The sequence below is a fragment of the Cyclobacterium sp. genome (assembly GCF_014762705.1).
Taxonomy (GTDB): Bacteria; Bacteroidota; Bacteroidia; order Cytophagales; family Cyclobacteriaceae; genus Cyclobacterium.
Window position 1 is genome coordinate 1 of record NZ_JABURL010000061.1, and the last position, 45610, is coordinate 45610.

35 protein-coding genes are annotated in these 45610 nt (G+C 40.3%); 20 read left to right on the forward strand and 15 right to left on the reverse strand.

Going from position 1 to position 45610, the window contains the following annotated elements:
- Positions 1-653 precede the first annotated feature (653 nt).
- From HUJ21_RS11585 to HUJ21_RS11595, 3 genes are all read right to left on the reverse strand, one after another.
- Entirely contained in the window at positions 654-2747 is a 2094-nt protein-coding gene (locus tag HUJ21_RS11585) for a hypothetical protein (RefSeq protein ID WP_291369919.1), read from the reverse strand.
- Positions 2748-2887: 140 nt separating this feature from the next.
- Complete coding sequence (locus HUJ21_RS11590; protein WP_291369921.1) at positions 2888-3691, reverse strand: metallophosphoesterase; 804 nt, start codon at positions 3689-3691, stop codon at positions 2888-2890.
- A gap of 588 nt (positions 3692-4279) precedes the next feature.
- On the reverse strand, positions 4280-4444 hold the full coding sequence (locus HUJ21_RS11595) for a hypothetical protein (RefSeq protein ID WP_291369923.1): 165 nt from the start codon (positions 4442-4444) through the stop codon (positions 4280-4282).
- Between the two features lie 230 nt (positions 4445-4674).
- On the opposite strand from HUJ21_RS11595, the gene HUJ21_RS11600 reads away from it, so the two are divergent.
- The 11 genes from HUJ21_RS11600 (at position 4675) to HUJ21_RS11650 (ending at position 21206) form a co-directional block, all read left to right on the forward strand.
- Positions 4675-7581: a hypothetical protein gene (locus HUJ21_RS11600; RefSeq protein ID WP_291369925.1), complete on the forward strand. Its 2907-nt coding sequence runs from the start codon at positions 4675-4677 to the stop codon at positions 7579-7581.
- Between the two features lie 399 nt (positions 7582-7980).
- Positions 7981-8142: a helix-turn-helix transcriptional regulator gene (locus tag HUJ21_RS11605; protein WP_291369986.1), complete on the forward strand. Its 162-nt coding sequence runs from the start codon at positions 7981-7983 to the stop codon at positions 8140-8142.
- A gap of 30 nt (positions 8143-8172) precedes the next feature.
- Entirely contained in the window at positions 8173-9183 is a 1011-nt protein-coding gene (locus HUJ21_RS11610; RefSeq protein ID WP_291369927.1) for a hypothetical protein, read from the forward strand.
- On the forward strand, positions 9183-13142 hold the full coding sequence (locus tag HUJ21_RS11615) for an Eco57I restriction-modification methylase domain-containing protein (RefSeq protein WP_291369929.1): 3960 nt from the start codon (positions 9183-9185) through the stop codon (positions 13140-13142). Before HUJ21_RS11610 ends, HUJ21_RS11615 begins: the two co-directional genes overlap by 1 nt.
- A 791-nt stretch (positions 13143-13933) precedes the next feature.
- Complete coding sequence (locus tag HUJ21_RS11620; RefSeq protein ID WP_291369931.1) at positions 13934-14521, forward strand: hypothetical protein; 588 nt, start codon at positions 13934-13936, stop codon at positions 14519-14521.
- A gap of 14 nt (positions 14522-14535) precedes the next feature.
- On the forward strand, positions 14536-15330 hold the full coding sequence (locus HUJ21_RS11625) for a TlpA disulfide reductase family protein (RefSeq protein ID WP_291369933.1): 795 nt from the start codon (positions 14536-14538) through the stop codon (positions 15328-15330).
- A gap of 223 nt (positions 15331-15553) precedes the next feature.
- Complete coding sequence (locus HUJ21_RS11630; protein ID WP_291369935.1) at positions 15554-16225, forward strand: cupin domain-containing protein; 672 nt, start codon at positions 15554-15556, stop codon at positions 16223-16225.
- Positions 16226-16875: 650 nt separating this feature from the next.
- Complete coding sequence (locus HUJ21_RS11635; protein ID WP_291369937.1) at positions 16876-17313, forward strand: hypothetical protein; 438 nt, start codon at positions 16876-16878, stop codon at positions 17311-17313.
- A gap of 1056 nt (positions 17314-18369) precedes the next feature.
- Positions 18370-19314, forward strand: coding sequence for a bile acid:sodium symporter family protein (locus HUJ21_RS11640; protein ID WP_291369939.1), 945 nt, complete (start codon positions 18370-18372; stop codon positions 19312-19314).
- 149 nt (positions 19315-19463) lie between these two features.
- A complete protein-coding gene (locus HUJ21_RS11645) occupies positions 19464-19883 on the forward strand; it encodes a cyclase family protein (protein WP_291369941.1) in 420 nt (139 codons plus the stop codon).
- 315 nt (positions 19884-20198) lie between these two features.
- Positions 20199-21206, forward strand: coding sequence for an NADP-dependent oxidoreductase (locus HUJ21_RS11650; RefSeq protein WP_366483688.1), 1008 nt, complete (start codon positions 20199-20201; stop codon positions 21204-21206).
- A 51-nt stretch (positions 21207-21257) separates the two neighbouring features.
- Here the strand turns inward: HUJ21_RS11650 and HUJ21_RS11655 are convergent, their stop codons facing one another.
- Positions 21258-21557 (reverse strand): hypothetical protein, encoded by a 300-nt coding sequence (locus HUJ21_RS11655; RefSeq protein ID WP_291369945.1) that lies wholly within the window; start codon positions 21555-21557, stop codon positions 21258-21260.
- A gap of 1010 nt (positions 21558-22567) precedes the next feature.
- Between HUJ21_RS11655 and HUJ21_RS11660 the strand changes: the two genes are divergently transcribed.
- From HUJ21_RS11660 to HUJ21_RS11685, 6 genes are all read left to right on the forward strand, one after another.
- Positions 22568-22882 carry a hypothetical protein gene (locus HUJ21_RS11660; RefSeq protein WP_291369947.1) on the forward strand — a complete coding sequence of 105 codons (315 nt, stop codon included), beginning with the start codon at positions 22568-22570 and terminating at the stop codon, positions 22880-22882.
- 74 nt (positions 22883-22956) lie between these two features.
- Entirely contained in the window at positions 22957-24045 is a 1089-nt protein-coding gene (locus tag HUJ21_RS11665) for a hypothetical protein (protein ID WP_291369949.1), read from the forward strand.
- Positions 24038-25369, forward strand: coding sequence for a YcaO-like family protein (locus tag HUJ21_RS11670; protein ID WP_291369951.1), 1332 nt, complete (start codon positions 24038-24040; stop codon positions 25367-25369). The genes HUJ21_RS11665 and HUJ21_RS11670 overlap by 8 nt, the downstream gene beginning before the upstream one ends.
- A 33-nt stretch (positions 25370-25402) precedes the next feature.
- On the forward strand, positions 25403-26209 hold the full coding sequence (locus HUJ21_RS11675; RefSeq protein WP_291369953.1) for a SagB family peptide dehydrogenase: 807 nt from the start codon (positions 25403-25405) through the stop codon (positions 26207-26209).
- Positions 26184-28424: a hypothetical protein gene (locus HUJ21_RS11680; protein WP_291369955.1), complete on the forward strand. Its 2241-nt coding sequence runs from the start codon at positions 26184-26186 to the stop codon at positions 28422-28424. Before HUJ21_RS11675 ends, HUJ21_RS11680 begins: the two co-directional genes overlap by 26 nt.
- A gap of 2 nt (positions 28425-28426) precedes the next feature.
- Positions 28427-28912, forward strand: a complete 486-nt coding sequence (locus HUJ21_RS11685; RefSeq protein WP_291369957.1) for a papain-like cysteine protease family protein — start codon at positions 28427-28429, stop codon at positions 28910-28912.
- A gap of 380 nt (positions 28913-29292) precedes the next feature.
- On the opposite strand, the gene HUJ21_RS11690 is transcribed toward HUJ21_RS11685, so the two are convergent.
- The 7 genes from HUJ21_RS11690 to pxpA form a co-directional block, all read right to left on the reverse strand.
- Positions 29293-30696, reverse strand: coding sequence for an aldehyde dehydrogenase family protein (locus tag HUJ21_RS11690; RefSeq protein ID WP_291369960.1), 1404 nt, complete (start codon positions 30694-30696; stop codon positions 29293-29295).
- Positions 30693-32333: an acetolactate synthase large subunit gene (locus HUJ21_RS11695; RefSeq protein ID WP_291369962.1), complete on the reverse strand. Its 1641-nt coding sequence runs from the start codon at positions 32331-32333 to the stop codon at positions 30693-30695. Before HUJ21_RS11695 ends, HUJ21_RS11690 begins: the two co-directional genes overlap by 4 nt.
- A gap of 842 nt (positions 32334-33175) precedes the next feature.
- Positions 33176-35662, reverse strand: a complete 2487-nt coding sequence (locus HUJ21_RS11700; protein ID WP_291369964.1) for a zinc-dependent metalloprotease — start codon at positions 35660-35662, stop codon at positions 33176-33178.
- A gap of 288 nt (positions 35663-35950) precedes the next feature.
- On the reverse strand, positions 35951-37117 hold the full coding sequence (locus tag HUJ21_RS11705) for an FAD-dependent oxidoreductase (protein WP_291369966.1): 1167 nt from the start codon (positions 37115-37117) through the stop codon (positions 35951-35953).
- Between the two features lie 314 nt (positions 37118-37431).
- On the reverse strand, positions 37432-38286 hold the full coding sequence (locus HUJ21_RS11710) for a biotin-dependent carboxyltransferase family protein (protein WP_291369968.1): 855 nt from the start codon (positions 38284-38286) through the stop codon (positions 37432-37434).
- Positions 38279-38995 (reverse strand): carboxyltransferase domain-containing protein, encoded by a 717-nt coding sequence (locus HUJ21_RS11715; protein ID WP_291369970.1) that lies wholly within the window; start codon positions 38993-38995, stop codon positions 38279-38281. The genes HUJ21_RS11710 and HUJ21_RS11715 overlap by 8 nt, the downstream gene beginning before the upstream one ends.
- Complete coding sequence (gene pxpA / locus HUJ21_RS11720) at positions 38992-39729, reverse strand: 5-oxoprolinase subunit PxpA (RefSeq protein WP_291369972.1); 738 nt, start codon at positions 39727-39729, stop codon at positions 38992-38994. The genes HUJ21_RS11715 and pxpA overlap by 4 nt, the downstream gene beginning before the upstream one ends.
- 262 nt (positions 39730-39991) lie before the next feature.
- Between pxpA and HUJ21_RS11725 the strand changes: the two genes are divergently transcribed.
- Positions 39992-40552 (forward strand): DUF4136 domain-containing protein, encoded by a 561-nt coding sequence (locus HUJ21_RS11725; protein ID WP_291369974.1) that lies wholly within the window; start codon positions 39992-39994, stop codon positions 40550-40552.
- Positions 40553-40562: 10 nt separating this feature from the next.
- Here HUJ21_RS11725 and HUJ21_RS11730 read toward each other — a convergent pair whose 3' ends face one another.
- Together HUJ21_RS11730 and HUJ21_RS11735 are read right to left on the reverse strand one after the other, a co-directional pair.
- Entirely contained in the window at positions 40563-41201 is a 639-nt protein-coding gene (locus tag HUJ21_RS11730; RefSeq protein ID WP_291369977.1) for a Maf family nucleotide pyrophosphatase, read from the reverse strand.
- Positions 41161-42651: an acetyl-CoA carboxylase biotin carboxylase subunit gene (locus HUJ21_RS11735; RefSeq protein ID WP_291369979.1), complete on the reverse strand. Its 1491-nt coding sequence runs from the start codon at positions 42649-42651 to the stop codon at positions 41161-41163. Before HUJ21_RS11735 ends, HUJ21_RS11730 begins: the two co-directional genes overlap by 41 nt.
- A 165-nt stretch (positions 42652-42816) precedes the next feature.
- Between HUJ21_RS11735 and HUJ21_RS11740 the strand changes: the two genes are divergently transcribed.
- Positions 42817-44067: an aminotransferase class I/II-fold pyridoxal phosphate-dependent enzyme gene (locus HUJ21_RS11740; RefSeq protein ID WP_166149266.1), complete on the forward strand. Its 1251-nt coding sequence runs from the start codon at positions 42817-42819 to the stop codon at positions 44065-44067.
- Between the two features lie 96 nt (positions 44068-44163).
- On the forward strand, positions 44164-44337 hold the full coding sequence (locus tag HUJ21_RS11745) for a histone H1 (protein WP_187357737.1): 174 nt from the start codon (positions 44164-44166) through the stop codon (positions 44335-44337).
- Between the two features lie 48 nt (positions 44338-44385).
- Here the strand turns inward: HUJ21_RS11745 and dapA are convergent, their stop codons facing one another.
- On the reverse strand, positions 44386-45279 hold the full coding sequence (dapA, locus tag HUJ21_RS11750) for a 4-hydroxy-tetrahydrodipicolinate synthase (RefSeq protein ID WP_291369982.1): 894 nt from the start codon (positions 45277-45279) through the stop codon (positions 44386-44388).
- A gap of 4 nt (positions 45280-45283) precedes the next feature.
- Positions 45284-45610 (reverse strand): hypothetical protein (locus HUJ21_RS11755; protein WP_291369984.1); only part of this gene is annotated, 327 nt, incomplete at its 5' end.

The window sequence follows — 45610 nt, forward strand, 5'->3', positions numbered from 1 at the left end:
TTTTTATTGTACTTTTTGCTTGATCAAAAAGTACCAAAAAATCAAGACAAAAAAATCCTTCCTCCCTCATACCTCCCGCACCCCCGGTTTTTTGTCGGGCCTGCGCTCTTTGCGTAATTAAATGTCAATTTTCTTTTTTATTAAGGTCTACGTTTTCATTCACTTCATAAGTAGACCTAACATTATAAAAAGGCAGAAATCAGGAGGGCGATTTTTTTACATACATTGATTTACAGGTTTTTAATCAAAAACGAAACCGTTAATTCCTCGTATCCGAAATCCCTCCGCCGCGGCGGAGGGACACAGGGGGATTTTCTTTCGAAAACATTCATTTCATATGAGCTTTGAAAAGCTTGTAATTCAATTGTGAGATCCCTTAGTCATTTTGTCAAGGGGGGTGTGCGATTTTGAATTGTAACTGATCCTAATGACATGACCCGGTCCATCGGTTTATCATTTGGGTATCGCACACGGGCAAAGGATCGCAGACAAAATCCCCCTTTAAAAAGGGGGACAAAGGGCGATTTTTTTCTGCATGGTATTAAATAACAATGCCTTTTAAGTTGGTATTCCCATTGAAATCTTCTATTGACCTAACTCAGAAAAGGCAAGTATACGGAACAAAACTGCAGCAGAATTTCACATTACCAGCTTTACCGGGCAATGTATTTGCCTTCCCTGAAGGCAGCCACTATCCTTCTGTCGGCTGTTCGGCAGGTATTCGGATAATCCTGAAAATACAGGCAGTCCGGAACCCCATCCCTGAAGGAAATTTTAACGGAATATTGTTGCCTGCCAAACAGCCCTTCAAACTGGTAGCTGGCAGACATGTTACTGGGTCGGTTTTGGGAATCCCTGGCCGTGACGCTGACACCCGCGACACTGTTGCGGATAAACTTGTTCATGGCCCAGCTTTTTGAGTTTTCAAAGATCAGGTCTTCGATCAGGATCTTGAAGTTTTGGGGCAGGTTATAGTCCACTTCATTGCCCGCCACCTCGCCGGTTATTGTTAAAGCGGCCTGGTTATTGGCAAAACGGATCAGGTTTTCCTCAAATCTCTTCATGGCCTTATTGCCACAGCCATTTAACCTGACGAGTTCTGCCAGATCTGCTTTCATGGATAGTGCATCTCCTACCATACTTGTCATGGCCTGTATGCCATCCCCACTGGCCATCTGAGTCAGCATTTTGCCCAGATGCTTGAAGGTATCCCTGTCCAAAATGCTTTGTACCAGAGAATAGGCCTGGTATACATTGGGATCGGCATACAAACCCGTAGGTACTTTCACCCAATCTACACAATAGCGACTGACTTCCACCCCAAATCCATTGGTAGTGACAGATTCTGTTTTGCACTGGTCTTCATAGATCTGTACACGGTTGTCAGGCAGGTTGGAGGAGCAGGTGCGCGCATAATGATACATGTATTCCGAAATCAATGTTCCAAAATTCATTTCGTCCCTGTTGAAGGGAATGTCTACAAAATTGCCCTTAAAAATATTCAAAAACAGGGCACTATGTTGCAAGCCATTGGTGTTGAAATCAAATCCGAGTTGTTTCAGGGCTTCAGCCTCGGCCAGTAGCCGGTCTCTTTCGGCTTGTTCCTGCTGCCGTTTGATGGCTTCTTTTCTGGCTATTTCACGGCGGATGTTCTCTTGCCGGATTTCTTCTTTCCGATCTGCCATAATCTGGTACAGACCACTTACTTGCAGGTTATCCGAGTATTGGATATGAGAAAGATAAAACGACTCCAGTTGGGTCAGGTCAGCGGCACTCTCTGCAGATTGAATCTTGCTCAACAATTCGCTTTTTTCCTTCGTGACCAAAGCCACCTTAGCCGCAATGATTTCCTGATTCGCCTTTCTTACCTGATCGGCATTGAATACCCGCTGGTACTTGTTGTTAAAGGATTCAAAAAAGGCATTCAGTTCTCTTATCTGCATGGAAGGCAATGGCTTTATATCTGCCGTTACGCAAGCATCCAGGATTTGACCTGTTTTATTTTTTATCGCCTCATCGACTTTCTTTTTGTCAGACTCATGGAGATAGGAATAATACCTGCCATTATCAGCAACAAAGGAAAGCAGGGGATTGAGTGAAGCATAAACATTATCAAGTATACTGACTTTCGCTAAGGCAAAGCCAATTTGATCATTGGCTATTTTCTGAGTATGTTGGCTGATCAGCCTTGTGAGCGAAGTGATTTCAGCAGGCATCAACAAATGGGCATACCGGGACTTCAGGGATCGATCCCAATCCACCAGGAAATCAAAGTCAGGAGATGCTTTTTCCTCTTTTAGTTTCTTTTCCAGGGCAGCAGTTTCTTTTCTGATATTTCTCAGTTCGCCTGCCTTTGCCTTGACCACTTCATAGCTGAAGTCCCGCATATTATTGGCACTGATATTTCTGTTTTTCCCCAATGCATTTTCAGCAGGGGCAGAGAATTCAAATAAGTTTCCGGGAATGGTACTGGTACAGCCGGCAAAATAACCCGCTTTGACAATGTATTCCAGATTTTTCTTCGATACCTCGGCTATGCTTTTTTTAAATACAGGTACAAAATATTTGTCCGAGTACATGTTGTAAATGATGCGCTTCATCTCTGCTGCACTGGCCTGGTTCATGTCTATTCCCGGGTAATCCAGGCTGACCTGCTCTACCCACTTCACGATTTTTTTTGGACACTGTGCGGCTAGTGGGAGGCAATTAAACGCTACAACCAAAAGTACAAGGAAGGAGGTTTTCATCAGCTATGGATTTTGACAGAGGAGCAAAAATTGAAATATAACCAACTAAAAATAAGATAGTTTTCCGGAAAGTTAAAGGGAATGATCCATTTTTTTTAATAAGCCGCATTTGAAAGCCTGCCAAATACATTTTTGGTGGTTTAATCCTCTTTTGGCAGTTCTAAAGGTACAAAATGGTGTTTGATGGTATCTGCCGAAACCTGCCAAAGCCTGAAGCCCATGGGCCTCTCGTCAAAATTCTTGCTGGTGGTTTCCCCACTTACCATTTGTATCTGCCGGTATTGGTTGACCGTCAGCTTGTGGGTATGGCCGGACAGGTAGGCCGCCACATTGTTATCCACAAACAATTCCAGCAACTGCTTCCGGGTGGTGTCCGGCAGGTTGTAGTAGTGATCGGCTTCCTCCGGATCTTCGGTATACAGGGGATAATGACCCAGTACGAAGGTAGGGTACTGTTCTTTTTTTTGTTTTTTGATGGTCTTTTTCACCCATTGGTCGTGTTTTTCCGATTCGTTTTCCACCCGTACTTTCCATAGCTGGGTGTTGGTCACGACAAAGGCATGTTTTTTATGCCTGAACCGGTAATAATCCTTTCCGATGGTTTTGCGGTAGTATTGGAGGCTGGTATCATTGGGGACATTGCCCACGTCATGGTTACCGGACACCAGGTAGGAGGGAAGGGTAAAGCCCTCCCGGATACTTTTGAAATCCGCATAGCTGCTGTCGCTGGCATCATTCACCAGGTCTCCGCAGATGACCACAAAATCAGCATCCAGCGCATTGATCTGTTTTACGGCCTGCCGGAATGTTTTCACATCATGCGCATAGCCTCCCATGCCCAGCTGCGTATCGCACATCTGTACAAAGGAGAATTCGCTTTGGGCTTTTAGCGTTAGGGAGGATAGAAGAAGGACTATTCCGGTAATGCGGTATTTTAAAATCATTTGCTATATTTTTAGGGTTAAAATAGGAATGTTTTTTCAAATCAGTTTTACATCCTTCAAATTATCTGGTTCATTTAGAACGCTGCCTTACCAAACCTTAATGCTAGTTTATAGGATGCTCCATCAAAAGATCCGGGCTGGATAGATGCCTGGCTTCTCTTTTAAACAAGTGTAAATTTACAGATTTTATACTATAGTGGCCTTTGGCAATTGAAGAGACAGAGGTCCCATCTCCCAAAACTACCTATCCTTTACTGAAATTAACTTTTTAATAAATTTCAACTGCAAATATTTGTATTTTAAACTCAAATTTCGGAAAAAATGTCAGTGCTGAATTTTTATGGAAAGGAGAGTAGTCAGTTTTTTACAAAAATTTACAATTTTTAGCTTCAAAAGCCGACTTCGGAACCGAAACTTTGAATTTTTTATATTCAAGCCTGTCAGTTTTTGGTCGAGGCTTGTCAGTTTTTAGTCCGGGCGTCCATTTATTAAGTACCCTGTTGCGGTTCGGAGCAGCCTTTAGGGGCTTTGAAAGTACCTTTATGTTAGGCGGATCCCCATCTTCCAAAGAAAATAAGCTGTAAATCCTCACCTGTAGTCAGGATTCGGACGGTAGGTGATGAATTTCTGCAATCTGGCAATCAGGCTGTACCAGCAAAATGTTGTTGTTTTACCGAAAAATAGGGTAGAAGCTGGAGTAGAAGCTTGTGCTACAGACCCAAAGTAGCGTGAAAGCGCATTTTTTCGCGTCATATCGTGGATTTATGGTACATACTGTGTCTGCCGGTGTATAATTGAAGCAAGAAGATAAAAAACTGCTTTTGCTGGTCATTAAAGAAATATTTAGTATTATTAAACCCTCAATGAAAGTGTTGACATATCAGGGATATTCCCCAGATCGCTGTTGGATAACCCTGGTTCGGTCAGGGATAAATTTGAGTTATGGCCAATAAAACAACTGCACAAATAAACAAACAATAAATATGGAGACAGCCTCAACAGAAACGCAAGATGATGTTTCATTACATGTAGAAAAAATTATTAACGAATTGAATTTGAATGATGAAATAATAAAAAGACACCGTGGAGAAGCAAGAAGTATCTGGGAAAAAACTTACACCAAATATAAAGAAGCACTTGAGAGTGAGAATTCAAGTCGAAGATGGTTTTGGGAACTTTTACAAAATGCAGTTGATACACTTGAAAATAAAGATGATAAAATTTCAATTAAGGTAAAGATTCGAAAAAAAAATTCTGAAGGAACGAATTCAAATGAAATCGAATACTTTAAAAAATTAGAATTTGAACATACTGGTGGTACTTTTAAGCCATCCAAAGATATTGATGAATTAGACGACTTTGAGAATTTTTTTAGACCTGGCTCAGGAAAACAGTTTAGCGGGACAGATAATGGAGGACGTTTTGGCACAGGTTTTTTATCAACACATTGCTTATCTCCTATTATAAAGGTTGAAGGCATTTGTGAAGATTCAACTGGTAGTAAATTTTATAGTGAAACCACACTTGATAGAAGTGAAATTCTAAAAGAAGATGAGCTGTCAATAAAATTAAACAAAATCAGAATTATAAACTCTCTTCATAATTATGAACAATCAAAATCTGATAACACTGATATTTTAAACAAACCAATTGCACGTTTCACATATTACATCCCAGATGATAATAAATATAAAAAAACGCTAAAAACAGGGCTGGAAGCTATTTTGTTTATGATACCGTATGTTTTTGCATTTAACCAAGAAATAAAAGAAATTGAAATAGATGATTGCGGATTTATAACTAAAATAATTAATAACGGATTTGAAAAATTCATAAAAAACATTAAATTATACAGTACTTCTGTAAAAATAGGAAATCATAAATCAGTTAAAAGGACAGTTGCATTAATAAAATCTGACGAAAATGATGTTCAATTAGCATGGAGGGTACATAATGTTAATAATTGTCTGCAGTTTTGTGATGAAAGAAATCGCTATTCTAAAAAATTTAAAAGTAATCTAACGACATTATTTTGTAGATATCCTTTGGTAGGAAGCGATGCATTTAATTATCCGACAATCATAAATTCAAAAAATTTTCGTCCACTTGAAAAACGTCATGGTATTAATTTAAAAGAACAGGATAAAAGTAATCAAGGACTACTTGAGATAGGAAATAAATTATTTCTATCTTTTATTTCTACAGTTTCTGCCGATGGTGAGTATATATATAATATTTTAAATACGAAATATATAAAACACAATAATCACGAGTGGATAGATTATGTGTTTTATGACAAACTGATAAATAATTTAAGAACTGACATTTTAAAAACAAAGCTTATTGATATATCATCCAACAAACAGGATAGGAAATCAATCATTGATGAAAACAGTGAAACTATTATCTACTTCCCCGAAGAAGATTTTTCTAAAACGGAAGAGCCTGATGTAATTTTTTCAAGTTTCTATAATTACACCTGTGACCTTTATAAAAATTCTATCCCAATTGAATCGGATAACAATAATTGGTTAAATATTCTTTGGGAAGATAAAAATATTTTAAAAATAGGAGTTGAAGACTTAGTAAAAAAAATTTCAAACTCAATAAATCTTTCCCAGTTTATTCAAGAGCTTATAGATATTGAAATTACAGATGAGAACATAGAAACATTAGAAGCTCAAACAATAGAATGGCTTAATAAATTTTATAACTTTTTAGTAATTGATTTCAAACAAATAAATCTATTAAATCTATCTGCTGGGAAAGAAGATTTTCCAATTATTCCATCAAGGTCTAAAAATTTTTCCTTACTTAAAAATTTGAAAAAAGACGTTGGGTTTGAAGAAAAGGAAATTGATGAAGATTTATTATTAATACATGAGGATTTCTATTATTCCAGTAATAAGAAATATAAAGATAAGCTTCTTAAAAAATCATTTACGGAATTAGAAAAATTGAAAAAAGAGGACTTTATAACAGAAGAATCAATTGCAGATGAAATAATTAAAAAGCTTGAAGAATTAATTGATATACATTCTAAATATATTAAGAAAACTGAGAATGGTAATACCCTTGAAGATAAAGAAGTAAAAGAAAAACAGAATATTGAAAGAAAATTATCTAAACTTCAAAATTGGATATCTAAACACAATTTAAAACGTAATTATTTTAAAAATTCACATAAAAAAAATATTCTTCAGACAATCATTGATGAAAAGGAGAGTGAAAATTTAACTCATCTATTAGAGCTAAATCGTACTGGAAAAGTTTCATTAGAGAGACAGAAAGAAATAGCATCAGACGATGACCTTGAAGAAAAATTAAAATATGGTAAAAAATATTTGGAAAGCATTCGTAAAAAGGAAGAGCGTGACGCAAAGAATAGAAAAATAGGTGACCATTTCGAGAAACTATTTATAAGTTTATTAGATTTTGAAATAGGCAGAAAGCATTATGAACATAAAGATGGTAAACAAGATTTTATTATTTATCCAAATACCGATAGGGAATTTTATATTGAATTGAAATCTGTTTCTGTAAATAAAAATTCCGTTTTACTAACACCTGACCAAGGTAAGAACTATGGTGAAAAAGGAGAACGATTTTTTGTTTGTATTGTTCCGTATTCTGGTGATTTTGCAGATTTTACCCAAGATGATTTCAAATCAAAAGCATCTTTTAACAATAAACTATCCAATGTTTTCAAACAAAAAACTGATTATATTTCAGAGTTTATAGCATTACAGGATAATGTAAAAGGTGTATTTCCAGATAGTTTACTTGAAGATTTTAATGAAAAAAGTTTTAAATATGAACTTCGAAAAGAAAAGTCTTGGAAAGGACTGGATTATACTATGTTTATTAATTTACTAAAGTCAAATAATTAAACAATTACTGGCCATAACACGTAATATACGTAAGCTGAGGGACGTAGCCAATTTGAGCTTTTGCACATTGACTCAAAATCACAGCGATTTGGTAGGAGAGTGTTTTGAAATCCCAGGCTCCGCATATTGCCACCGTTACCAACAAGCCCAAAAAAAGAAACAACAGCGCAAACTTGATGAGATTTTTTTTTGCCGACCCGCAAGAAAATGATAGCCTACGCACATTGCACACATTGTCAAGCGCCACAAGCCGATGCTCAGACCAATGCTTGCCAAAGAGTGTAATTTTTGCCGACGCACACAGATTCACAATTAAACTGACAGAAATTATATTGAATAACAAGAAATGGAAAAAATAAAAGTATTTTAGTAATTGAAATTTGTACGAAAATTAACCGAATAAAGGAAGTACTAGAAGAAAAGGGAATCAAACAGAAATGGTTGGCTGATAAACTTAGAAAAAATTACAATATGGTGATTGGTTATGTAAAGAACTTACAACAACCCAGATCTGAATTACTTTATAAAATTTCTAATATCCTTGAAATAGAAGTAAGGTAATTTTTAATATCAAATTAAGAAAACGATTAAGTGCAAACTGATATAGATATATTGGAAAATGAAATACTTAAGCAATATCCTGAAGTGCTTGATATACTTTTACGTGACCATACAACCCATAAAAATATCTTTTGGGCTACCGATGATTATGAGAATTTAGGCAAAGACTATCATTTTGATGCCCAAATCTTACCTGAGCTAATTACAGGTAAAAATGGTAGTATTATAATGCCGAGAGTTCAGAAAGATATTTTACTTCAACAAAGCAGGTCAAGGGACATGGCAGAAGTGTTTACACCTTCATGGATTTGCAATGCTCAAAATAATCTAATCGATAATGCTTGGTTTGGTAGAGAGAATGTTTTTAATACAGAATTAAAAAAGTCAAACGGATTTAAATGGAATATCAACAAGGATATAGTAATTTTTCCCGAGAATAAAACGTGGAGAGATTATGTAAAAGATACACGGCTTGAAATGGCTTGTGGAGAAGCACCATATATTACAAGTCGATATGATACTACAACTGGTAAATTCATTCCGGTTGAAAACCGTATTGGAATATTAGACAGAAAACTCAGAGTTATTAGTGAAAATGTTGAAAGTACTGGTGAATGGCTTAAATGGACCCAAATGGCATATAAAAATACGTATGGTTTCGAATTTCATGGCGATAGCTTATTAATAGCAAGAGAAGCAATGCTTGTTACATTTATTGATAACTATAAAGAGAAATTTGGAAAAGAACCTTTATTAAAGTCAATTCAATATATTGCCTATATTATTTCATGGAATGTTTGGCAAATGGATGGGTTAAAAGGTGTTGTTCCAAATACATGTGGGGAAATTACAATAACTGATATAGATCTTTTTGGAAATAAAAAAACTGAAAGTAGTTTTTGCAGGGGTTGCATGGATAATAATATTTTAAGACACAACGGTACTTATTGTTTAATTAAAGACTGGTCTAACAAGGATTTAACAACCGGAAAAAAAGGCCGAAAGATTAGGTTTGTTGATTTGTTAAAGAACATGAGATAATGAAATTCACATCATCGCTAAAGCTTAAATTGATTTATGTGTTTCGAATTAATGACCAGGCACACGAGGGCTGCTTAAAAGTTGGTGAAGCAACTTCTGACAATGAAAATATTTGGGGATTAGAACCAAATAGTAAGGCGTTAAACAGAGCTGCAAAAGCACGCATCGACCAATATACTCTAACAGCTGGCATTGCATATGATTTACTTTATACAGAAGTATCTGTTTATGCTGAAAAAGGAACAATTAAAGCATTTTCTGATGCTGAGGTTCACAATGTTTTATTGCGTTCAGGTATTAAAAGAAAAACTTTTGATAAAAAAAATAAAGCCAATGAATGGTTTGAAACCGACCTAGATACCGTTAAAAAGGCAATATCTGCTGTAAAAGAGGGAAAAGATTCACTACAGTCCAGGGAAATTACAATATCCCAAAATCCTATTGTTTTCAGACCGGAACAATTAGACGCCATCGAAAGAACAAAAAAGCAATTTAAAAGGAGCAGTGAAATGCTTTGGTTTGCTAAAATGCGTTTCGGAAAAACCCTATCGGCACTTCAGGTAGCAAAGGAACATTTGTTTAACAGAACACTTATTTTAACCCACCGACCTGTTGTTGATAAAGGTTGGTTTGAAGATTTCGGAAAAATATTTTACGATTTACCTGAATATACCTACGGTTCAAAAAATCAAGGAAATACTTTTGATATATTAGAAAATCTATTCAAAAAAGGGGAAACAAAATATGTCTATTTTGCTTCAATGCAAGACTTACGGGGCTCAGAACTCGTAGGCGGAAACTTTGACAAAAACGACGAGATTTTTTCAACAATTTGGGATTTCATTATTGTTGATGAAGCACACGAAGGCACTCAGACAGAGCTTGGTAAGGCTGTATTGAGAGAATTAAAAAAAACAAATACCAAAATTTTACATTTATCTGGCACACCATTTAATTTGCTCGACAATTACAAAGAAGAAGAAATATATACATGGGATTATGTGATGGAGCAAAAAGCAAAGGCTGACTGGGACAAAGTCCACTTTGGCGACCCAAACCCTTATGCATCACTTCCAAAATTAAATATCTTCACGTACGATATAGGTAAACTTGTTGTAGGTTTTATTGATGAAGAAGTAGCTTTTAATTTCCGTGAGTTTTTTAGAGTGGATAAAACTGGAGGTTTTATTCACTGCAAGGATGTGCTTTCATTTTTAAATCTTATTTGTAAGCACGATGTAGAAAGTAATTATCCTTATTCCACCAATGAATATCGTGATAATTTTCGCCATTCACTGTGGATGGTTCCTGGTGTAAAAGAAGCAAAAGCATTAAGTAGAATGCTTCAATCTCATCCTGTTTTCGGGCAATTCAAAATTGTTAATGTAGCAGGAGAAGGCGATGAAGAACAAACCAAAGAAGAGGCACTTAAAAAGGTCGAAAGTGCAATTACAGATAAACCACATGAAACTTATACTATTACACTTTCTTGCGGTAGGTTGACTACAGGGGTATCGGTAAAGGCATGGACGGCAGTTTTTATGCTTTCGGGTTCGCATAATACAGCAGCATCTTCTTATATGCAGACTATTTTCCGAGTACAAACACCAGCAACAATCAACGGAAAAGTGAAAGAGGAATGTTTTGTTTTTGATTTTGCACCCGACCGGACTTTAAAAGTGATTGCCGAAACAGCAAAAGTGTCTGCAAAGGCGGGCAAAACCTCAGGCGAAGACCGTAAATTAATGGGTGAATTCCTCAATTTTTGCCCAATAATAGCGGTGCATGGTTCGCAGATGCTCAGCTACGATGTTAACGGCATGCTCGAGCAGCTTAAAAAAGTGTATGTTGAACGTGTAGTTCGAAATGGTTTTGAAGATGGCTATTTATACAACAACGACCAACTGATGAAATTAGAGTCGGTGGAATTAGAAGAATTTGACGGACTTAAAGAGATTATTGGAAGCACCAAGGCAATGCCCAAAAGTGGCGACATTGATGTAAATAAGCAAGGATTTACTGATGAAGAATACAAACAGCTTGAAACAGCTAAGAAAAAAAAGAAAACAGAATTGAGCGAGGAAGAAAAACAATTGCTAGCTGAAAAATCAGATAAAAAGAAAAACCGTGATAGTGCCATCTCAATACTTCGTGGAATTTCTATCCGTATGCCTTTGCTTATTTATGGAGCCGATGTAATAAACGAGGAAACTGAAATTTCTATTGACAACTTTACCGAATTAGTTGACGACCAATCGTGGGAAGAGTTCATGCCCGAAGGAGTTGATAAACCAACCTTTTTGAAATTCAAAAAATATTACGAACCCGATGTTTTTCGAGCGGCAGGTAAACGAATTAGGGCGCTTGCCAGAGCCGCTGACCAACTTACGATTGAAGAACGCATAGAACGGATAACTTCAATATTTGGCACTTTCAGGAATCCCGACAAAGAAACCGTTTTGACTCCTTGGCGAGTGGTAAACATGCACTTAGGCGATTGCTTAGGAGGTTACGTGTTTTTAGATGAAAATCGGGAGAAAACCATCGATGAACCTCGTTTTGTATTGCAGGGTGAAGTAACCGAAAATGTATTTTCTTCCGATGCTAAAATATTAGAAATAAATTCAAAATCAGGTCTTTATCCGCTTTATGTTACTTACAGTATTTTTCGAAAGCGTGTGGCAGAAATATATCCCGATAAAGAACCAAATACTTTAACCATTAGGCAACAATTGGAACTTTGGAATAAAACAGTAGTAGAAAATATTTTTGTTATCTGTAAAACCCCAATGGCAAAAGCTATTACCAAACGTACCTTAATTGGTTTTAGAGATGGTAAGTTAAATATGCACGCTTTCGAAGACATAGTGAATCAGATAACAAACAAAACAGGAAATTTTGTAAAACGTCTTAAAAAAGGCAATACTTATCGTAAAGAATTAAATATTAATAATATGAAATTCAATGCCATTGTAGGTAATCCACCGTATCAAATAAAAGGTGGCGCAGGAGGAACAAGTGACTCTTCAATTTATCATCATTTTGTTGAAATGGGTAAAAAAATAGAACCTAAATATCTGTCTATGATAACCCCATCTCGCTGGTTAGCAGGAGGTCGAGGACTTGGGGATTTTCGACAAGAAATGCTTAGCTCCAATAATATTATAAAGCTAATTGACTTTCCTGTTTCCAGAGAGGTTTTTCCTAATGTTGAAGTTAAGGGGGGAATTAGTTATTTTCTTTGGTCTGGTGATTACAATGACAAATGTGAAGTCTCTGTGATACGTGGAGAAGATAAAGCTTCATCATTTCGGCAGCTGGATGAATTTGATGTTTTTGTACGACACCCTTTAGCCGTTGAAATTTTGAGAAAAGTCATAAGAGCAGATGAACCATCAATTATGGAGATTCTAACAGCAGACACTCCCTTTGGAATTGCTACCAACTTTGATGGCTTTCATAAACAAAAACAACCAGGAGATATAGCTCTATATTACGTTCGTTCAGGTAAACGTGATATAGGTTTTGTTCCCAGAGAGTTAATAAGAAAAAACAAACATCTTATTGATAAATGGAAGGTTTTTGTTCCTAAAGCAGGCTCGGATGGTGGTCAAAAAATACCAGACTCTGTACTGGGCAAGCCTTGGGTAAGTATAAAGCCATCTGTTGCATCACAGACATTCTTGGCTTTCTTTGTAGAAAGCGAAAAGCAGGCACAAAATGTTGAATCTTATTATAAAACGAATTTTTTTAGGCACCTTGTTTCATTGAGAAAAATTACCCAAGATGCTCTCCGTCCAATGTATTCTTGGGTTCCACTTCAAGATTTCTCTCAAAAGTCAGACATTGATTGGAATAAGTCTATACCTGAAATTGACCAGCAGCTTTATACGAAATATGGATTGAATGAAGAAGAAATAGCATTTATTGAAAGAATGATAAAACCAATGACAGAGTAAAATATGATAAATGCCTACGATTCGCAGTCATACACATTGTCAAATCGCACGAGCCAAAGCGCAAACCAAAACTTGCCAAAGAGTATACCTGCCCAATCGCATGGGAAGATTGCCGACCCTGATAAAACAAAAATTAGTGCTATATTGAAACCTAAGTAATTGAAATCGAATAAATGCCAGTTGGTAATAGTATAGACGGCCCCGCCAGATTCCTCTGACGGGGAGCGGCTCACACACCACTCGGGGTACGGCTCTTCCCGATGAATCGGGACAGGCTGTAGCTTCTATTCATCCCGGCTCGTTGTTAAAATGAATCGCCGCGGTGAACCATTTCATAACGCTCTGCCCCAGTTCACTGGATTGTAGGTTTCGACCGCTTGAATGACTTCGTCGGGCAGGTTTTGAGGTTATAACATATTAAAAGCTTTGTAAGATGGAATCTTTGCCATTTATCTATTTTGGCTAAAGCCCATGATTTTGAAATGCTTTCAGTTGGAATGGGCTAAAGCCGCATTCCTATCGATTCAGTTAGGCCTGGGAATTACAAAGTGCTATATTCTGGAATGTTTTTTTTTTTTTAGGTGATACAGGCAAAGGTGCCATTCAAAAAAATGTTAATATGCCGCTTGCCATCTTGTCCGAAATGATTAATTTGAAAGCGGAAAGAAGAGGAGGTTTGTAGTTATTGGTGAATCTTGCTAAGTAACAATAGGGTTTAGAGGGACAACAAGTTTTTGCCGGATTTATATTCCATTGGTAAACAGATAGGCAATTTGTGGCTAATTTGAAAAATGACAACACTAAAACAGAAATATTATTTGTCAAATAAGACTTTTGAGCTTACTGACCGAAAAGTTCTGATTGTAGAAAAGTCTGTATTTGATGATAAAGAATGGGAAGCCAGATACAATGAACTCGGACTTGACTTGGTTAAGGTTAAATCGAGAGAAGGAATTGGCAATGTTGTGTTTTTTGGCGGACTATTGATATTGACGGTCTTTTTGACATTTAAGGCTTTTACGGATGGAACCGATTATAAATTGGCATTCTTCTTTCTTTTAGGGTGTTTTATGTGGGGAACTGTAATTTGGTGGAGTATTCAGAAATACTTTGTATCTCAATATGTTTTAGCTGGAGGAGATAAAATATTGACTTTCTTCATCAATAGTCCAGATGAAAAGACCGTTAAGGGCTTTATTGACCAAATTAGAGAGCGAACGAGGAGAAGACTGAAGGATGAATTAACTCATTTCGATCCAGACTTAAGTTTTGAAGACCAATTGAACAACTTGAAATACTTAAAAAATATTGATGTGATTGACCAGGAAGAATTTGAAAAGATTAGAGAACAGTTAAGGGAAAAACATTTGATAAAATAAAAAATTGGCCATAATTGAAACGCAAAATAATTCTACTATTACTTCTTCCCCTTCTATTTTCCGCCTGTAAGGAAAAAACAGAAGAGAATTTAATATCCGGTAAAGTGGATAAGCTTGATCCAAAAGTAACTATCAATAAAATTGAATCTGATATCAGCCAATGGTGGACTTATCATTCAGCTAACATCTCCTTATCATCGAATTTTATAGGTTTAAATGAAAAATCCGACACAATCCAAAAAGAGCAATTTTTAGAACAATTAACTTCCGGGGATTTTATTCCTTTAAAGTTAAAATCTAAAATAGAAACCTATAAGTTGTACAAATTAGACGCTTTAGCTGATAAGGGTATTGGAAGTACCATAAAAAATGCCTCTACCACCAATCTCGAGCACTTCAAAATGGAAGGTAAAACCTTTCCCAAATTTGATTTTAGAGATTTGAATGGCCAGCACTACAACAATGAAAACACCAAAGGTAAAACCATCCTTATTAAAACCTGGTTTATTGGATGTACGGCCTGTATTGCTGAGTTTCCTGAACTTAATAGGATTGTTGAAGATCATGAAAATGACGACGATATGGTTTTTATTAGCCTGGCATTGGATGCCAAACCCGAATTAGAAAGGTTCCTATTAAAAAGGCCTTTCAAATATCAGGTGGTTCCGGAAAAAAGAGATTTTTTAGAAAAAGAATTAAACCTGCAAATCTATCCGACGCATATAGTAGTAGATAAAAATGGTACAATTGTAAAAGTGGTAAATAAGGCATCAGAAATGATTGCATTTATTGAAAATAACATAGATTGACGCTATAAAGCTGACATCCACCGTTGTAAAAAACCAGTCACCATTTAAAAGACAATTTTCTCATTTCGGATAAAGCCCGGGAGGGGGTGAAATTTTATTTAATAGGAATGGGCTAAAGCCGCATTCCTATTGATTAAGTTAGGCCTGGGAATTACAAAGTGCTATATTCTGGAATGTTTTTTTTAGGTGATACAGGCAAAGGTGCCATAAAAAAAATGGTAATATGCCGCTTGCCATCTTGTCCGAAATGATTAATTTGAAAGTGCAAAGAAAATATGGGAGATTTGGTGCAGTTGATTCTTTTTGGTCAGTGTCAATAAGGTATTCAGATTTATCACACCTGGGATGGAATTGTATCTCTTTGTTTAACAGATTAACGAGTTGGCGGCAACAAAAAAGAGAGCTTCGGGAAATGAATGAAAGGAATAAAAATTGGAAACCGATAATACTTCAAGCAGACGAGGGCGAGAAAGTACTTTTTCGTATTGGACTAATGACTTTTAAAGTGTCATCAAACCAGACCAATGATAACTTTATGATATGTGAAACAGAATTGCCCCCAAAAGCATATGTTGAACCTCATTCACACCCGGAAGCTGAAACATTTTATATACTTGAAGGCGAATTCATATTTTACGTTGAAGATATGAACAAAGGAATAAAATGTAAAAAAGGAGCATTTATTAGTGTACCGCCACATGTAGAACATAGTTTTAAAAACACAGGTGGGTATAAAGGAAAAATACTTGGAACTATGACGCCAGGCGGAGCAAAAGGATTAGAAAGTCTATTCAGAACGTTTGGAGTGGGAATTACCGACAAAGACGTTATTCCGGATTTGAATAAACCTATTGAGGATTGGGTAGCAGCAGTTGACACTATTAGAAAAAAATAATTAAGTGAAAAAATGTCAGCCGCCAACATCAATGTTTCTTTTTGGCCGCTTCCCAAACGATCGTCCCATTCCCGATAATATTCATCCCGGATTATGTATACCGCTATAAATTTTCCGTTCATCCATTTTGGCTAAAGCCAGGAGTGCTTGTTCAAACATTTCGGAATGGGCTATTTTCTATTGAGTAATAATCATTTAAAAAAAGGATTTTTTCCCTCAATTGTCCACTGCTTTAGCTGTGGGCAACCTGGCATTTATGGAAAATTGGCTTTAGCCAAACCCTTTATCCATAACCCTTCAAATCCATATTTCACAATTTTATCCAATTCGGCTTAAGCCGGGATAGGTAATGCTATTTCAGGGGATGGGCTAAAGCCGCATTCCTATTGAAGAAGAGTTGGTTAAATGATAAAATAAATATGGCAAGTGAGCGATTTTTGGGCAATAATGTTATTTCCGATTTATTACCGAGCTATGCGAAAAGATGATCAGGACGAGCCATTCAAACAAATAACAGCTGCTCTTGATGTACATTTGGGGTTTTTTTCCGATTTCCACGATATTTCCAATAAAACCAACTATATTGTTCGCAATAACTATTTAGATGGTAAAACCATCTATGTGATTTTATTCCTAAATAAAATTTTATCATGAAGTACCTGATTATTTTGCATTTATTTTTTCTACCCCTCGTCATTTCTGCACAAAGCCCATCCAGCAGGGTAGTGCATACCGTTTTGGCTGACTCCATTGTGGGCAGGTATATGGCAGATTATGGTGGGGTGGATACCACGAGTTTTGTGCTGTACGGTAAATCCGGGTATTATTCTTTTGGCGAGGGAAATGTGGTGTTAAAATCGGAAAGATGTGACACTCCCATAAGCGGTACCATTACCAAATTGAAGATCCGTAAAAATACCGCTTCTGTAAAAGTGCTATTTAGCGAAGGCAAGCGCTATTACACAAAAGTCAGGTTAAAGCGTTTTAATCCAATGTCACCCTGGAGGGTAAAAACAAGGATTATTTACCCCATCTTGTCCATCCCCCGAAAAGAGCCCCTGATCATGCATTATAGCCTTAATATCTGAGGATTTTCTGTCGTACTGGCCAGGATGAAGAATACCGTTCGGATTATGGATGCCCTTATAGATTTTCCGTCCATCCATTTTGGCTAAAGCCCATGGTTTGTTATTCAATTCTAAGGAATGGGCTATTTCCTATTGAAGAGTATCCATTGGGAATCAGAATTTTTATAATCAATTGCCCACTGCTTTAGCTGTGGGCAACCTGGTATTTATGGAAAATTGGCTTTAGCCAAACCCTTTATCCATAACCCTTCCAATCCAAATTTCACAATTTTTTTCAATTCGGCTAAAGCCGCATTCCTATCGATGACACTTTTGTTAAATATCTGTAAACCAGCTTATTGAAAAATAAACAATATTATCCTGATTTGTATAATTTCCAAATGCTAAGCCTAGCGGTGACGAAATTGAATCAGCTATTTTTGGTAAAGAAGAAACCCTAAAAAATCTTTAAAATAAAGAAGGAATAGGATTTAAAACAAAAAGAGCGCTGGCCAGACAAAAAACCGGGGGTGCGGGAGGATTGCGGGGGGAAGGATTTTTTTGTCTTGATTTCCTGTCTGCCGGCAGGCAGGTTTGGTAATTTTGGATCAAAGCCTGTCCCGAGCAGCGCAGCGAATCGGGGCCAAAAGTACAATAAAAATACGTTAAAACACCAAAAATAACCTTCAACTCACCATTATCCATTAAAAAATGAAAATTTTACATCACAATATAATACAAAAAACCAATTATCATCCCTATTTCTGCTTTTTAATATGTTAGGTCTATTGAGGAAGCGTGTTTTTAACCAACGCCTCCTTATGTTTTGCCGGGGCTAAAAAAATAATTGGATATCTCATCTTCAGAATTATTTCCATAATTTCTAGCCTGCAAGACTATTGCGGGTAAAAATTATTAGCAGATTGCCTGAATATAAGTAATTTTGTGTCTCGGAAGCCTGATTTGCCATTTTTTGGAAAAGCCTGGCACCAGCATACCTGGGTGTACAGTAAATAGTAGAGCCGGAAAAAATGAAGCCATTGCTATCAGAACCTTTAAACAGAACAGCTAAACACCATGGAAATACTAGATGAGATCAGGCTGAATTTTAACCGGGAGAGCTTGCTCTTGCTGAATATCTGCATGGGTCTGGTCATGTTTGGCGTAGCCATAGAGTTAAGTCTAACCGACTTCAAAAAGGTATGGCAAAAGCCTAAAAGTTTAATTATTGGGTTAATTGCCCAATTCCTGGCTTTACCCTTGTTGACCTATTTGCTGATTTTTTTCATTGACCCTATTCCCAGTGTAGCTTTGGGTATGCTCCTGGTAGCCAGCTGCTCAGGAGGTAACTTATCCAATTTGTTATCCGTGATGGCCGGTGGGAATGGGGCTTTATCCGTAAGCCTGACCAGCATTGCCACCCTGGCAGCCGTGATCGCTACACCGGCCAATTTTACCTTCTGGGGAAATCTGTACCTGAGCGGCGGAACTTCCTTACCTCAGATTAACATCAGTTTTATGGATATGCTGGAAACCATACTGCTGATCGTGGGCATTCCCTTGCTGCTGGGCATGTTGCTCAATCATTATTTCGCCAAATTAATTGCTGCCATCCGCAAGCCGATCCGCATCCTCTCCATGCTTATTTTTATCGCCTTTATCGTGGGTGCCTTTGCTGCTAATTTTCATATTTTTCTGGAATACATTCATTTCATTATTCTCATTGTGCTTTTGCACAATGCCCTTGCTTATGGAGCAGGATATGGCCTCGGACAGCTTTTTGGCTTATCTCTGGCGGACAAAAAAGCGATCACCATAGAAACGGGGGTTCAAAATTCAGGCATTGCTTTGGTGTTGATCTTCAACTTTTTTGATGGACTGGGAGGCATGGCCATTATCGCCGGATGGTGGGGCATTTGGGATATGATTTCCGGCCTGGTGCTCGCCTGGGGTTTGTCTAAAGTAAACTTTTCAGCCATAAAAGCAGTATCAGCGCATTCCAAAAGACTCCCGGGCAGTTAACATTGCCAACTCATTAGATTTCTCTGGATTTACTTACTTCTCATAGCTGGAACAAGCCTTTAAGTTTGATACCATGAATCTTTCCTGCACTTGTCGGAAAGGTTACGGGACATCCTTTTGTAGGAAATATTCATATATACGCCGCTTTTGTGCTAATCGGGGCAGGCTTTTTAAAAGAAAATAATTTGCAGTTGCGTCCCGGAATGATTGTGCTGATCAAAACCGGCAGGGATAAGTATAACGGCATGAAAAACTTTCATAAAGTAGGAACCGGGATGAGTGCCGAGGCTACCGAATGGCTCATCGATCAGGGGATCAAAGTGATGGGGATAGATCAGTGGGGCTGGGATTTACCTTTACCCTATATGGCAAAAAAGGCAAAGGAAAGCGGGAATTCAGAATTGTTCTGGGAAGCACATTTGGTAGGCAAGAAGAAAGAATATTGTCATATGGAGCAACTGGTCAATCTGGATGCACTGCCCTATACAGGTTTTAAAGTAGCAGTGTTTCCCCTAAAAATCGTCGGAGCATCAGCGGCACCTGCCAGGGTAGTGGCGCTGATGGATTAACCAATGATAGGAATGGGCTATTTCCTATTGAGGCATTTTTTTACAATCCAGAATTTGGAAATAAAAATCCTCCAAATCAATTGCCCACTGCTTTAGCTGTGGGCAACCAGGTATTTAAGGAAAATTGGCTTTAGCCAAAGCCTTTATCCATAACCATTCAAATCCAAATTTCACACGTGAAAAGGAGGGGGCGCCTGGCCTCTTTTTCATTCGGTTTTACCTGATGCAACATTCAAGATGATAATCGGGGAACAATTATTTCCAGGGCTTTTCCTGCTTGCGGTATCATTTTTGTCACTTTATGGAGAAATCTCGATAATTATGAATAAGACCATACTTTTGCACAAACGCCCGAAAGGAAAGCCAACCCTTGAAAATTTTAAAACGGTTGATGAGGAAATTCCAACCGCAGAGGAAGGGGAGCTTTTGCTAAAAACTGTGTATGCTTCCGTTGACCCCTATCTTCGGGGCAGGATGAATGATGCGAAATCCTATATTCCACCCTTCGAATTAAACAAACCGATTCAGTCGGGTATAATAGCCGAAGTAGTGGATTCCCATTTACCGGATTTCAAAAAGGGAGATTTTGTCTCTGGCATGTTGGCCTGGAAGGAGTTCCAGACCTCCACAGGCAAAGGCCTGAATAAGGTAGACCCTAAGCTGGCAAAACTATCCAGTTATTTGGGTATTTTGGGAATGACCGGGCTTACCGCCTATTTGGGATTGATGGAAATTGGAAGGCCAAAGGAAGGGGAGACCCTGGTGGTTTCCGGAGCTGCCGGAGCCGTAGGTAGCGTAGTCGGACAGATCGGGAAATTGCTGGGTTGCAAAGTGGTGGGCATTACCGGCAATGATGAGAAAGTAAAGTTACTTACCTCTACGTTTCATTTTGATCATGCCATCAACTACAAAACATCCCTGGATATGAAAAAGGCGATCAAAAGCAGCTGCCCTGATGGGGTAGATGTTTACTTTGATAACGTGGGAGGGGAAATATCCGATGCGGTATTGGCAAATATCAATAAGTTCGCACGATTGCCCGTTTGCGGTGCCATCTCACTCTATAACGAAACAGAGGTGCCAATGGGCCCCCGGTTGCAGCCCATACTCCTCACCAAAAGTGCGACCATGCGGGGATTTATCATCGGCGATTTTGCTTCCAAATTCCCATCAGCAACCCGGCAATTGGCTGCCTGGCTAAAAGACGGAAAGCTACGATCCAGCGAAACCATCGTAGAAGGGTTCGACAATATTCCGCAAGCCTTTCTGGATTTATTTGAGGGGAAAAATAAAGGCAAAATGATCGTTAAAGTAGGAGATTAGCTGCAAGACTCTTCTGCCGGATGGGGATTTAATTGATAAACCTCAATCCGATTATTCGCCTTGGGATAAAATACACAAGCTGTCTTCCATTGCCTCCACTGAATGGGTAATTTCCAGTGGAATGTCTACTTCCTCATATTGCTTTAGTTCTAAAACCCTGTTTTCTTCTTTGTAAATTACCGCCCCTTCCAAAACGGTTAGTTTTGATACGGTATGGGCTTTGTGTTCTTTTAAAACCATCCCTTTAAGGAACCCCATGAGGAGTACTTTAAAGCCTGTTCCGTGATGCAGTGATTTTGCAATGGGATGATTAGATGTTTTTAGCTCCTCTTTTATTTCTTTAATCGTCATTTGGTTATTTTTTAGGGGTTTTCTGAAAATTTTTTTCTTTTTGAATAATGCCAGGCGCAGCGGCTTGTTTGATCCAGACCTTTGGGATTTATTCCGGCCGCATGTTGGGTTGTTTTTTTTGGTGATACCAAGTTAAGAAAAAACAGCGGGATGATTCATTTTTTAAAAGCCTGGAATATTTACCATTCATACATTTCGGCTAAAACCCAGATTTTAGAATGCGATTAGGAAGAATGGGCCAAAGCTGCATTCTAATTGAATGGGTTTGCTTTTGGCTTATAGGCTATATGCGGATATAAGTTTTCTATTGATCAAAGTGTCTTTCCTTGAGCTATAGGCATCAATTCTGGCTAATGCCGGCTATTATGTGGAATAGGCACTGGAAGGGGTGTTTAAAGTATGATCATAAGCGAAGAGGGCAAAAGCAAGAACAAGCAGAGCCGAAATTGCGGAAGCATAGTGCTTTCCCTCAATTAAAAACCCCGGGAAATGAATTTTTTAACGACAACAGAATATAGAATTGACTCAAAATGCCATTTATTCTGTGTTTTTCCGTAATAACATAGAATAACTATATTTCTCCTGTTTTTTTTAGATAAAAAATACGTCTTTATGAAATAATCTTTATATTGCTAATGTGGTTTTGAAAAAGGTGCGGTTTGGAATATCGAGCCGGTTTTTAATAAAAGCGAAAAAAACCTTTACGCTTTTTTTTATAAATAGGGTATCTATTTTGATTTCCCCTGTTTGATGTAGCCCAAGTAAGCTATAGAGAAATTTTGAATAAAATTCCAGAAAGCCAGCATTGAGACGCATGATAAATTTGTCCGGTGGCTGACTTCTGTTTGGCCAGCATAGGTATCCACATGGATTGGGTGATTGGTATAATAAATAGCCTTAAAAATATATAATTCTAACAACCAGTCAATAAAAGGGTGACTTCCTATTTATGAAAGAAACTCATAGAGTTTCATTATGAAAATTATTTATATACACTTAAACCTAAACAAATGAGCAATTTATTAGAAAATTACGAAGACTTTAATACTCCAATTGGGGAATTATTGGAGGGTCATGATGTAAGTATTTTAACTGATGAAGCTAAAAAATTAGTAGAAGGAGATCTGGTGGCGTTGGCATGGAAAAATCATACGCCTCGTACTGAAAAATTAGGAGTAAGAGATTTGCAATCGATCGAAGAAGCGTTCTCCAAACACAGCCTTTTTGGAAGTTCAAATTCTCCCGTAGTGGGCGCAGCATGTTGCTGCTGTACCTGTACTCCGGCCTGTTGTTGTACTGCGGCCGCTGTCATAAAAGCAGCTTAATCTCGTCCTCCTTTTTGAAAGTGGGGAAAGCTCCTCACTTTCAATTTTTAAATTCATAAATCCAACTTCGTATTATGGAAATTAAATTAAAAGCCCTTCCATTTCAGGTTATTGAATTGGAAGATAGGGTTGTATTGAAGCGTGGACTTTCTTCCATGTCAATTCCCGATAAGAGTGTACTCCTTATCATTAAAGTTATCCAAAAAGCGCTAATACAAAGTCCTAAAACAGTAAATGAACTGGCGGGTTTATTCACAGGAAGTATCCATAATTTGATCACGAATTTCGTTCGCCATTTGATAGATAAAAAATTTATTGTTGACGTCAACGATACCAATACCTATCCCCACGATAAGGAAACTCCCCAGGACGTATTTTACTGGCATTTCAACGCCCATCAAACCCAGGTTTCCGACTTATTAAATGAAAAACCATGGGCATTTATAGGAATTAACGAACTAAATAAGAAGCTAATTCGCTCTCTTTTTTTAGACGGTAAACACAGCTTCCTGGTGGTGGATGATCCCTCTCTACGAAATATTCGTTTTTTCGACGACAACCACGGCCTCCTGGATGATTTTTGGAAAGATGAGCGAATTCAAATAATAGCTGAAACCCATTTTTTGGAAAATACGAGAGAGGCAGGTTTTATGATCGCATCCTCTGAATTTGGTAGTTTTTATTTGTTGGAATCATGGAATGCCTTTGCTATAAAAAATAACATTGCTTTTTATCCACTTTTATTACAGAACATGGTGGGCTACGCCGGCCCCTTGGTTATTCGGGATGAGGGGCCTTGTTTGGAATGTTTAAAACTTCGACAAAACTCCGCCAGTTCCGATTTTACAGAGAAACGCCTTACCGAAAAATTTGCCTTTGAAGGACAGCAAGTTGCAGCGTATCACCATGCCATGTTAAATGTACTGGCAGAAGTAGGAGCGTTTGATTTAATCAAATTTAAATCCAATATTCAGTGGAATCTGGGTACCATCTGTGAAGTAGATCTATTGGCAGGTTCAATGATGAGAAGAAATCTGGTAAAAGCGCCACGCTGTTCAGTATGTGGACCTTTAGATGAGATGCCTTTAATCAATATTCACCGGAAACTGACCTCTGAAGATGCCTGGAAAGAAATTGAGCAAACGGTAGGCTACGATGAATGACCTAATTACACCAATACGAAGGCTCACGGATACTTTGCCTTTTCTGCTTGATCCCAAAGTTGGGATTATCACAGGCGTCAGAGAGCATCCGCTTGAGGTCGATTCTCCCAGATTTTTTCGTTTTAATGGTTCAGCTGCCAACACAGAGGCCTTTGGAGCGTACCGAAACTTCGCCATTGGCGGAGGTGCTGCCATCAACCGGGAGTTGGCCTTAGCCAAAACAATAGGGGAATGTGTGGAGCGCTATTGTGCAGCAATTTATGACAAGAAACAATTTCCATTGTGTTCCTATAATAAGGCACCGTTTACCTGTGTTCATCCGAAGAAATTTGCTTTATACAGTCAAGAGCAATACAACCACCCCGAATTTGAATTTGACGAATTTACTGAAGACGCACCTGTTCGGTGGATAGAGGCCATAAATTTAGAAACTAAGGAGAGAACAGCAGTTCCCGCTTCAATGGTTTTTGTCCCTTATTTTTTTTATGAAAATGGCGATGAAACGCCGATTGTCCAACCAATTTCGTCAGGGTTGTCTTGTCATTGCTCCTTGGAAGAGGCTGTGGTGGGGGGGATTTGTGAAGTTATCGAAAGAGATAATTTTATGATTACCTGGCAAGCAAAGCTATCCAGAAGGAAAATCAGGAAACACACATTAAGCAAAAATAACCAGGATTTGATTCAGCGTTTTGAAGAAGTAGGATATGAGATCCACCTGATGGACATTTCCAATGAAACGAAGATCACCGGAATATTAGCGGTGGCGACTGGTACAAAAACGAACTTTGTACCGCTCGTAGTTGCGGCATCGGTAGCCTTATCCCCGGAAGAAGCGGTTAGAAAAGCAATAGAGGAGTTAGCGCATACGGAAAGGTATGCCTATCAAATTAAAAATGAATTGCCCCGTCTGGAATCGGATCCTGAATTTGACAATGTACTGGGGCAAGTCCACCACGTTAATTTTTGGGTAAATTCTGCAGTCAGTAAGGAGGCTGAATTTTTATATAGCTCAGACCAATGGATGGATTTTAAGGAATTGGTGGATTATTCTCAAGAAACTCCGTCGGAAGACATGAAAGCCCTGGTTGCTTTGATCAAAAAATCAGGATACGATGTATTGGTTACAGATATAACGACCTCTGATATCAGGAGCCTGGGGATGACCGTCATTCGGGCGATTATACCCGGATATCATCCGCTATTTATGGGGTACCACAAGCGGCCTTTGGGAGGTGATCGTCTTTGGACGATACCTCAGCAATTAGGTTTTGAAGGGTTGGTTCCCGGAAAAGCAGATTATCCATTTCCCCATCCCTTCCCCTAACAGAAAAATATTCACTGATAAAATAATTAACTTATGTTAGATTCATTGTGGAAAGAAGCAGCACTTAACAGCGAATCCGTTACTCCTTCCTGGGAGATTTTTCATGAAAATTCAAAAACGGGCCATTATGACGGTTCTTTGACAAATGAACGGGTAGTGGAAGAAATGAGCAATTTATACGACGTGTTTCCTTATAACCAATTCCCGTCTATTCCTTTACCTACGAATTTTGCGCGGATCCAACGCTCCTTTATGGAAACAGTTACCAATCGAGTTACTCCTAAAGAAATCGTACCTCAAACCCTAAGCCTGGAGCAGCTTCACACCATCTTATATTGTGGCTACGGAGTTACCAGAGACAACAAAGACAACGAATACATCCGACGCCCTTTCCGTACTGTGCCCTCGGGAGGAGCCCTGTACCCGCTGGAGTTGTATTTTTATACCAACGAAAAGGTTGAATCTTTAAAAGCGGGACTTTATCACTATTCTCCAGTAGAAAATTCCATTCAATTGATTCGGGAGGGAAATTTTGATGAGGAAATTGCGAATGCCCTGGTGGGTTTTCAAACCCACCTTGCCTACGACACTTCTATGATCCTTTTCATTACAGCTGCATTTAACCGATCCACCTTTAAGTACAAGGAAAAAGGCTACCGATTTACCCTTTTTGAAGCCGGGCATGTGGCGCAGAATATTAATTTGGCCGCCACCGCCATGGAATTAGGGGTCATCAATATCGGCGGGTATCACGATCGGCTGGTCGATCGTTTTTTGAAAATTGATGGGTTGAATCACGCAACGGTTTATCTGAATGGAATTTGCAGCGGAAAAAAATAAGGCAAGGCCCATCATTTCCCGATCCAATGAAACAACATGCTTAAAAGGATTTCATTTTGAATCCTGGGCCATTTTGCAAAAACAACTTGATGTAGCGTGTCTGAGCGGGGATTGTGTTTTTTCGGATTTGTCATTGGGTGCCTGGAAAGGTCACTGGGTGGTGCATGAGATATGCAGTCAATTAGCTATCGAACGCTATGACTATTTACAGCCGCTGATAGGCGTCGATAGCCAAGGTGAGGAATACGCCTCCATTATTAGTCGCTTGATTGATAACGAAAGTACAGGTGACCAAAACTTTATCATCGCTTATGAGAGCTGTAAGAGAATCATTTCTGAGCTTGTCAAACAACATATTAAATGCGTTGTAATCATTTCTCCTTTGCCGGGATATTCCTGGGAACGGGAAAATATTGAATTTATCCAATTGCTTTCAGAAGGTTTGAAAACTACCTCATGTAAGGTCGTACTGTTGAATTTTGGCGACGCTTCTTTTCCCTTGGGCTGGCAGGTAACCTATGATTTTCCACGAACTGATCAAAGGAGTCCCACAGGGTCGTTTCCGATCCCCGGACTAATTGAAGGCCAATTGGCATCTAAACTTCAGGAATTAATTCCACCTTCCAGTCTTATTTTATCCAGGAGCCATGTGGTGATTGCTCCTTCAGAAAGAAAAAAAGAAACCAGCAATCGCAGCTTGTTTATCAGTAGGTTAAAGCCAATTGATGACGCTTCTCATTTGCGGGTTTATTTTGAAATTCAGGAGCTTACAAATGATAGAGAGATTGGATTTTTACAATGGGAAGCTGCCAGGCGTTTTTCGGAAGGCGGTTATGCCATTGCTCTTAGAATTTTAGAGGCTATTCGAAAAAAAATCCCCGATAAATTGAAATTAGCATCCGTGGTCTCCCAAATTCAGAATATTCGGATTGCACTCATGTACTTTTCGGAGGCAGCAAACGAAGCAGCTCCTCAGGAAGATTTACCCAATGAATACAAAGCTTCTTTGTACCAAAGTAAGGCCTGGGGACTGGTGATGACCAACAGGGCACCTGAAGCTGAACCATTTTTTGAACTGGCAAGAGAGCATCTCTCTGAAACAGATTATCCCAGAGTCTATCTTTATTTATTAAATATTTCCGCTTTAAATAAATTAAAAAATGGTGATGTGGATGCGGCATTTGAGTTTGAAAGGGAGATAGAGAATAAACTTGCTCAACAAAAAGATATCGATTGGCATATATTGTATATAAACTCGATCAACCAAGCACGCCTTTACAAGAAAATCAAAGAATTTGAATTGGCTCAAACTTATTATTTGAAAGCTTTTGAAGTGAATAATAGTCTAAGGGTAGAAAGCGATTTATTATATTTTAATTTTTGCTTTGCGCAATTAGAAGAATTAAAGGGGAATAATAACAGGGCCTTTATTTTTTGGCTGCGATCAAGTTTGCACTGGCTGAGTAACGAACATCCTGAAGCATTAGCTCCCCGGGTTGCACAAGCTATTTTGGGCAGTGGATTGTCGTCCAATGTTGTATCTGTAGCGTCTATATCGATTCAATTAAAAAATGCATTGCTCTCAATTTGTCGGAAAATGAACCTCTTTTTCGAGGCTTTTGAACCGAATGGAATGATTACGTTTAGCAGAATAGAAAGAGCGGGCGAACATCCGGAGATGGCTTTAGGTACGGCAGGTTTGGGCATTATGGCGTCATCCAAGGTGGTCAGAAGCGTTTACAACGGCCCGGAATATATTTCATTAAAAGGATTAACCCATAGCATTTTGTGTACGTTATTGCCTGAATTGAAAAATTATAAAACAGTTTATACCGATTCACAATTTGGAAATGAATTGCCTGTGTCATCTCAGGAATTGTTATCCTCATGCATCAGGTATCAGGTTTCAAGAATTATTTTTGGTGAAAAAAAATATCATTTTACGGAAAAGGAGCAGTTTGAATTTTTGTTGTCTTCCAAAGTCAGGATTTGTCAGGCGATTGCTTCAGTTAAGCGGGGAGAAAATAAGCTTATTGTTTATTTTAAACGCTACAGAAGGCCCTTGACTTTAACAAAGACCGAGAAAACAATTTTGGAAAATATCCATCTTTATTCTAATGTCAGAAGTATTTATGAAGCGTTCAATAAGGATGAATTTCTTTTGGAAGTTTTGAGGCAAATGGAGGAAAAGCGTTTAATCACCATTTTTTTGTAAAGATGGGTGCTGTTAAATTAGATTTTGAAATTGAACCTCAAAGCGATTCCCGCTTATGTTGGGCAGCGGTTGCAGTGTCAGTTGCCCGATTTTATAAAGAAAGCAGTGGACTTTCTCAACTTGATTTAGCAAAACGAATGTTGGGAAATAATTACAATCGATTTTTTGCACCTGAAAAAGCCCTGGTTTGGCTGGGTATTTTTTCCGAATGCCTGGACAGACCTTTGTCCCGGGAAGAAATCTTTTCTGAATTACAAAATTCCCACCCAATTGCCGCATGTATGAAGCATTTTGTGGGTTGGCACCTGGTTGTGATCTATGGTATCGATGAAGTTGGTAATTTACTAATTGCAGATTCTATGCTTGGAAATAGCATTTGGAGTTTGCATGCCTTTACCCATGAGTATCAGAAATATTACCATTGGACTCATGCCTATAAAACAATTGGGAGATCGGATCCTATAGATCTCCATCCTGGAATGGGCTAAAGCCGCATTCCTATTGAGGTTAGGGCTTTGATTAATAGGATTGTGTTTTATGGAATGGGATGATTTTTCTTTAAGAAATTGAATATGGATCATTTTTTAAATCCAACTTGATTTTGGCTAAAGCCAGGTTTTGGTTTTTCTTCAATAGGAATGGCCTATTGCCTATTGAAGGCGAGCCATTTGTTGGCAATTCCTGATTTGTAATCAAAATACATTTAAAACAATTGCCTAATAGCTGCAGGCAATAAAGATATTCCAGTATTATTGGCTTTAGCCAAAACCTCTCCTCTCAAAAATTGCTTTTAACCTAATTGCACTTAAAATTTAAAAGGCCTCTCATCCTCACATGAAAGGCCTTTTAAATCTAATTTGAACCCTATTTATGGCAATAATTTGCTTCTGAAAACCATCAGCTTCTCCCTGGTCATGTCATGCATGGAGTGGGGGATGCCGCCCAGGCCTTCACCCGAGGCATCTCTGCCCCCAAAGGGCATCCAGTCTACCCGGAAGGCGGTATGGTCGTTGACCATGACGGCCGTGGCATTCAGCTTTTGTACTGTATCCAGGGCCAGATCAATATTCTTGGTGAATACAGCGGCCTGGAAATGGTATTCCAGACTATTGGCCAATGCTATGGCCTTATCCCTGTCCGCATAAGCATACACACAGACCACAGGGCCAAAGATTTCTTCTTTGGATACACGGGCATCATGGGGAGGATTGAACAACACCGTTGGTTCAAAACAGGTGTCGCTGATGCGCTTGCCTCCGCAAAGCAGTTCAGCACCGCCGGCTACGGCTTCCTTCACCCATTCTTCTACCCGGTCCACTTCTCCGGTGCGGATCAGGGGGCCTACTTCGGTAGCCTCATCCAGGGGATCGCCGACCTTTAGTTTTTTGGCCGCTGCAGCCATGTCCTGCGCCAGTTTTTTGGCTATTTTCTCATGGACAAATACTTTCTGCACCGATACACAAACCTGTCCGGCATGGTAAAAGCCACCTTTTACCAGCAGGGGCAACATGTCTTCTACATCTGCATCGGGTTCTACGATCACAGGAGCAGCGCCACCATGCTCCAGGGCACAGCGGGTACCGGGAGCCAGTTTGGATTTCAGGTACCAGCCGATTTTTCCTGACCCAATAAAAGACAGGAAATTGATCCTCGGATCGGTAGCTAGTTTTTCGGTCTGCTCATTGGAACAAAGCACCATTTGCACCCAACCATCAGGTACGCCGGCCTCTTCTAAAATATCCACCAATGCCTGGCAGGAGAGAGGCGTGGTGCTGGCGGGTTTGATGATCACCGGGCATCCTGCAGCAAAGGCCGTGACAGTCTGATGGACGATAAGGTTCAGCGGATGGTTAAAGGCGGAAATAGAGGTCACTACGCCTATGGGCTCCCGGATGGTAAAGGCCATCCGGTTTACAGAGGCTGCGGTAAGCCCCATAGGAACTTGTTCTCCTTTCAGATGAGAAATCTCTTCAGTGGCAATTTTCACCCCGTTGATGGCCCGCATGACTTCCACTTTGGAATCTTTGTAGGGTTTACCGCCTTCCCGGGCTGCGGTTTTGGTCAATTCTTCTACCTTGCCCTCCATAAGCTGACGGGCCTTTTCCAGGATGGCAATTCTTTTGTAAGGTGGAATCCAGCCGGATTGGTCCAGGAATAAGGCATGCGCCTTTTGAATGGTTTTTTCCACCTCAGCTTCATCCATTAAGGGCAACTCACTGATCAGGCTTTGGTCATAGGGTGATGTTATTTTCAATTTTTTATCGTTACTCATAGTTTGGCTGTTTTTTCTTTTAACATTACATTTAATATAGGGTGGTTGAGGGAATAATCCACAGGCAGGTCAATGACATGAACGCCGGGGCTATTCAGGCTTTTGTCCAGGATCTCCTGGAAGTTGGCATCACTCTCAGGCCGGTAACCGTGAGCCCCATAGCTGTTGGCATACTGGATAAAATCTGGATTGTTAAAGTCCAGACCGTAATTTTTAAATCCCATATCTTCCTGTTTCCATTTGATCATGCCGTAGCCATGGTCATTAAGGATGATGACCACCAGATTCAATCCCAGTCTTACAGCGGTTTCCAGTTCCTGGGAATTCATCATAAAACCGCCGTCCCCGACTACGGCTACTACTTTTTTATGGGGATACAAAAGGTTTACCGCCATGGCCGAAGGCAGCCCGGCACCCATAGAAGCCAGGGCATTGTCCAGCAAGAGGGTATTTGGGTGGTAACAGGTATAATTGCGGGCAAACCAGATTTTATACACCCCATTGTCCAGGGTGATGACATCTTTTTCCCCCAGATTTTTACGAAGCAGGTTGACCAGCCGCTGGGGGAGCATGGGGAAGCGCTCGTCCTGAAAATATTTGGAAAGGTGACCGGCCACTTCTTCCTTCACTTTTTTATAGTAGGAGAAATCCCAATTTTGGGTCGGGGAGACCTGTTCGGTCAGCTTTTTCACCGAGTGGGTGATGTCACCGACCACATTAAGTTGCGGGAAATAGACAGGATCTACCTCTGCCGGTGAAAAATTGATATGGATGACTTTTTTGCCTCCATGTTTCATAAAAAAAGGTGGCTTCTCGATCACATCGTGTCCCACATTGATGATCAGGTCTGAAGCATCCAGGGCTGCATGAAGGAAATCATTGCTGGAAAGGGCCGCCGTACCCAGGTACTGGGGATGGCGTTCATCGATTACCCCTTTGCCCATCTGGGTGGTGAAGAAATAGATACCGGTTTCGTCTACGAATTCCGCCAGCGCCTGGCAGGTGACTTTCCGGTTGGCACCGGCTCCGATGAGCAGCAGGGGCATTTTGGCCGCCTCTATCATTTTTACTGCTGCTTCAATGGCTTTTTCATCGGGATTGGGGATAATATGACCCACTACATCAAAAACCATATCTTCTGTTTCTTCCTGTGCAATGTCTTCCGGTAACTCCAGGTGCACAGCACCAGGCCTTTCCTCTGTAGCCAGTCGGAATGCCTCGCGGATTTGGGAGGCGATCACATTGCCATTGACAAGCTGTTTGGTGAATTTGGTGATGGGCTGCATCATGTCCACTACATCGATGATCTGAAAGCGGGCCTGCTTGCTTTTTTTGATGGGCTTTTGACCGGTGATCATCATCATGGGCATGGCACCCAGCTGGGCATAGGCTGCCGGTGTGACCAGATTGGTGGCACCGGGACCAAGGGTGGCCAGGCAAACGCCGGGTTTGCCGGTGAGCCTGCCGTAGGTGGCCGCCATAAAGCCGGCGCCTTGCTCATGCCGGGTAAGGATCAATTTGATACTTGAATTACTCAGTGATTCCAATAAATCTAAATTTTCCTCCCCGGGTACGCCGAAAATATATTCCACCCCTTCTTTTTCCAGGGCTTTTACAAATAAATCTGATGCTTTCATAAATAAAAATTGTAAAGAATTGGTAAAGGTTTAGTCCATGCAAATTTGATACTAATCTACTCTTTAAGAATTTAAATACCGAATTTTTTCGCTATAAGGCCTGAATGCCTGTGATTTTATCCTAATCTATGATCAACAGCATTTAGTGAAAAAAACAGGCTTTCTGAGATTTAGGATTCAGAAAATGTCCCAATTAGGATGATGATAGGTTTTTCAATAAATTGATTTACAGGTGTTCAAAAAACACGTCAAAGGTAGTTCGGCGCAGCAATCTGAAACGGAGCGGGAACATGAGGAAACCGAAGAAAGGACGGTAAGATCGGATATGCGTATAGGTAATTTTTCAGACTGCCGCGGGTGCCGGGTTATTTTCGATTCCTTATCATTCAGATCGGCACACTCTCAGTGACGAAAATGCCGTCATCGCGAGCCCAGCGAAGCGATCTGAACCGGAGCGGTGGCATAAGGAAATCGAAGAAGGGACGGTAGGATCGGATTTGCATATCCGTATTACTACAGACTGCCGCGGATGTCGGGACGTTTTTGATTCCTTATCATTCCGATCGGCACCCTACCATTGACGAAAATGCCGTCATCACGAGCATAGCGAAGCGATCTGAACCGGAGCGGGGACTAAGAAAAATGAAGAAAGCAACCTTGGACTCCCCTTAACCATCGTTGAGTCCTGCTTTTCCATTCTCCCTCACATTCCGGGTAAATGGCTGATAGCCTGATGAAACCAATAATTTTAGCATCCATAAAAAAAAAGGAGGAGGTAACCTACCTCCTCTTTTCCTTTCCAACTTATTAAAGATTAAAAAATTAACCCTAGTTAATGGTTATTAATGTGCTGTTTCACAAATAGGGGATAACCAATTTTCTACCATCTGACCTATGGGAGCTCCGTCAGGGGCGGGCAAGGGTTTCAGGATCAACATCTCCTTATCTGGATTTTCTTTGAATTGGCGGATTTGATCCATGCAATACATGTAGTGCGCTTTTTGAGAAAAGTCAGCAGTATCCTGTGATTTCATCCAATCGTTTAATACCGAGGCTTTCATCAAAGCAACAGCCCTTACCTGAGCCGATGTGCCTGAGTTGCTTCCCAACTGCATCAAATGCTGCAGGACCAATTTTTCAACTGATCTCTTGATTTCAGCGGCATATCCGGATTCGGCCGGAGCCTTCCAGGTAGCCTCCAATACCTGATCGATCATTTCATCCAACCCGATTTGCTGGGGATCCATGGCTTTTTGGCTGATCAACCGGGAGGCTCTTTCGGGATGAAAGAGGAGGGAAAGGCAGTGGTGGGCCGCAATCTCCGCCGGGCTTAAAGGATCAAACACCAGTCCTGTGGTTCTGTGGAAAGTTTCTCTTGGATTTGGGTTGTAACCAAATGGTCTGGGAGGCAGGTGATTCAGGATTTGTTCCGGTAAGGCCAGGTTTTCAGCCTGCAGGATTTCTAAAATCTGAGACAAAGCATTTTCCTGCTCTTCCCTGGAAATGGTTTTGTGAAATGGGGTTTTATCTCCCTTTACAGCATACCCATAATTCACTCCACCCAACACCTTGGAGGCGGCCTCTACCTGATAACGGTGGTACATGTAGACAGGAACCAGCAATTCTTCCAGTTTGGCAAGGGGAGTCCCATCGGGTATTTTATGGAGACCAAAATCATCCAGAACCAGTTTTCTGATAGCCAGTGTTTGCTTTAATTCGGTTACAGGGTCCGATCCATTGTCCCATAAATGGGTTTCGGGATGTGCTGAACCTGCTGGCCTGGCGTCCTGGTCAGACAAAAAATCCAGCCCATTTTCCTTATATTCAGCTATCCACTGGTTGATCGCAGCTTGCTCCTCCATTCCATCCGGCAGGGCTGAATAGGCCATTTTGATGGCCGCGATATCCCATTCACCAATTCCTTCCGCATAGGCATCAGACAGGTCTATCGCACCGTCTTTAATCCTGATGGTAGGATGGGGGTAATCCATGACAGAAGTTCTTCCTTTTGCACTTGCGATATAATTATGTGGCAGTCCAAGGGTATGCCCCACTTCATGAGCAGCCAATTGTCTCATCCTGGCAAGTGCCAGGTCCATAATGGCCTGATCATCAGCGTTGGTGGAGTCGAAGTTGCCTGCCAGGGCCTGAGCAATCAGGTAATCCTGCCTTACCCGCAGCGAGCCTAAAGTTACCTTTCCTTTGATGATTTCTCCGGTGCGGGGATCCGTCACCCCTCCTCCGTAAGACCATCCACGGGTAGATCGGTGTACCCACTGCACCAGGTGATAGCGCACATCCATGGGGTCGGCATCCTCAGGTAGCAATTTAACCTGAAAGGCATCCTTAAAGCCTGCTTTTTCAAAGGCCTCGGCCCACCAAAGGGTGCCTTCCATAAGTGCAGTTTTTATGGGTTCGGGAGTTCCGGGATCAATATAATAGATGATGGGGTTTTCTACTTCACTCAAAGCTGTTCCTGGATTCTTTTTTACCAGCCGGTGCCTGCGCATGATCTGCTTTTCTATGGGTTCATTGATTGGGGTAGAATAATCATAATAGCTGACCGCATTGACTCCGGCTCTGGGATCGAATTTTCTGATTTCAAATTTATCGTCTGGTAAGGCCACAAAAGAATGGTGCAGTCTCAGGCTGATGGCATTTGGGTCGGGTAAAATTTGCCGGATATAATTTCCTGCCAGCTCTCCTGTGAAGGTGATGGTAGCTTCTATTTCCGTGTTTTTGGGGAAGCTTTTTGTTCTGGGTTTATAAAGGGCTGATCTGGATAAATCAATCTTGAAATTGCCCTGTCCGTTTCTTTTGATGGTTTCTACCACGCCTATGGCATCCTGAAGGAAAAAATCAGTTCCATCCACAAGAATTTGCTTGTTTCCACGGCCGGCAATTTTGAAACCCCAAATAATGGAATTAGCAAAGGATTCTTCCACTGCCGCTTGTTCCAGGTTGTTGTTTGCTGAGGCCCTGAAGTTGTAATTATTGGCTTGAAGAAGTAATTTTTCACCAACAGGAATAAAACTTACAATCCTTGCTCCGGATATCCTACCCCTGTCCAAACCGATATCATTGGAGCCCAGCCCAGCAGACAGGGAAGGGTAATACAGCATTTCCGAAACGGATTCAGGAATGGCCATCCATATTTTCCCTTTTGAATCATCCCAGTACAGGTCAATTAGTCCCGGCATTTTTTCCATGTCCTGGGTTAGGGATTGGATATCCTGAGTTTTTGTTTCCCGGGATTGACCTATTGCCTCAATTTTACAAATGAAGATAAGGAGTAATACACCAAATAGTTTAAGTTTAAGCAAATCCATGAGCTGATAGGGTTGGTTTTTTTCCAAAAATAAGGAGGAATGCATCAACTATCTATTCTGCAGATAGAAAGTCCTGAAATAACCTTTCAAGATGGCGGAAATCCCTTTATTGGAAAAAAGCTGAAAAAAATGCGTAATGCTGTCCGGTATACCCTTGAACTTCAATCTTCCTGCTTTAAAAATATTTCTTTTTAATAAATTTTTCATAGATTTGAAATGAATTAGTTGTTAGTGGCTAAGTTCAATCTGAGGAGACCCTTGGGCCCTAACCCGGGGTTTCCTCTTTTTTTATCCTTTTAGTTCTTCCATCATGTCTTCCACGGTTGTGAGAAATTTTTCCTTTACTGCAGGATCAGGAGTAGTATCCCAATTGCCTTCAATATGATTGCCACCCAGCATGATTCCGTCTCTTCTCGGAATAAAATAGACACCGGACATGTTTGCCCTGTAAGTCAGTTCTGGCTGGGGTATCAAAAAACACAATTGTCCGGATACGGGTACCAAATCATCATCTCCGAATATTTTTTTTGCACCTAATCCGGTGCAATTCACGATACATTTCTCAGGTAGGGCATCCACATCTTCCGGCCTGTTGAATACCCTGATATCTATTTTACCTCCTGCAAGTAAAAAATCATCTTTCAGCATCTTCAGATAGGAGGGGATGTTGAAAATATTGGTGGGGCTTTTGGATACGTTTTTGATTTTGAAAGGGTTTTCCCTGCGGGACAGGCTTTCACCTTTTGGATAAAAATCCATCTCCTTCGTAATCAGAAGGTCTTTGATAGAGGCTTCCCCGGGATTGGGTCTTTCCGACCTGTCATCTGTCCGTATGCTGTAATTGTCCATCCAATCCACTACCTGGTTCAATCCAAGCAGGCGTTGGTAGGTATGATAGGAATGGTAATAGGCTTTTTTAAATTTTTCCTGAAATGCTTCCGTTATCAGCCCAGGCTCAATAAGTTTGTGGGAAGGAGACCAGGTACCTGTAGCCATGGCAGAGGTAATATTGGGGTACAGGTCTTTGGTATAAATCGTCACTCCATAGCCTTTTTGTTGTAGTGTTCGTGCTGTAGAAAGACCCAATACACCACAACCCATCACAGCTATCTTGTTTAATTCTGGGTCTGAGGGCACCATTTCGCAAGCCAGCATGGCTGAGCCCCAGGATAGTGACCAACCGCTGCCGCCATGACCATAATTGTGGATCAAAACCTTGCTGCCCAGTTCCTGGGTTTCAATTCTGGGCCCGGATCGCCTGAATGGCCTCAAGCCGACGCTTTCCTTGATTACCCTGGAGGAGGATACCTTTACTTTTGGCAACCTTACCCGCTTTCCAATATAAAATCCAGCATCCTTCTCAACAATACCTGAAAATGCAGGATTACCAATGCATCCGGCACCCAGCGCTGCTAAACTAACTTTCTTAATAAAGTCTCTTCTTGGATGAATCATTTCAATGTGGTTAAAGTGATAATAAGCTTGGGTCAGATTGGGTTCACTGGAAAGTGTAGTTGTTTGTGTGGTTGAAATAATAACCAATATTATCAAATAATTCATTTAAATTCAAAATAAGGGTGAAAAAAATATGTTATAAATTATTCAATAAATGAAAAAATAGCATATAGGGATAAAAAAATAATCGGTATTTTGAATACGGGTCAATTTAAAAATAAAGATCCTTGTATCTGACACCCTGGTTTTCCAGGTCCTGAGGGGTATGGCTGATCAAAAAGTACAGATTAAAATATATTCCGGGTTATACTCCTTTAGTAGGACAATATATCAAAGCGAATTTTTCCGGAAGGTCTCAATTGTGCCAATTTCGAAAGGGAATACCGGGATAATTGCAGGACCCTGGGATATCCGCCCGTTACCTGTGCATCTTTCATCAAAACAATCAACTTTCCTGAAGGGGTCAATTGTACCGTTCCCGGATATACCGGAGCCGAAATCAATTCTTTCAGCTCATGAATCATTTTTTCTTCCAGCTGAATGCCCATTCTGCTTTGGGCCTGAGATAGGGTAAAGGTGTTTTGACCAAGTTGCTGCCTTTGCTGCTCATTCAACTGTGCAAAGGAGGGGCCGGGATAGGCTTCAAGGCATTGGTATTCAGTAAATATCAGGGGTTTTATTTTGGCGAGGTCATTAGGTATATTTTCGCTTTTTGGATAAAAAACAATACGATCATTGTTGGCAAATTTAGCCTTTTGGGTAATACCAGGGTAAAAGGAATGGCTTCCCAGTACCTGATCAGCAGCAAAATTTCCATTGATGGCCATATAGGCCCATTGACCTTTAGCAGGTGGTGTAATGGTCAAAACTTCACCTTTTTGGACGGGAATGATTTGGTTGCCAGAAAAGGAGGCTCCCTGGCTGGATATTTTTCCGACGGCTCCGGTAAAAACCACCTGAGCGGATGCCTCAAAAATCATTTCCACTCCTCCCATATATATTTCCAGGCAGACAGCACCCGATGGCCTTCTTATCAGCCGATTGGCCATAACAAAGGAATCAAGGTCCATCGGGCCGGATTGGGGTACACCCAAAGCAGCAAATCCGGTCCTGCCGCTGTCCTGTAAGGTGGTCATGACACCTGCTTTCTTCAACCTGATGTTAGCCATGATATGCTGTTTTTTCCCAATTAAAATCATTCAGAGCAACTATTTCTTCATATGCTTTCCTGGGGATGGCTTCAAACCGGACCCTGTCCCCAGGCGAGAAAGGAAGTTGCAATTTTCCATTCTGGAAAAACCCTACCGGGCACCGGCCAACCACATACCATCCTCCCGGACTATCCATGGGATAGACCCCTGTTTGGCTTCCCCCAATGGCAACAGATCCTTTGACAATTTTTTTCTCAGGGATGGCCTTTCTTGGAACATGCAATTCCTTATCAAGCCCACCTAAATACATAAACCCTGGCAAGAAACCATAAAAGTATAGCAGATAGGAAGGAGCAGTATGTTTTTCTATAAAAGCCGATCGTTTCAAGCCTGATTTTTCTAAATATTCCTGCAGCTCAGGCACCAGGTCCCTATCATAGCAAACCGGTAATTTCCATTCTACCGGCAGCATTTCCGGGTTTGGTTTGGAAGATCGCTTCAATTCCCGTAAGATTGGAACGAAGGATTTGGCATCAACCCCCTCATTCAGTTGGATGCCAATGACCTGGTAACCATGGTGGATGGAACGTATTTTGTCTTTCCATTTCCGGGTTATGCGCTCTTTAAATGCAAGGATATCCAAAAGTATTTCTTCCTCGATCCTCTCGGGCCAGTGAACTTCAACAATCTCAGGACTTAGTGCAAAAATTTTTACAGGATAATTCATGAATGAGGGTTTGTGGTTTCTGCAAGTTTTGTAGCGACCAGCTTCGCGATTTCCACTGCCCTGGGATGATCACCATGGATACAAATCGTATCTGCCTTAACTTTATAAAAATCTCCGTCAATTGTTTTTACGCTACTTTTTGCCAGCAATAAGGAAACCTGTTCATCAATTTCCTTTAAATCCGTTAATATTGCCCTGGGATGTTTCCTGGGAAGCAATTCCGTAGCAGATGCATACTTACGGTCTGCAAAAACCTCATGGCATAGTGGAATACTGGTCCGGACTGCCGCATTGGCCATACAGGAACCAAAGGGGGCATAAAGGATTTGATTTGGAAAATGATGTTTGATGAATAAGGCCAGTTCAAGTGCTAATTCCTGATCAATCAAACTGTCCAGGTAGAGGGCTCCATGGAATTTGATATGGTGGAGATTAACCTTTTCCTGTATGGCCATACTTTTTATCTTTTCGATTTGTGATTTAAGGCTATCTTTTAAAATTTCAATATCAAGGTCTAAGGAAATCCTCCCAAAATTATCCTTATCCGGATAGGAGGGGTGGGCCCCGATTTTTACCTGATGTTTTTTTGCCAGACCTATGGTATGCTCCATACTGGCATCATCTCCGGCATGGCCTCCGCAGGCGATGTTACAGCTTCCCAAATAGGGCATGATTTTTTGATCAAATGGCATGCCTTCCCCCAGGTCACAGTTAATATCAATTTCTTTTTTCATTCTAAAAGGAGCTTATTGACAAAAAATAGAAACTGATACAGCTGCCCGCACGTCCCGAGTTTAACAATTTTTGTCAAAAATCTTACAACATTCCTCATTTTAATTACGTCTTGAAGGTAAAAATTAAGGAGTAAAATAGGAAATCGACAAGATTAAAATCACCATTAAACACACAATTCAATGATGATTTTTATCGTTAAAGATTCCCCCGAAAAAATGATCGGGACAAGTTATGTTGCAAATAATAAACAATTATAAACTCATGAAATATACACAGCGTATATTGATATTATCGGCTATGATTATGTTGGCTTCCTGTAGTCCTGTGAGGGTCTTTCTGGAAAAAAACGAGGTAGCAGAGGTAGCCGATTACAAAACATTCTATGTCATCAATCAATATTATGATAAAGATGCATTTGAATCACCCGTTTTGGAAGACAACCTGCAAAACAGCCTTACCGAAGGTATGAAGGGTTTTGGTTTTGAACAGGATATGGAAATGCCGGATTTGATTGTCAGGTACAATACCAACCTTACCGACCGGCAGAAAGAGGTGAATTCCACTCCAATGATGAATCCTTATATGGGCATGGGTTGGTACAATCCCTGGATGATGCCATGGGGATCAAATATGGGTAGTTTCAGGGTGGAGAATTATGACATGGGCGAATTGGTCGTAGATTTTATTGATACCAAACAGGATAAGGTAGTCATGCGGATCAGTGCCGTAGGTGAAATCACCAAACCCCAGCAAAAAAGCAGAAACCTGAAGACTTCCGTTGAGAAGATTCTGAAGACCTTTTCGAAAAAAATCGCCTCCTGATTTTTTCCGATCAATACTTTAGATCATAATTCGATTTTAAGTAGGCATAAATTTTATGCACGGGTAATCCCATAACGGTATAGTAAGAGCCATGGATGCTGTTGATGCCAATTAGCCCTATCCATTCCTGAATTCCGTAGCCTCCTGCTTTGTCGAAAGGTTTGAAGGCATTGATGTAATGCTTGATTTCGAAAGTATCCAAATGGGAGAAACTTACCTCGGTGCAATCAGAAAAGAGTATTTGATGTTCCAGGTCCATGATACAGACCCCGGTGATCACTTTATGGGTTTTTCCTTGAATCGACTCCAGCATCTCCATGGCTTCGGCTTCATTTCCAGGTTTATTCAAAATAGCCGACCCGGCCAGGACTGTCGTGTCAGCAGTGATCAAGAGGTCTTTATCGTACAAGTAGGGCAAAAAAGCTTTGGCCTTCTTTTCAGCAAGATATTCAGCTACCCTGCTCGGGTCCAGGTCATTTGGGAAGGATTCATCCGTATCCAGAGATTGGGTGGTGAAATGAAGACCTAAATCCCTGAGCAGTTGTTGCCTTCTTGGGGATTTAGAGGCCAGAATGATATTTTTGTCAGGGATTTCCAATTTGGTTTCGTTAGTTGATTTTTCTTTTCTTCCATTTGGAAGGACTGCCATTTTCCATTTGCTTTATTCCTGATGCAGGAGGAATGCTCAGAAAGTCTGAAACGAAAAAGGCGACGGCTTCTTTTTCTTCCATACCCGGCTCATCCTCCAGCATATCCGGTTTAAAATACTGGTCTATGAAATGTGTGGTAAAGGTACCGTTTACAAAAGCCTCCTGCTGCATTACCCAATTGCAAAAGCCGAGCGTATTTTTGACTCCATGTATTTTAAATTCACCAATGGCTCTTTTCATTTTGTCAATGGTGCTGCTCCTGTCCTCCGCATACACTATTAATTTCCCTATCAGGGGATCATAAAAAATGGGTATTTCCATGCCTTCTTCGTATCCGATATCTACCCTTATTCCGGGTCCTTCTGGTTTATTGAAGACCTGTAATGATCCGGTATCGGGTAAGAATTGATTTTTTGGGTCTTCGGCGTATACCCTTATTTCCATGGCGTTTCCTCTGATTTTCAGGTCATTTTGTGACCATGGCAGTGCTTTTCCTTCAGCAATGTTGATCTGGGCTTTTACCAAATCAATACCGGTTATGCATTCCGTTACCGGATGCTCTACCTGAAGCCTTGTGTTCATCTCCAGAAAATAAAAATTCTGATCCCTGTCTAAGATGAATTCTACCGTTCCTGCTCCGGTATAGTTGCAAGCTTTGGCCACCAATATGGCTGCATCACCCATGGCCTTTCTGGTCGCAGGGCTAATGGAAGGGGATGGTGCTTCTTCTATTACTTTTTGATGGCGACGTTGTACGGAACATTCCCGGTCAAATAAATGGATGGTATGCCCTTGCTGGTCAGCCAGTATTTGAATTTCTACATGTTTGGGTGATTGGATGAATTTTTCCAGAAAAACGGCGGCATCTCCAAATGCACTTTTGGCCTCTCCCATGGCCCGTGATAATTCTTCCCCTAAATCCACCGGATCATGAACAATGCGCATACCTTTTCCACCTCCTCCGGCACTTGCTTTGATCATCAAAGGAAATCCTATATTGCGGGCAGCTTTGTCCGCTTCCACAAGGTCAGTAACTGAAGCTGTGGTTCCTGGAACCAGAGGGATATCAAATGCTGCAACAGCTTTTTTTGCAGCCAGTTTGTCACCCATGGTGGCAATGGCCTGCGGTGTGGGGCCAATAAACAACAAACCGGCATCGATCACCCTTTGGGCAAAAGCAGCATTTTCCGATAGAAAACCATATCCCGGGTGAATGGCGTCCACATCAAACTTTTTTGCCGCCTGGAGGATAGCATCCTGGTTCAGATAGGATTGGGATGCCGGGGAAGGACCAATACAGACGGCCTGGTCTGCAAACCTGACATGGGGAGCAAAAACATCCGCCTCGCTGTATACGGCCAGGGTTTTGATACCCATTTCTTTGGCTGTTCTCATGATACGGAGACTAATTTCTCCCCGATTGGCTACCAAAAGTTTTTTAATTTTCACAGGTCAGGTTTTCATGGTGCATCACGAATTAAACAAATATGCACTATAAAAGAAAGGATTTACCAAAAGTCCCTGTAATTTTGGGGAAGCCGCTTAAAAACATTACTTTTGAGGGTTTAAATCATCGATCTAAAGATATTTGTTATACAGTAAAGTCGTTACAAGTTGGATATATTTGAAAAACTGAACACAAATCTGGGTCCTTTGGGAAAGCATTCCGAATTATCGGAAGGTTATTTTATGTTTCCTAAGCTTGAGGGTGAAATAGCTCCCCGAATGAAGTTTATGGGAAAAGAAGTACTCACCTGGAGCCTGAATAATTATTTGGGGTTGGGAAACCACCCGGAAGTCAGAAAAGCGGATGAAGAAGCTGCCAAAAAATGGGGTGCGGCCTATCCCATGGGAGCAAGGATGATGTCCGGGAATACCGACCTCCATGAAAAACTGGAGCATGAACTGGCGGAATTTGTTGGTAAGGAAAAAGCCTACCTGCTCAACTATGGTTATCAGGGCATTATGAGTGTGATAGATTCTCTGATCGACCGAAAGGACGTAATCGTATATGATGGAGAATGTCATGCCTGTATCATTGATGCACTGAGAATGCATATGGGAAAGCGCTTTGTCTTTCCCCACAATGACATGGAAAGCTTTGGAAAACAACTTGTTAGAGCGGAAAAACTTACCCGTGTAACAGGGGGTGGAATTCTGGTAATTACCGAGGGTGTATTTGGAATGACCGGAGATATGGGTAACTTGAAGGATATTGTTGCCTTTAAGGAAAAATTTCAATTCAGGCTATTGGTAGACGATGCGCATGGTTTTGGCACCATGGGAAAAACCGGTGCAGGCAGCGGTGAAGAACAGGGTGTACAGGATCAGGTAGATCTATATTTTTCTACTTTTGCCAAATCAATGGCCAGTATTGGCGCATTTATTGCAGGAGATGCAAAAATAGTGCATTACTTAAAATATAACATGCGTTCTCAAATATTTGCCAAAGCTTTGCCGTTGATTATGGTGGAAGGTGGCTTGAAGCGCCTGGAGATGCTCAAAAACAGACCTGAATTCAGGGAAAATCTCTGGAAGATTGTCAATGCATTGCAAAATGGCTTAAAGGAAAAAGGTTTCAGTATTGGAAAAACCAATTCACCGGTGACACCTGTAGTATTGAATGGAACGGTAGGAGAGGCGGCAACATTGAGTAAAGACCTTAGAGAAAATTATAATATTTTCTGTTCTGTGGTGATTTATCCTGTAATTCCAAAAGGAATGATCATATTGCGATTGATTCCTACAGCAGTACATTCACTGGCAGATGTGGAGGAAACCATTGCTGCATTTGAGGCAATTAAAGGTAAATTGAGCAGTGGATTTTATAAAACCACAGCACTGGCCACTTCATTTGGCGAATAAATGGAGAAAAAGCTACTATAACTGTAGATTTATAAACATTTTAACTATATTGAATCAAAAATTAATCTTATCATCAACCTTAATTAACTTTTAATTATGAACAGATTTAGTGAAATCAAAGATCTTATTATGTCGCTGGAAGCTGATTTTGAAAAATTCTACGACAAGAAGAATCAAGCAGCTGGTACACGGGTAAGGAAAGGAATGCAAGATTTGAAAAATTTGGCACAGGATATCCGAAAAGAAGTTCAAGACATCAAGAATACTTAAGATTTAAATAAAAAAAGAGGGCTGTTTAAATATAGCCCTCTTTTTTTTTTATTCCAGGTGGGGAGAGTAAAATTGTTTGGTATTGACTTTCTCAGCTGCCGTTTTTATCCTCTGGCTTAAATCAGGGGATGCTTTTAGCAAGGGCAACCTCACATGTTCCTCACAAATGCCCAAATGCTTCATCAAACATTTCACACCTACAGGATTACTTTCCTCATACATTAGCGGATTAATTTCCAATAGGCTGAAGGTTCCCTTTTTAGAGTAGGTAGCATTGCCATGAATAATGGAACCCATTATTTCAGGATAGGCATTGGCCATGACGGAAATTACTCCTTCCGCTCCTATACTGCGCATTAAGGTGGTGATCATATCATCTCCTGAAATCAACAAAAAGTCATCAGACTTGTCCTTGGCTATGCGCATACACTGTTCCAGATTTCCGCTGGCCTCTTTTACGCCAATAATATTCGGATGCTGGGCCAATTTCAGACTGGTTTGGTAAGTCAGGTTTGAAGCGGTTCTTCCGGGAACATTATATAGGATTACCGGAACGGGACAGTGATCTGCGATTTTGCTGTAATGGGCAATGATTCCCTGCTGACTGGGTTTATTGTAGTAGGGACTTACCGACAATATGGCATCTATGTCCGAGAAATCGATTTTTTTCATCTCGTCCAGGACTTTTTGGGTATTGTTTCCACCCAGTCCGTAAACAATTGGCAGTCGCGATCGGTTTACCTTTTTGGTGAATGCAAGTACCTGCATTTTCTCGGTTTCGGATAGGGTGGCAGATTCTCCGGTGGTACCTTGAACTACCAGGTAATCCACATTTCCGTGAATTACATGCTCAATAACTTTTTCCAAAGCCGGAAAATCAATAGTTCCGTCTTCAGAAAAAGGCGTTACCAATGCTACACCGGTACCTTTGAATTTTTCCATTGTATTAATTGATCTGCTTTAAATATTTTATCAATAGTGCCGTACCTGATTGGATATCTTTTTCTTCCTTGTTTAACATCAGGTCCAAATAGGGCTTTAACTCATCACTGAAAAACCCCATGCTATAAGACGCAGACTGTAACTGTAGCAGATAGAGGGTGAAGTAATTCAGTTTCTCAGAAGTAAAAATAATCAAATCTGGTTTAAGGGAAAGTAATTGATTTAGTTTTTCTCCTGGTTTACCAAATAAAGTAAAATCTTTATAGGAAAATGCCTGTTCATCTACAGAATTTTCATCATAATAATTCCCCAATACCTTTATATCTTTATT

Coding starts and splice junctions, on each gene's coding strand:
- HUJ21_RS11700 (WP_291369964.1), bottom strand. CDS start 35,662: ATGGATTTGCTTAAACTTAAACTATTTGGTGTATTACTCCTTATCTTC.
- HUJ21_RS11590 (WP_291369921.1), bottom strand. CDS start 3,691: ATGATTTTAAAATACCGCATTACCGGAATAGTCCTTCTTCTATCCTCC.
- HUJ21_RS11695 (WP_291369962.1), bottom strand. CDS start 32,333: ATGAAAGCATCAGATTTATTTGTAAAAGCCCTGGAAAAAGAAGGGGTG.
- HUJ21_RS11675 (WP_291369953.1), top strand. CDS start 25,403: ATGTTAGATTCATTGTGGAAAGAAGCAGCACTTAACAGCGAATCCGTT.
- HUJ21_RS11690 (WP_291369960.1), bottom strand. CDS start 30,696: ATGAGTAACGATAAAAAATTGAAAATAACATCACCCTATGACCAAAGC.
- HUJ21_RS11685 (WP_291369957.1), top strand. CDS start 28,427: ATGGGTGCTGTTAAATTAGATTTTGAAATTGAACCTCAAAGCGATTCC.
- HUJ21_RS11745 (WP_187357737.1), top strand. CDS start 44,164: ATGAACAGATTTAGTGAAATCAAAGATCTTATTATGTCGCTGGAAGCT.
- HUJ21_RS11595 (WP_291369923.1), bottom strand. CDS start 4,444: ATGACGCGAAAAAATGCGCTTTCACGCTACTTTGGGTCTGTAGCACAA.
- HUJ21_RS11730 (WP_291369977.1), bottom strand. CDS start 41,201: ATGGCAGTCCTTCCAAATGGAAGAAAAGAAAAATCAACTAACGAAACC.
- HUJ21_RS11620 (WP_291369931.1), top strand. CDS start 13,934: ATGACAACACTAAAACAGAAATATTATTTGTCAAATAAGACTTTTGAG.
- HUJ21_RS11655 (WP_291369945.1), bottom strand. CDS start 21,557: ATGACGATTAAAGAAATAAAAGAGGAGCTAAAAACATCTAATCATCCC.
- HUJ21_RS11585 (WP_291369919.1), bottom strand. CDS start 2,747: ATGAAAACCTCCTTCCTTGTACTTTTGGTTGTAGCGTTTAATTGCCTC.
- HUJ21_RS11710 (WP_291369968.1), bottom strand. CDS start 38,286: ATGGCTAACATCAGGTTGAAGAAAGCAGGTGTCATGACCACCTTACAG.
- HUJ21_RS11640 (WP_291369939.1), top strand. CDS start 18,370: ATGGAAATACTAGATGAGATCAGGCTGAATTTTAACCGGGAGAGCTTG.
- dapA (WP_291369982.1), bottom strand. CDS start 45,279: ATGGAAAAATTCAAAGGTACCGGTGTAGCATTGGTAACGCCTTTTTCT.
- pxpA (WP_291369972.1), bottom strand. CDS start 39,729: ATGAAAAAAGAAATTGATATTAACTGTGACCTGGGGGAAGGCATGCCA.
- HUJ21_RS11635 (WP_291369937.1), top strand. CDS start 16,876: ATGAAGTACCTGATTATTTTGCATTTATTTTTTCTACCCCTCGTCATT.
- HUJ21_RS11705 (WP_291369966.1), bottom strand. CDS start 37,117: ATGATTCATCCAAGAAGAGACTTTATTAAGAAAGTTAGTTTAGCAGCG.
- HUJ21_RS11630 (WP_291369935.1), top strand. CDS start 15,554: ATGCCGCTTGCCATCTTGTCCGAAATGATTAATTTGAAAGTGCAAAGA.
- HUJ21_RS11670 (WP_291369951.1), top strand. CDS start 24,038: ATGAATGACCTAATTACACCAATACGAAGGCTCACGGATACTTTGCCT.
- HUJ21_RS11680 (WP_291369955.1), top strand. CDS start 26,184: ATGGAATTTGCAGCGGAAAAAAATAAGGCAAGGCCCATCATTTCCCGA.
- HUJ21_RS11660 (WP_291369947.1), top strand. CDS start 22,568: ATGAGCAATTTATTAGAAAATTACGAAGACTTTAATACTCCAATTGGG.
- HUJ21_RS11715 (WP_291369970.1), bottom strand. CDS start 38,995: ATGAATTATCCTGTAAAAATTTTTGCACTAAGTCCTGAGATTGTTGAA.
- HUJ21_RS11600 (WP_291369925.1), top strand. CDS start 4,675: ATGGAGACAGCCTCAACAGAAACGCAAGATGATGTTTCATTACATGTA.
- HUJ21_RS11725 (WP_291369974.1), top strand. CDS start 39,992: ATGAAATATACACAGCGTATATTGATATTATCGGCTATGATTATGTTG.
- HUJ21_RS11615 (WP_291369929.1), top strand. CDS start 9,183: ATGAAATTCACATCATCGCTAAAGCTTAAATTGATTTATGTGTTTCGA.
- HUJ21_RS11665 (WP_291369949.1), top strand. CDS start 22,957: ATGGAAATTAAATTAAAAGCCCTTCCATTTCAGGTTATTGAATTGGAA.